Raw genomic sequence first — 55,599 nt, forward strand, 5'->3', positions numbered from 1 at the left:
GACGCGCTGCGCGTGGGCGAGGGCAGCGGTCCGATCGACCACTTCCACGAACTGCGGGGCGCGGGCAGGCCCACGCGGCCGGAGGCTCCGACCGGCGCGCGAGCGGCGCGCGGACAGGCCGTGGGGACCGCGACCGTCCCCTCGTGGTCGGCACGCGTGTGGGAGGCCGCAGCACCAGAGCGCGCGGAGGTCGACGACCTCGCGTTCGTCCGCGGTCTCGGCGACGGCACCCTGCCGCGCGAGACGTTCCTGCGGTATCTCGCGCAGGACGCGCTCTACCTCGGCGAGTACTCCCGCGTGCTGGCGAAGGCGAGCGCGCTCGCGCCGACCCCGGAGGAGCAGGCGTTCTGGGCGCGTGCGGCGGAGTCCTCCATCGTCGAGGAGCGCCGGCTGCACGAGTCCCACCTCGGCGCGACCGTCGCGGCCCCGGCGTCGCAGACCCTCGCGTACACGAACCACCTCCACGCGTCAGCCCGCTCGTACGCCGAGCTGGTCGCGGCGCTCCTGCCCTGCTTCTGGCTGTACACCGATCTCGGCATCCGTCTCGCCACCCGGCGACACGACGAGCACCCGTACGACGACTGGCTCGCGATGTACGGCGACCCCGCCTTCACCGCGGCGACGGCGCGGGCGACCGAGATCGCCGATGCGGCGGCGCTCGAGGCCGGCCCGATCGAACGGGCGCGCATGGACGCGGCTTTCGCGCGCTCCATGAAGCACGAGCGGGAGTTCTTCGCCCGGGCGTGAGGTCAGCAGGGCGCCGAGGGTGTCGTCGAGGTCCGGAGGAGGACTAGGCGTCGGCGCCGTGCTCGACGTCGGCGGCGCCGACGATGATCGGGATCGTCGAGGTCACGGTGGGCACCGACGCGGACAGCAGCGAACCGTCCTCGCGGCGCGCGTCGCCGAGCTCGCGCAGCGACGGACGCCCCGCGATCACCGGGCCCTGCCCGTCGAGCGGTGCCACCACCTCTTCGCCAGCGCCGACCACGTAGCCCACGCCTCGCACGCTGAAGCCGACGGGGTCGCCCTCCGTGGCGCGCACACGCAGCTCCTCACGGGTGACCGTGACGACCAGCCGCGTGCCGTGCCAGTGCAGGACGAATTCGAGCGACGGCCACGACGCGGGAAGCCGCGGATTGAACGACAGCTCGCCGAAGTGGTCGCGCATGCCGCCGAATCCTGCGACGAGTGCGGTCCACACGCCACCGGCCGAGGCCACGTGCACGCCGTCCGCGGCGTTGTGGTGCAGGTCGCCGAGGTCGACGAAGATCGACTGCCGGAAGTACTCGAGCGCGAGGTCCTGGTAGCCGACCTCCGCGGCGAGGATCGCCTGCACGACCGCCGACAGCGTCGAGTCACCGGTGGTCAGCGGGTCGTAGTACTCGAAGTCGGCGAGCTTGTCCTCGTCGGAGAAGTGGTTGCCCTGCAGGAACAGCGCGAGCACGACGTCGGCCTGCTTGAGCACCTGGTAGCGGTAGATCACCAGCGGGTGGAAGTGCAGCAGCAGGGGACGCTTGTCGGGCGGGGTGTTCTCGAGGTCCCAGATCTCGCGCTCGAGGAACACATGATCCTGCGGATGGATGCCGAGGCTCGGACTGAACGGGATGTGCATGGCTTCGGCAGCCCGCTCCCACGCCTCGGGCTCGCCGGGCTCGAGGGCGAGGCGGTCGACCATCTGGCGGTAGACCTCGCCGTCGGCCTCTGCCATCTCGCGGATGGTGCGGGCGGCGAAGCGGAGGTTGAACCGCGCCATGACGTTCGTGAAGAGGTTGTCGTTGACGACGGTGGTGTACTCGTCGGGCCCGGTGACGCCGTGGATGTGGAACGTGTCGCCCTCGCCGTCGACCCCGCCGTCGTTCGAACGCCAGAAGCCGAGGGTCGCCCACAGCCGCGCCGTCTCGACGGCGATGTCGACGCCCTCGCGGAAGAGGAAGTCGTTGTCGCCGGTCGCCCGCACGTACTTCGCGAGCGCGAAGCTGACATCGGCGTTGATGTGGTACTGCGCGGTGCCGGCGGCGTAGTAGGCGGAGGCCTCCTCACCGTTGATCGTGCGCCACGGGAACAGCGCGCCCGCCTCGTTGAGCTGGAACGCGCGCTTACGCGCGGCGGGCAGCATCAGGTACCGCATGCGCAGGGCGTTGCGCGCCCACAGCGGCGTCGTGTACGCGAGGAACGGGAGCACGTAGATCTCGGTGTCCCAGAAGTAGTGACCGGAGTACCCCGAGCCCGTCATGCCCTTCGCGGGCACACCCTGGCCATCGGCCCGCGCCGACGCCTGGGCGAGCTGGAACAGGCACCAGCGGGTGGCCTGCTGCAGGTCGTCGTGGCCGCCGATGCGCACGTCCGAGCGCTCCCAGAACGCGTCGAGCCACGAGCGCTGCTGCGCCCGGATCGCGTCGACGCTCTCTCCGAGTGCCCGATCGAGGGTGCGACGGCAGCGGTCGACGAGCTCCCGCGCGGGCACGCCGCGCGAGGTGTGGTAGCTCACGAGCTTCGTCACGCGGATCGGCACGCCGGCCTTCGCATTCACCCGGAACACGTTCTTCGCGATGTCGGTCTCGATGAGCGTGCGCGAGGTGTATTCGTTCGCCGTCTCGACGAGATGGTCGGCGACGACGGCGATGGTCATGCCCGAGTCGGTGGCGCGGTACGACAGCGCCGAGCGCTGCTTGTCCTGCCAGTACTCCTGCGGCTGCAGCACACGCTCGTGCAGCTTCTCGGTCTTGCGCGGGTCGAACCCGGCCTTGCGAGGCGCCAGCGGGGTGCCGCCGTAGACGTCCTCGCCGTCCTGCCGGTTGAGCATCTGGCAGCTCACCGTGACCGGCGCGTCCGCGTTCAGCACCGTGACGTCCACCGTCATGAGGGCGAGGTGCTTCTCCTCGAACGACACCAGGCGCTCGTAGTCGATCCGCACCTCCTTGCCGGACGGCGTCACCCACAGGATGTGGCGGCGCTGCACGCCGTCGCGCATGTCGAGGGTCCGCTCGTACTCGCGCACGTCGGCGACGTCGAGCGACAGCGGCTCGTCGTCGACGTAGACGCGCATGACCTTCGCGTCCGGGGCGTTGATGATCGTCTGGCCGACCTCGGCGAAGCCGTAGGCCTGCTCGGCATGGCGGATCGGGAACGTCTCGTGGAACCCGTTGATGAACGTGCCGTGCTCCTGCGCGTGACGCCCCTCGGGCTGGTTGCCGCGCAGGCCCAGGTATCCGTTGCCCACCGCGAACAGCGTCTCGGTGACGCCGGCGGCGTCCAGGTCGAACGATGTCTCGACGAGGCGCCAGGGGTCGACGGGGAACCGATCGCGATCGATCATCGTGCGAACTCCTCCAGATCCTTCACCACGACATGTGCGCCCGCTTCCACGAGGTCCTCCTCGCCGGCTCCGCGGTCGACGCCCACCACAAGTCCGAAGCCGCCGGCGGCAGCGGAGCGCACGCCGCTGATGGCGTCTTCGACCGCGGCGCTGCGCGCGGGCTCGACCTCCAGCATCCGTGCCGCTTCGACGAAGACGTCCGGTGCGGGCTTGGAGGCGAGGTGGTCGCGTTCGGCGATGACGCCGTCCATCACGACGGTGAAGCGATCACGGATGCCGGCTGCCGCCAGCACCTCCTCCGCGTTCTTGGAGCTCGAAACCACCGCGACGGGCGTGCCCGCTTGCGCGAGCACGTCGAGGAGGCGCATCGACCCCGGGTACGGGGCGATCCCCTCGGCGCGGAGGATGCGCTCGAAGACGGCGTTCTTGCGGTTGCCGATGCCGCACACGGTGTCGGCGGTCACCGGGTCGGACGGGTGACCCCACGGCACCTCGACGTCGCGGGAGCGCAGCAGGCTCGCGACGCCGTCGTAGCGCTTCTTGCCGTCGAGGTGGTCGAAGTAGTCGCGCTCGGTGTACGGCGGGGTGATGTCCCACGCCGCGAAGAGCTCCTCGAACATGGTCTGCCACGCGTGCATGTGCACTTCGGCCGTGGGCGTGAGGACGCCGTCCAGATCGAACAGCACGGCGTCGTAAGCGGTCAGATCGGGCAGGGCGTCGTCAGCCACAGAACCTCCGAGAGCGGGTGCGGGTGCGTCGGCACTGCATCGCGCCGTCCAGCAAGCGTAATGCGGGCGGGTGCCGGGTCGCATCCCGTGACGGATAACAAGGAGGGCGGGTTTCGATACGGCTCGTTCCTCGCCTACTCAACCTTGCCCCGAGCCGCATCAACGCTCGCTGGCGCTCGCATTGCTCCGGCTCGCGGCAACACTCAGGGTCTGGCGCGCGATCTCGAGCTCCTCGTCCGTCGGGACGACGAGGACGGTCACGGCCGAGGCATCCGTCGAGATGATGCGGATGCCGCGCTCACGGCTCTCGTTGCGCTCGGGATCGATCTGGACGCCCGCGAAACCGAGTGTCTCGAGGGCCCCGGCGCGCACGTGCGGGGCGTTCTCGCCCACGCCAGCGGTGAACGAGATGACGTCGGCGCCGCCGAGCTGCGCGAGGTAGGCGCCGGCGTAGGCGCGCAGCCTGTGCACGTAGACCTCGAACGCCAGGATCGCGCGCTCCTCCCCGCGTTCGACGGCCGCGCGGATGTCACGCAGGTCGTTGGAGCCCGCGAGCCCGAGCAGACCGCTGCGTCTGTTGAGCAGCTCGTCGAGGTCGTCGACCGTCATGCCCGCGCGCCGTTCGAGCTGGAACAGCACGGCCGGGTCGATGTCGCCCGAGCGCGTGCCCATGACGAGACCCTCGAGCGGGGTGAACCCCATCGAGGTGTCCACCGAGCGGCCGCCGTCGATCGCGGTGACCGACGCGCCGTTGCCGAGGTGGAACACGATCTGCGTGAGCTCGGCGAGCGGGCGCCCGAGGAACGCCGCCGCTGCTTCGCTGACGAACTTGTGCGACGTGCCGTGGAATCCGTAGCGGCGGATGCGATGGGATGCCGCGACCTCGGCGTCGATCGCGTAGGTGTAGGCCGCGGGCGCCAGGGTCTGGTGGAAGGCGGTGTCGAAGACGGCCACGTGCGGCACGTCGGGGAAGGCCGCGCGGGCGGCGACGATTCCGGCGAGGTTCGCGGGATTGTGCAGAGGCGCGAGCACCGACAGTTCGTCGATGTTGATCTCCACCAGCGGCGTGATCAGCGTCGGCTCGAAGAAGCGCGCGCCGCCGTGCACGACGCGGTGGCCCACGGCCACGGGCGGCGTCTCGGCGAGCGAGGGGCCGTCCGACGCGAAAGCCTCGAGCATCACGCCGAAGCCGGCGGTGTGGTCCGGGATCGGAAGCTCACGCGTGCGGGTCGCGTCGAGGAAGGCCGGCGAGGGGCCGTCCGTCGGCGTGGCGTACACGGTGTGACGCGCGACGCCCATCGGGTCGCCGATGCGCTCGACGAGGCCGGACGCGAGGGTGCGCTCGGTGTCCATGTCGAGGAGCTGGTACTTGAACGACGACGAGCCGCTGTTGATGACGAGCACCGGGGTCATCGCGTCACTCCCCCTGCGCCTGGATCGCGGTGATCGCGATCGTGTTGACGATGTCGTCGACCAGCGCACCGCGCGACAGGTCGTTGATCGGCTTGTTGAGGCCCTGCAGCACCGGCCCGATCGCGACGGCCCCGGCCGAGCGCTGCACCGCCTTGTACGTGTTGTTGCCGGTGTTGAGGTCGGGGAAGACGAACACCGTCGCGCGTCCCGCGACCGCCGAGCCCGGCATCTTCGCCGCCGCCACCGCGGCATCGGCCGCCGCGTCGTACTGGATCGGCCCTTCCACGAGAAGCTCCGGGGCTCGCGAGCGGACGAGGGCCGTGGCATCCCTCACCTTCTCGACATCGGCACCCGATCCGGACTCCCCCGTCGAGTACGAGAGCATCGCCACGCGCGGGTCGATCCCGAACTGGGAGGCGGTCGCCGCCGACGAGATGGCGATGTCGGCGAGCTGCTCGCTCGTCGGGTCGGGGATGACGGCGCAGTCGCCGTAGACCAGCACGCGGTCGGCCAGCGCCATGAGGAAGACGCTCGACACGACGGAGACGCCCGGCTTGGTCTTGATGATCTCGAACGCGGGGCGGATCGTGTGCGCCGTCGTATGCGCGGCGCCCGACACCATGCCGTCGGCGAGCCCGAGGTGCACCATCATCGTGCCGAAGTACGAGACATCCGTGACCGTGTCGGCCGCCTGCCCCACGGTGACGCCCTTGTGCGCGCGCAGACGCGCGTACTCCTCGGCGAACTTGTGCACGTGGACGGCATCCAGGGGCGAGAGCACCTCCGCACCCTGGATGTCGATGCCCAGCTCGATTGCGCGGGCGCGCACCTCGAACGGCTCGCCCAGGATCACGAGGTCCGCGATGCCGCGCTTGAGCACCGTCGCCGCGGCCCGCAGCACGCGGTCGTCGTCACCCTCGGGGAGCACGATGCGCTTGCGCTGGGCGCGCGCCCGCTCGATGAGCTGGAACTCGAACATGAGGGGCGTGACGACGGTGGCGCGCGCCAGGCCGAAGGCGACGAGGAGCTCGTCGGTGTCGACGCTCTGCTCGAAGAGGGCGAGCGCCGTGTCGTACCGGCGCTGCGAGTCGGCGGCGAGGCGGCCCCGGGTTCCCATGATGCGCACGGCGGTCTCGTAGGTGCCGAGCTCGGTCGTGATGATCGGCACGCTCGAGCCGAGGCCGTCGATCAGGCGCGTGACGGGCTCGGGAAGCTCGAAGCCGCCGTTGAGGACGATGCCGGAGATCGAGGGGAAGGTGCCCGACGCGTTCGCGAGCAGCGTCGCCAGCAGCACCTCGGAGCGGTCCGCGGGGATGATGACGACGGCGCCCTCGAGCAGGCGTGGCAGCACGTTCACCATCGACATGCCCGCGACCACCACCGCGAGCGCCTCGCGCGTGAGGCGGCCGGCATCGCCGGCGAGCATCTCTCCGTCGACCGAACGCATGATGCCGCGGATCGACGGCGCCACGAGGAACCGGTCCTCCGGGATCGCCCAGACCGGCACGGGCGCTGCGGGCCCGTCGCCGTGATGCGTGTGGATCGAGCGGCGGATGGCGTCGAGGGTCTCGTCGGCGCGCTCCGCGTCGGCGCGGTTCGCCACGACCGCGAACAGCTTCGCGCGGCCGTGGGCGAGCTCTGCGAGTGCGAGGTCGGCGATCTGCCCCATCTCGGCAGGCGTGCGCGCGAGCGACGAGCCGAGCTGCTCGGGCTGCGTCTGGTTCTGCGCCGAGCGGCCGCCGAGCACCAGCAGCACCGGAGCGCCGAGGTTCGCCGCGATGCGGGCGTTGTAGGCGAGTTCGGCGGGGCTCCCCACATCCGTGTAGTCGCTGCCGACGATGACGACCGCGTCGCACTGGGCCTCGACGGCCTTGTAGCGCTCGACGATCGTCACGAGCGCAGCATCCGGATCCTGCCGCACGTCGTCGTAGGTGACGCCGATGCAGTCGTCGTAGGGAAGATCGACGCCGTCGTGATCGAGCAGCATCTCGAGCACGTAGTCGCGCTCGACGGTCGACCTGGCGATGGCCCGGAACACTCCCACCCGCGGCGTCGCGTGGCTCAGCGCATCGAGCACGCCGAGCGCGACCGTTGACTTCCCCGAATGACCCTCTGCCGACGTGATGTAGATGCTCTGCGCCACGCGACCAGCCTATGGGCGGGACGGATGCCGCGGCCACGCGTGCCACCGGATCGAAAGCAGCACGACCACCGGGGCCACGTCCGTGGCCACCCGCGGATAGCCTCGACGGCATGCACGAACCTCGTCCCGGAATCGACGTGCCCGATCACCGCGGCCGGACCGGCCTCGATCTCACCGGACGGGAACTGGACCGCAACCCCGACGTGCGGGTGACCGACGTCGAGGTGCTCGCATCGGCATGGCACGTGCTGCGGCGCACCACGCTGGAGTACCGCGGGCCGTCCGGCAGCTGGGAGACCCAGCAGCGCGAGACGTACGACCGCGGCAACGGCGCGACGGTGCTGCTCTACGACGCGGCGCGGCGCACGGTGCTGCTCACGCGCCAGTTCCGCTACCCGGTGTACGTCAACGACCACCCCGACGGGATGCTGATCGAGACCGCCGCGGGACTGCTCGACCAGGACGACCCCTCGACGGCGATCCGGCGGGAGGCCGTGGAGGAGACCGGCGTCGACATCGGCGAGCTCGAGCACGTGTGGGACGTCTACATGAGTCCCGGATCGGTCACCGAGCGGCTGCACTTCTTCGCGGCGCCCTACGACGGCACGGCCGGAGTCGGCGAGCGCGGCGGCCTGGAGGAGGAGGGCGAGCACATCGAGCTGCTCGACCTCGGCATCGAGGAGGCGCTCGCGATGATCCGCGACGGGCGGATCCAGGATGCGAAGACCATCATGCTGCTGCAGTGGTCGGTGCTGGAGGGCCCCTTCGCCCGGAAAGATTAAGACTCTCCGCGAACCCGGCAGAGCCTGGTTACCCTTGCTACGTTTCCGTCCTGGGGGAGTTGGCCTGGATGCCGCCTCGCGGAGAGCTGGGTCAAGTCTAACCCGTCCGACGGGCGCGGGCGGACCGCTCGCCCCGCACGTGGGGTCGTCCAGGGTTCTCCGCGCGATCGATACCGATCCGATAACGGCGCGATTAGGATCGGTCCCATGGGCGAGGGAGCCCGCACCCCACCCGCGACCCGCTCGTTCGAGGGCGGAACAGGAGCCGGCGATGGTCGATACCGCGATGACGGATGCTGCATCGAAAGGCTCGGGTGCGCTCGGGGCCACGAGCGCCGAGGGTTTCGCCCGCATCACAGATGCGATCCTGGACGCGGTCGGCAGCGTCATCGACGGCAAGCCGGACGCGGTGCGCAGCGCCCTGGTGTGCTTCCTCGCGGAAGGGCACCTCCTCATCGAGGACGTTCCCGGTGTCGGAAAGACCATGCTCGCACGGGCACTGGCGACGGCCGTCGACGCCACGGTCCGCCGCATCCAGTTCACGCCCGACCTGCTTCCCGGCGATGTGACCGGTGTGAGCGTCTTCAACCCGGTCGACCGCGAATTCGAGTTCAAGCCGGGCGCGATCTTCGCGAACATCGTCATCGCCGACGAGATCAACCGCTCCTCCCCGAAGACGCAGTCGGCCCTGCTCGAGGCGATGGAGGAGCGCCAGGTCACCGTCGACGGGCGCACGCACTTCGTGCCCGAGCCCTTCCTCGTCGTCGCGACGCAGAACCCGCTCGAGATGGAAGGCACCTACGCCCTCCCCGAGGCGCAGCGCGACCGGTTCATGATGCGCATCTCGATGGGCTACCCCGATGCGCGTTCGGAGGCCCTCATGCTTCGCCAGCGCGACACCGTGAACCCGCTCGACCAGCTCGCGCCGGTCGTCTCGGCCGACGAGGTCGGCGGGCTCGTCGCGTGGGCGCGGGCGGTGCACGTCGCGCCCGCCATCGAGGACTACGCCGTGGCTCTCGCACAGGCGACCCGCACGCACAGCGATCTGCGCCTGGGCGCCAGCCCCCGCGCGACGCTCCAGCTGGTGCGCGCGGCCAAGGTGTGGGCCGCGCTCGACGGTCGTGCCTTCGTCATCCCCGACGACATCACGGCGCTCCTCGCCCCGGTGTTCGCGCACCGCCTCATCCCGACCCGCGCCGCTGGCGGCGCCCGGGGGTCGAGCGCCGCAGATGCGATCGCGACGATCCTCGAGCGCATCGCCGCGAGCGTGCGGGTGCCGATCGCCGCACGTCAGTGACACAGCGATGAGAAGCGTGTGGCCACTGACCGTCCGGGGCACCGGAGCGCTGGTCCTCGCGATCGCGTGCTTCATCGTGGCGAACGAGGCGAGCATCGTCGAGCTGATGTACTTCGGCATCCTGCTGCTCGCGGTCGTCGTCGCGAGCATCGCCTCGCTGTACGTCGGGCGCCGCTCCGATGCGGTCACCCGGGCACTCGCCCCGGACGTCGTCGCGGTCGGAGGCGACGCGCGCGTGTCGGTGCGCGTCGAGGTGCGCACGGCCCTGCCCACGGCGCCCGGAACCTGGCGCGACGCCCTGCCCAAGGGGCTGCGCGGCAAGGCGGAGGGCGCCTTTCCCGCACTCGGCTCGGGGCTGCGCGGCGGTGAGCGCGGCGGTGCCCGCAGCATCGACCTGGTGTACATCGTCACCGGCGCGCGGCGCGGCGTCCACTCGCTCGGACCGCTCACGGTGCGATCGTCGGACCCGTTCGGGCTCGCACGACGCACGGTCGTGTTCAGCCAGCGCACGCCGGTCACGGTGGCGCCGGCGATCGTCGAGCTGCCGCCGCTCGTGGACTTCGCCGGCGCCACCGGCGGGATGCTGCACACGACGACCGACCAGCTCGGCCAGGGCGCCGACAACCTCGTCGCGCGACCCTACGCCCCGGGCGACTCGATGCGGCGCATCCACTGGCGGGCGACCGCGCACCGCGATGCGCTCATGGTGCGCCAGGAGGAGCAGGAGTCCACACCCGAGGCCACTGTCGTGATCGACCGCGCCGCGCTGCGCTGGTCTCCCGAGGCCCTTCGGGCTCCCGGCGCCGACCCCGGCTTCGAAGCCGGCATCTCGGCGTGCGTCTCCGCGGTCGCGCGCCTGGTGCACGACGGCTATGCCGTCGAGGTCCTCGACACGGAGGGAACGGTGCTCGCCGACCGGATCGACGGCGGCGACATGACCGAGGTCGATGCGATGCTCGTCCACTTCGCCACGATCACCGCCCATCGCGACGACGCCCTCCCGCGCCTGTCGCGGCTGTTCGCGGGGGCGTCGACGGGTCCCATCGTGCTCATCGTGGGACGGCTCGACCCGGCCGATGCAGTGGCCATCGGGCCGGTCTCGCACCACAGCACGCTCCCCCTGCTGCTGTCCGCGTCGCCGATCGGCGACGCGCTCGACATCGCCGCGGATCACGGCTGGCACGTGGCGGCGATCGGTCCCGACCGCGACCTGGGTCCCGCGTGGGCGAACGCGATCGGACGGGGGGTGCACCATGCCTTCGGCTGAGACGGGTCGCCCGGTACGCTCGCGCGGTGGGGAACGACTGCTGACGTTCGCGATCCTCGCGGCGCTGCTCGCGGCGCTGCTGCCGGTGGTCCGCGTCATCGAGCCCGGGTGGTGGCTCGTCGCGGCGCTCGCACTGTCGGCCATGGTGCTCGCGGCCGGATACACCGCCCGTCTCTACCGCCTTCCCGCGGTCGCGGTGACCCTGATCGAGGTCGCGGTGTGGGTCGTGTTCATGACCCTGGTCTTCGTGCGCGGCACCGCCCTGCTGTGGGTGATCCCGACGCTCGACACCTTCCGCGCCGTCCCGCTGCTGGTGCGGGCCGCGATGGAGGAGATCACCATCGGCGCGGCTCCGCTCGAGCCGACGCTGTCGCTGGCGTTCGTGGTGGTGGGGTCGATGGGGCTCCTCACGATCATCGTCGACCACGTCGTGGTGACCGCACGGATGCCGCTGCTGGCGTCCGTCGGCATCGTCGCAGTGTCGCTCATCCCGGCGATCGCCGCGCCGAGCGAGGTCGACGTCATCGGGTTCGTGTTCCTGGCGGTCGCGATCCTGTTCCTCCTGCGCTCGGAGACGCGCTCCAGGGAGAAGCCGGCCGAGCGCGAGGCGGAGCGCACCGCCGGCGTCCCCGCGACGGCACTCGGCATCGGCGCGATCGCGATCGTCGTGGCCGTCGTGGCGACCCCGGTGCTTCCACAGCCCGGCGCGAGGGCGGGATCGGGTCTCGGCCCCGGTCCCGGGATCGACGCGACACTGCAGCTCGGCGACGACCTGCGCCGTCCCCAGGAGGTGGAGGTCCTCCGGGTTCGCACGAACGCCCCGTCCGTGCCCTATCTGCGTGCGACGACTCTTTCTCGATTCGACGGCGGGCTGTGGGAGCCCGATCGCTCGCAGACCGTGTCGCTTCAGAGCGAGCGCGCGTTCGGCGTCGTGGACTCCGGCGACGACATCCGCATCGGCGAGTACACGGCGAAGATCGACATCGTGAACCTCGACTCCCCCTGGGCGCCGGTGCCCTATCCCGCCGTGGGCATCAGCGGTCTCGGCGGCGGCATGTGGGGCGCGGTGCCCTACAACCACACGGTGGCCACGACCGCCGGCTCGACGCAGGGCCAGTCGTACGAGGTGGCGTATGACGTGCCCCGGCCGTCCCTGGAGCAGGTGCGCGCCGCGGTGTCGGTGGGCGCGCAGGTGCGCGACGAGACGACGCAGCTGCCCGACGACATCCCGCCGATCATCGGCGAACTGGCGGTGCAGATGACTGCCGATGCCACCACCGACTACGACCGACTGACAGCGCTGCAGCGATGGTTCCGCGGCACCGACTTCCGCTACTCGCTCGAGTCACCCGTCGAGGACGGGTTCGACGGCAGCGGCGCAGAGGCGGTGGCGCGGTTCCTGGAGGTCGGCGAGGGCTACTGCATCCACTTCGCATCCGCGTTCGCGCTCATGGCACGCACGCTCAACATGCCGTCGCGCATCGTGGTCGGCTACCTGCCGGGCACTCCGACCACGGACAGCATCGACGATCAGCCGGTCTTCTCGGTGTCGAGCTCGCAGCTTCACGCCTGGCCCGAGGTGTACTTCGAGGGCATCGGCTGGATCCCGTTCGAGCCCACCTCCGGACTCGGGGTACCCACGACCTTCTCGTCGGAGCTCACGATTCCTGGCCAGACCGCCGGCCCCGATGCCACGATTCCTGAGGCGAACCCGACTCCCACAGCGCGGGGCGACCAGGCGCAGATCGACCTCGAGGAGCAGCGGCAGAACGCGTCGGGCGGCACGTCGCAGGACGCCCTCGACCCGCTGCCGATCCTCGGCGTGGTTGCCGCCATGATCGTGCTCCTCGCGCTCCCCTTCCTCATCCGGGAGCTGCGTCGCCGTCAGCAGGATGCCGCCGCCCGGGGCGGTGACGCGGCGGCGGCGTGGCAGTCGGTCCAGGAGGCGGCGATCGACGTCGGCATCCCCGTACCCGCCAGTGAGACGCCGCGCGCGTTCGCCGGCAGGCTCGTCGCCGAGCACGGGGTCGCCGCATCCGAGATGAACACGGTCCTGCTCGCGATCGAGCGCGCCAGCTACTCGCGCGCCGGCACGCGCTCGTACTGGATGGGTGACGCGGCGGCCGATGCCGCAGCATCCGTCCGTACATCCCTGCTCGCATCCGCGCCGCCTTCGCGCCGCATTCTCGCGCTGTTGGCGCCGCGTTCGCTCGTCGTCAGACCCGGCAGCGTCTACGCCGGGACGGCCCCGGTTCGGGCACGGTAGCGGAGCAGGGTAGGATGGTCGGCGGCCCTCCGGGGCCTCCTGGAGGATTCGCCTAGTGGCCTATGGCGCACGCTTGGAAAGCGTGTTGGGTGCAAGCCCTCGGGGGTTCGAATCCCCCATCCTCCGCCACTGTGATCCCAGTGTTTTCAAGGGATCGCGACCCGTTCGGAATCTCGTGGCACAGTCGTCGTGCACATTCGGCCGCCGAGAGGCCCGGAATTGCGCGGGTCTCGACCACCCTGATGCACAGGTCCTTCCGCGCGCAGGCAACGAAACGGGCCCACGCCCGCTCAGGACGCGCGTACGTCTTGACGCTCGAGTCGTCGTTCCAGGAGGAGCGGAGCGGAGCAGAACCCCGCCTTCGCATACAGTTGCGCCGCAGCTTCGTTCGCACTCACGGTGACCCTGAGAATGCCGCGTTCGTCTGCCGTCTCGAGCAGAGAATCGACAAGTGCCCGCCCCACGCCGTGCTGTCGAAACTCCGGCAGAACGAAGACGCTCTGAATATCGCCTGTCGAGCGGTTGCGATCCTCGAAGTCGGGCACCCGGTCGAAGATCACAAGCCATGCCATGCCGACCAGTCCGCCATCTTGCTCCGCCACCCGAGCGATCAGCGCGTCTCCTTCAGCTGTCATCCACGAAGCGATGTCGTTCGAGAACGAACGCATCTCCTCGGCCCCAGGACGGTCCGGGCACCCCGCCCACGCAACCTTGAGCGCGGCGAGAGCTGCTGCGTCTTCCGTCGTCGCGTTCCGTACCACCGCACCTGTCACGAGACGAGCATCGCCAAGGCTCCGCACGCTCGCAACCCGGTCGCTCAGCGCGCGTCGCCGCAGAGGCCCGGGATCACGCGACGGGCGAACAGATCAGCGGTACAGACCTGACCTCCTCCCCGGGTGGCTTCCCTTCGAGGTCCTGCCTGGCGCCGCAGGTCACCGCGGCGGTGGGTGCGACTGCGGAACTCTCCGAGCCCGCTCCGCTGCAGAGAGCGCACACCAGCGTCTACTGCACTCTGAGCTCCACCCCCTGGCCCACCTCGACGACGACTCCGACGAACGACGGGATCACCGTGGCGAGCGAATCACGCAACTCGTCGACGGGCGGCGTCCGTCCGTCATCGGTGGTCGCCTCCACGGTCGCCGTCGCCCCGGTCCATTCGATGCCGTGGACCCGGGCGCCGTCTTCCTCAGCGAGCCAGCCAGCGGCGGCATCCTGGATCGTCACCGACCACCGCGCCAGCGCAACCGAGATGATCGAGTTCACGACCAGAGGGATCGTGATCAGGACGGTCAGTGCGGTGACGATCAGGTAGGCGCGGCGGCGGTTCGCCACCGGAGACGACCCCGGATCGCGCGCGTAGCCCGAGAGGGTGAACACGATGCTGCCTGCGATGATCAACGCGACGACGTTGGAGAGGAACAGCCACAACGCTCCGAGCGCGTCATCCCAGAGCCCCTGCCCCGCGCATACCCCGACCACGCCCAGAGGCGGCACGAGCGAGATGGCGATCGCCACACCCGGCAGAATGGCGCTGAGATCCCTGCGACACATCGCGAATCCGCCGGCGAAGCCGGTTGCCAGCGCCGCGACGAGATCCATGAAGCTGGGCGACGTGCGGCCAACGACCTGTGAGTTGGTCTCCAGGCTCTGGGGTGTGGAGACGAAGACCGAGAAGCACAGCCCGAGAACAATCACAATCGCGAGCCCGAGCAGAACCCACAGGATCGAGCGCACCACGAGACTCAGATGACCGGTGACGATGCCGAGTCCGATCGCGAGGATCGGGGTGCCGAGCGGAGCGATGATCATGGCCCCGATCACGGTCGCCGTGGAGTCTGTCAGCACGCCGCCGATCGCGATGATTCCGGCGAGCGTGAGCATGATCAGAAAGCCGCTGCGCTTGCCTGCCTTGTCACCTGCCCCGAGGTCGAGAGCCTCCGTCACCTCCGCAGCGGTCTGCCTCTGCGTGGGAGGGATGAGCACCTTGAGCATCTCCGAAGGGGTGACCACTCGCTCATCATCGCGCATACGGTCGTCGGCGGATCGACGCTCGCCGACGATGTGATGGACGATCTCCGCGGTCTCCTCCTGAAACGAAACCGCCCGCGCCAGTCCGGGCGGACTTCGGGACCGCTGATCAGCGGTGCGTGGCGGCTATCGGCCGGGTCCCGGCACCCGCTACGCAGGCCGACGGTGACGGCTTGGGGGGAATTCGACCGTTCGCGCGCTCAGCACCTGGGCCGCCCGGAAGTGAAGCCCGCGCTGACCTCTCAGGGTTCTCAGATGTCGCTGCTGACGGGGTGTTCCGGCTGCGCCGACCGCTCAGGGAACAGGTCGTCGATCAGCGCCTCGATGCGTCCGCGAATCTCGTCGCGAATCGGTCGCACCGCCTCGATCCCCTGCCCGGCGGGGTCGTCGAGCTCCCAGTCCTCATAGCGCTTGCCGGGGAAGATCGGACACGCGTCGCCGCAGCCCATCGTGATGACGACGTCCGACTCCTTGACGGCATCGACTGTCAGCACCTTCGGCGTGTGACCCGCGATGTCGATGCCTTCCTCTGCCATCGCCGCCACTGCCACCGGATTGATGACGTCTTTGGGCGCGGACCCCGCGGAGAGCACCTCGACATCGTCGCCCGCGAGCGCACGGAGGTACCCGGCGGCCATCTGCGAACGGCCGGCATTGTGCACGCAGACGAACAGAACGGTGGGCTTGTCACTCATAGCGGGCTCGCTTTCTCTCTCTTCCGGACAAGCATAGACGGCGGTCTATCTATCTTCGAGCCGCGGTCGGCCGATCACGTCATCCATCCTCGGACGGAGTCCACCGTGGTGCTGCGCCGCTCGATGAGGAGCGTGTCGCGCCAGGCGCCCGCGTGCGGGCCGACCCCCGACCGGGCGATGCGCTCCCGCCGGCCCACCACACGGAATCCCGCAGCCTCATGGAGCCGGAGGCTCGCGGCGTTCTCAGGGAAGATGCTCGACTGGATCGTCCAGATTCCCGCATCCTCGGCAGCGGCGACGAACACATCGAGCAAGCGGCGGCCGATGCCTTGGCCCCGCGCGTCTCGGCTGATGTAGACGGAGTGTTCGACGACACCGCGATAGGCGGGGCGTGAGGACACGGGCGAGGCGGCGATCCAGCCGACGAGCGCGCCGCTCTCGTCGGCGGCAACGAAACGCATCTCCGGCAGCTTGCCGGCGTCGAACGTCTGCCAGGTCGGGGTGGCGACCTCGAAGGTCGCCTCCCCGTCCTCGATCCCTTGTGCGTAGATCTCCTCGACCGCAGGCCAATCGGCCGCCGTCATCTCTCGCAGCTCCGTCATCAGCAGCATCCACCGCCGTTGCCGGCATCCGTCGAGCAGACACCCGTCGCGGGAAGCGCGAGTGCGACGTTCGACGCGGACGCGACATCTCCAGCGAGCCACGCCGTCACCGAGCGCACCTGCTCGTAGCCGGTGGCGAGAAGGAACGTCGGCGCGCGCCCGTAGGACTTCATCCCCACGATGAAGAATCCCTGCTCCGGGTGCGTCAGCTCGCGGAAGCCGTGCGGCTCGACGGTGCCGCACGAGTGGACGTTCGGGTCGATCAGCGGCGCGAGGCGCTTGGGGGCTTCGACGATCTCGTCGAGCTCGAGGCGGATCTCGCGGAGGATGTCGAGGTTCGGCCGGAAGCCGGTGGCATTCACGACGATCTCGGCCTCATGGGTCACGACCTCCCCGCCGCGATGTCCCACCAGTTCGACGGCATCGCCCGTACGGCGGGCGCGGATGATCTCGAAGCTGTCGACGAGGGTGATCTCGCCGCGTTCGACGGCCCGGTCGACGCGGCTCCCGAGGTTCGTACGACCGATCAGCTCATCGTCGGGCGAGGACGAGACCCGCACAGCCTTGGTGTTGCGGATCAGCCAGGTGACCGTGGTGCCGGCCTCCTCGCGGGCGAGCTGCACGAGGGCGAGCAGCGTATTGGCCGCAGAGTGACCGGCGCCGACGACCGTCACGCTCCGGCCCGCGAACTCGGCACGATCTCGGCCGAGCACATCGGGAAGCGCGGGAGTGACGCGGTCAGCGATGTCGGCCATCCCCAGCAGCTCGAGCCCACCGGAGGACAGCGAGTTCGGAGACAGGTAGGTGCCCGACGCGTCGATCACGGCGCGTGCGGCGACGTCGTCGACCTCGCCGTCCGCAGTTCGGATCCGCAGCGCGAACGGCGTCATGGCGCGGCGCGCCGTGCGGGTGCGGTCCATGCCCTCGCGCGTCACGCCGATCACCTCGACACCGAGGCGGATGCGCGGGGCGATCTCCTCGAGAGCGGCAAGCGGCGCCACGTACTTCTCGACGAGTTCCGTCCCCGACGGCGCCCGCTCGGGGTCGGGCATCTCCCACCCTCCCTCCACCAGGAGTCGGCGCGACGCCGGATCCACGAGGTGCTTCCACGGGGAGAACAGACGGGTGTGACCCCACGAGCGCACACTGGCGGCGACCTCGCCGCCCGCCTCGAAGACCACGAAATCGATGCCGCGTTCGACGAGGTGCGCGGCGGCGGCGAGCCCGATCGGCCCCGCACCGATGATCGCGACGGGCAGAGTCGACAGCGGGCCCGAGTCGACGACTCGGGGGCTCAGGTCGAGCAGGGTCACAAGGTCCTCCCACGGATATTGATGAACTTCGATACCCAGATTCTGGCCCCATCTATCGACACCTGTCAATATCGACTAACCTCGATGCATGACCACGATGCTCGACGTGACGGATGTCACGGCCGGCGTGTGCTGCACACCCCTCGTTCGCGAGCCGCTGACGGCCGAAGAGGCGGAGCAGCTCGCCCTCACGATGAAGGCGCTCGCCGACCCGACCCGGCTGCGACTGCTGTCCATCGTCGCTGCGTCGGAGGACTCCGAAGCCTGCGTCTGCGACCTGATCGAGCCGGTCGGACTCAGTCAGCCCACGGTGTCCCACCACTTGAAGATTCTCACCGCCGCGGGATTCCTCTCCCGCAGCAAGCGCGGCACCTGGGCCTACTTCACGCTCGTGCCCGGTGCGCTGGACCGCGTGTCGCAGCTCCTCGTCGCCTCGTGACGTACGCCGCACGCGCCGGCGCCGGCGAGTTCCTCGGCAGCGCAGGACTCGCCACTGTCGTGATCGGGTCCGGCATCGCCGCCCAGCGCCTCTCCCCCGGTGATGTCGGACTGCAGCTGTTCGAGAACGCCTTCGCCACCGCGCTCGGTCTCGCCGTACTGATCCTCGTCTTCGCGACGGTCTCGGGATCTCATTTCAACCCCGTCGTCACCCTCGTCGACATCACTCTGCACCGCCGGACCTGGTCGACCGCGGCGGTGTACCTGCCCGTCCAGGTGCTCGGGTGCATCGCGGGCGCCGCGCTCGCCAATCTGATGTTCGGCGCTCCGGCGATCTCATGGAGCACCACCGACCGGTACACCTGGCCACTGCTGCTCTCCGAGGTCGTCGCGACCGCCGGGCTCATCCTCCTGATCTTCGCCCTCGTGCGGACCGGCCGCTCGCATCTTGCCGCGCCCGCCGTCGGCGCGTACATCGGTGCGGCCTACTTCTTCACCTCGTCGACGAGCTTCGCCAATCCCGCGATCACCATCGGCCGCATGTTCAGCGACACGTTCGCCGGAATCGCGCCGGCGTCAGTGCTGCCGTTCATCGCGGCCCAGCTGATCGGCGCCGCGCTGGGATATGCAGCGGTCCGATTGCTGTTCCCGGAAGTGGCACCCGAGCACACGGTCGCTCGGCGCTGACGGAGACTCCGAACGGCAGGCGCACGGCCACACTGACCGTTGCTCACGCCGCGCCCCTCCGGGGTCCCACGACGGACACGCCGGCCTCGAGCGGTCTTTGAGGCACGCGACCGGCTCATTCGTGCTCCGGAAGCAGCGGCGTCGACCAGCCAGAGTCGCGGCCGAGCTGAGCGGCCCGCGAGACGGATGCCGCACCGAAGCGATCGCGCACCGCGTCGAGCACCGTGTCGAGGCGCACGCCGTCGTCCCAATCGATCGGAAGCTCCGGCGGGACACTGTCGCGTCGGCCGAGCTGCGACAACGAGACGCCGATGAGGGTGATGCCGCGCTCTGCGATCTCCGGTTGCGCGGCGCCGAGCAGTCCGTGCGCGACGGCGAGGATCAGGGCGGTGCGGTCGGTCGGTGAGCGGAACGAGCGGGACCGGGTGGCCTTCGCATAGTCGCCGTAACGGAGCCGCAGCACGACGGTGCGGCAGACGCGGTCGCCGTCGCGCAGGCGACGGGTGAGGCGATCGACGATCTGCGTGAGAACAGCCTCCAGCTCTTCGGGCGTCCGGGGACGGGTGCCGAGGGCGCGCTGCGAACCGATGGAGCCGCGGCGACGCGTGGTGTCGACCGGACGCGGATCCCGCAGCCTAGCGAGTGCGTGCAGGTGCGCGCCGGCCGCCTTCCCCAGCAGCCTCTCGGCGGTCGCCGCCTCGAGCTCCGCAAGCTGACCGACGGTATGGATGCCGAGCCCGTGCAGCTTCCCCGCGGTCACGGCGCCCACACCCCACAGCCGTTCCACCGGGAGCGGGAGCAAGAACTCCCGCTCCTTGTCGGGCTCGACCACCAGCAGCCCGTCGGGCTTGCTGACGGCGCTGGCGACCTTGGCGAGGAATTTGGTTCGGGCGATCCCGACGGAGATGGGCAACCCCACCTCCGCACGAACCCGCTCCCGAAGGCGCACGGCGACCTGCTCGGGGGTTCCGGCGATACGCCGGAGCCCTCCGACCTCGAGGAACGCCTCGTCGATGGAGAGCCCCTCGACGAGGGGCGTCGTATCCCGGAAGATCGCGAAGACAGCCCTACTGGCCGCCGAGTACGCCTCCATCCGCGGGGGCACGACCACCGCCTCCGGGCAGAGGTCACGCGCCTGTCGACCGCCCATCGCCGTTCGCACCCCGCGAGCCTTCGCCTCGTAGCTGGCCGCCACCACGACACCGCCGCCGACGATGACGGGCCGGCCACGCAGCGCGGGGGCATCGCGCTGCTCGACCGAGGCGTAGAAGGCGTCCAGATCCGCGTGCAGCACCGTCGCCTCGCCTCGCATACTGCCCCCTGCATCGAACATTTGTTCTGATCATGGTGGCACCGACCGACGACATCCCTCCAGACTCCGCGCGCGCAGCTCGGGGCCACTACGCCTCTTACGCCGGATGCGCCAGGGGGTCCCCGATCTCCCGAGCACTTCCTAGCGTGGAAACCGGAGCGACCACCCCGGTCGACTTCCGAATCCATCCCTCGCATGAAGACAAGGAGCACTCATGTCCTCGAGTTGGGAAGCCTGGGACTACCGCCAGTCGGTCGATCGCGGGGCCGGTTCCCGCGACCTGGTGGGCTACCACGTGCACGCCACGGATGGCGACATCGGAAAGATCGACGAGGCGAGCAATGATGCCGGCGCCAGCCGGCTCGTCGTGGACACCGGACCGTGGATCTTCGGCCGGAAGGTGATCCTTCCGGCGGGGACGGTCGAGCGTGTCGACGACGAAGACGAGAAGGTCTACGTCGACCTGACGAAGGACCAGATCAAGAACTCTCCGGAGTGGGATCAGTCCAAGGCCGAGCCGGATGACGGCTACCGTGGCCAGCTCGACACCTACTACGGCGACTTCTATCGCTGATCGGAGGGCCGCCATCCTCCCGCAATGACGGAACGGGGTGCAGCCTTACGGCTCCACCCCGTTCCTCGGCCTCAGCTCACCCCTGCTTCGGCACCCGGTTCTCCGCGCTGACCATCCATGCGTACTGCTCGAGCTTCTCGATGATCTGATGGAGCAGATCGGCGCTGGTGGGATCCTCCTCGTCGACCGCGTCGTGCACGTCCCGGCAGGTGGCGACCGTGTTCTCGAGTCGTTCGGTGATGAGGTCGATCACGTCGGCGGTGGCGATCTCGCCCTGCGGGAACTCGGGGAGGCTGGTGGTTTCGGCGACGGTGTCGCTGCGCCCGTCGGGAAGGGCGTGGAGCGCCCGCATCCGCTCGGCGACGGCATCGCTGAATTCGCGAGCCGACTCGATGATCTCGTCCAGCTGCCGGTGCGTGTCGCGGAAGTTCTGGCCCACGACGTTCCAGTGGGCCTGCTTGCCCTGAGAGGCCAGCTCGATGAGGTCGACGAGCACCTTCTGGAGGTTGTCACTCAGCGTCGCGGAGGCGGTGAACCCGCTCTCAGCGTTCTGTTCCTTGGTGAGCTGGGCGCCGCGGGCGGCGCGCCGCTTGTTCCGAGTCGCGGAGGCGGTGGAGTTCTTCGTCGTTGTTGCCATGACGCCGACCGTACGGACGGACGCCGACGCACGCGCAGGGATTGTGCCCGATCGTCGGTCGTGCTAGTCGCTCACCGACCCGCCGCAGAGATCCGCGACGACGCACGGTTGGACGCTGCGGAGGTGACGCCGTCGCCGATCGGCCGCGGTGCACCGGCCTGAGCCTGGCGGAACATCTCGGTCCAGCGGACCCCATCCCAGTAGCGCTCGCTCCCGCGCACGGGGGTGGGGTACCACCCGGCCTTCGTCGCGCCGGGCGCCGAGTCGCACATGGGATTCCTTTCGTCGTACGAGGGCCGGGCCGACCCGCCCCTGGACGTCGGGCGTCCAGGGGCGAGCCGCCGCAGTGCTGTGGGACGGGTTCCCCCGCGTAACGAGTACGCCCCCACCCCGCACCGGGTAGAAGACGCCGGGTAGCGCCGCCGGCTCGCCAGCCCCACACACCGGCAAGGATCGAGGCCTTCGGGTCGGCCTCGACGCCGCGCACGCTCCGTCTTCTATGGAGACTCTATAGGTGCCCTATGTGTGGTGTATAGGAGTCCCAAGGTGACTCTCAGCGTGTTCCCTGGGCGTGCTAAGGTGCCCATATGGCGCGCCCTTACGGAGACCCCGTCGAGATCATCACCGCTCCCGTTCCCGCGCAGTCGCCGTTCATCCCGACCGACGCCAAGATCGTGGTCGGCGCCGTGGCCCCCGCATCCCCGGATCCGATCCCGATCGTGCTGCTGCCGGGCTTCGAATACCGGATGCACGAATGGCGCCACCCCGAGACGCACGAGATCCACTGGCGACTCGAGCGCCGTCGGGCGTCGCGGGTGTCCGACGACCAGTAGGTCGACGCCCAGCGAGCGCGGATTCTCGCCGTGACGGCAACGGTGAGAGAGTCGGAGCATGACGAACAAGGACCGGACCGCCACGACCTATCAGCGCAATGCCTTCGCGCCCGCCCTGATCGCGGCGATCGCCCTGTTCCTCGCGCCGCTGCTGATCGGCGGCGAGTGGTTCCTGCTCATCCGGTTCATCGTCGCGATTCTGGCCGTGATCGTCGCGTGGTTCGCGTTCCAGGCGCGGCACTGGTGGTGGATCCCGGTGTTCGCGGCAATCGCCGTCGTGTGGAACCCGATCTTCCCGTTCGCGTTCGACGGGCCCGTCTGGACCGCCGCGCAGCCGGTCGCCGCCGTGCTGTTCCTGGTCGCGGGCGCGACGATCCGCACCACCAGGAGCTGACGGCCCGCCGGGTCAGGAGGCGAGAATCTCGTCCAGCAGCGCGCGCACACGGCCTTCGATGTCGTCACGGATGCTGCGAACCGTGACCATCGGCTTGCCCACGGGGTCTTCGAGCGGCCAGTCGAGATACCGCCGGCCCGGGAAGACCGGGCAGGAATCGCCGCATCCCATCGTCACGACGACGTCGGCCGCGCGGACGACATCGTCGGTGAGCGGCTTCGGGAACTCCCCGCCGACGGACACGCCGATCTCGTCGAGCGCCTGGACGACCGACGTGCGCAGTTCCAGCCCGGGCGCCGAGCCCGCGCTGCGCACCCCCACACGATCGCCCGCGAGGTGCCGGAGGATTCCCGCGGCCAGCTGGGACCGCCCCGAGTTCTGCACGCAGACGAACAGCACCTCGGGTCGAGCGGGCAGATCGCCCTGGGCTCGACTGAGCGCTTCGAGTCGCGTCGCCGCGAAGGCGGCGGTTCTCGACGCGAGGAGCGGGGAGGTCGACCCGCCGGCGAGGAGGTCGTAGCTGTTCTGAACGCTCGCCCTCACGGTCTCGGAGCTGAACGTACCGCGGAACCGGAGCGACAGGTCGCCCACGATCCGGTCGAGGTCGGGCTCCGACGACGCCGTGTCATCGGCGCCGATGAGCGCGTTCACGCGATCGATCTGATCCGGCGCGATCGAATACCAGACGCGTCGTCCGTCGCGCTCCCTCACGACGACGCCTTCGGACAGCAGCGCCTTCATGTGGTGGCTCACCGTCGGCTGCCGGAGGCCGAGCGCATCGGCGAGCCTTCCGACCAGCGCGTGCCCGCCGTCCGCGTCACGGATCAAGCGAAGGATGCGGGCACGGGTCGGGTCGGCGAGGACCGTGAGTCCGCGCTGGGCCGCGCCTTTCATAGATGGAATTCTATCGACGCTCGATGGTCGACGAGGCCCCACTCCCAGCCTCACGATGCACCGCGTCCCCGGCCGCGCCGCATGACGCGGCCGGCTCAGGCGCCGAGGCCGCGGCGCAGCGCGGCCAGCCCGTAGTCGAACGCGCCGTCGACGTCGCCGCCGAGCCGGAAGGCTCCGGCGAGCTCCATGTGGATGAACCCCGTCGCCCACGCGGTCACGAGGCGCGCGGCATCGAGGGCGTGTTCCTCGCCGGTGATGGCCGCGGCGCTGTCGACGATCGTGAGTCCCGCGCGGTCGAGCAGTTCCTGAGGAGCGGCGGCCGCGAACATGAGCCGGAACCCCTCCGGGCGCTGGTGCGCGAGCGCCCGGTAGGCGCGGGCGAGACCTTCGAGAGAGCGATCGGATGCCTCGAGCCGGCCGATCAGGTCGTCGACGGTCGCGGCGGCGACGGCCTCGATGAGCGCGTCGCGGTCCCGCACGCGCTTGTAGAGCGACGGCGCCCGCACTCCCACGCGCTGCGCGACGCTCTGCATCGTCAGACCGGAAGGTCCTGATTCCTCGAGGATGTCGCGTCCCGCGGCGACGATCTCCGCGTACGACGTGCGTTCCGGCGTCGGCATGAGGGCTCCTTCGATGGCTATTGACAGTAGCCATCATAGCTACGTATCGTAGCTATGCCAAGTTCGGAGACACCGAAGGCTCCCGCGAAGGATCCCCCATGAAGCTCGCACCCCACCTGCACCGCATCGGCAACGACATCGTCGCCGCCTACCTCGTCGTGACGGACGACGGCGTCACCGTCATCGACGCCGGTCTTCCTGGCCACTGGCGGGACCTCGTGCGCGAGCTCGAGGGACTCGGCCTCTCCCCCGCCGACGTCAAGGGCGTCGTGCTCACCCACGGCGACAGCGACCACATCGGCTTCGCCGAGCGCCTGCGCCGGGATCACGGCGTGCCCGTCTACGTGCACGAGGACGATGCCGAGCGCGCCCGGACCGGCGAGAAGCCGAAGGTGTCGACGGGGCCGATGAAGCTCGGGCCGACGCTCGGGTTCTTCGCATATGCGCTGCGCAAGCGCGCGATGCCCACGGCCTACGTGTCGGAGGTCGTCGAGGTGCACGACGGCGATGTGCTGCATCTGCCCGGTTCCCCCGTGATCATCGGCATGCCGGGCCACTCGCCGGGCAGCATCGCGGTGCACATCCCCGTCGCCGATGCCGTGTTCGTGGGCGACGCCCTCACGACGCGCCATGTGCTCACCGGCCGCGAGGGGATGCAGCCGGCGCCGTTCACCGACGACCCCGCCGAGGCTCTGGCTTCGCTCGGACACCTCGCCGGGCTGCAGGCCTCGTGGGTGCTCCCCGGTCACGGCGCGCCCTGGAAGGGATCGCCCGCCGATGTCGCGGCAGCCGTTCGAGCGGGTGCGGCCTGAGCCGCGGCACCTCGAGACCCCCGACTGAACGCGGACTCAGACCGGCCGCGCGGCGGCGAAGAGGTTCGCCGGATCGTAGTCGAGCTTGAGCTGACGCAGCCGCGCCCACGCCGCACCGAACCCCACCGAGCGATCGGCGCCGGGAGCATCGACGAAGGTCAGAGCGAGCGCATCGACCCGCCACGCCACCAGGGCCGCGACACCCGCGCGCACCGCAGCCGTCGCGGGGGCCACAGCCTCGGGCGCGGGCGCCATCGCGATCGAGTGCACGAGATACTCCCCGTCGAGCGAGGCGATCGCGCCGCCGCCCTCCGGCCGACGGTTCACGGCGCCGCCGAGGTGACGCAGCTCCTGGACGCAGATCCCCGGGGTCTGAGCCGCCTCGACGAAGGCGTCGACGGCACGTGCCGGCAGCTCGCCCAGGACCGCGTGCCACGTCACCGACGGCGACGGCTCGGGCGGGTCCATGTGCACGCCGACGAGAGCGGGCGCGGGGATGCGGGCGAACGTGTCGACCTCGGGCTGCAGCGCGCGGAGCGGTTCGAGCAGAGCGGATGCCGCGGCATCCGTCTCTTCGATCGCCCCGTCGATCACGACGACCGAACGACCCGACAGGAACGGCGGCAGCTCGGGCATCGGGGGGATGTGGAGGATGCGCAGGGTGGTGGTCGCGGTCTCGGGCGCGGACTGCGTCCATTGCGCCCACGCGTGCGAGACCTCCGAAGCGCGCGACGCGTCCCACAGCAGCATGCCTGCGAAGACGTCCGCGAGCGGGAGCAGGTCGATCTCGATCGCGACGACGACACCGAACGAGCCCGATCCGCCGCGCAGCGCCCAGAACAGGTCGGGATGCGCGTCGGCGGTCGCCCGCACCAGCGACCCGTCGGCCGTCACCACCTCGACGGCACGCACAGCGTTCACGGCGAGGCCATGCGAACGGGCATAGAACGACAGCCCGCCGCTGAGCGAGTATCCGACGACCGAGACGTCGCCGGCGCTGCCGTGGAGCGCCGTGAGTCCGTGCGGGGCGGCCGCCTCGAGCACATCGTTCCAGAGCGCGCCGCCGAGCACGCGCGCGGTGCGCGCGTCCGGGTCGACCGTCACGCCGCGCAGCGCCCGCAGCGAGACCAGCACGGTGTGTGCGAGGTCGGTGTCGCTGAGCGCGCCCGCACCGTGGCCGGTCGACTGCGGCGCGATGCGCAGCCCCGAGAGCGTCGCGGCACGCACGACGTCGACGACGTCCTGCGGGGACTGCGGGATCACGACGGCGAACGGATGCTGCGCCACGGCGAGATTCCACGGCGTCCGAGCGGCGTCGTACCCGGCGTCGCCGCGCAGCAGGGCGCGGTCGCCGAGAGCGGCGCGCAGCTCGGCCGCGGCGGCGGCCACGGCGGCGTGGGGCATGTCGAGGGCGAGGTCGTTGAGGGACATGGAGATGCCTTTCGGTCAAGGAGCGCAACGGAGCATCACGACGGGCTCCGTCCGCGTGGCCGCGCCACACGCGGCGGCCACCCCCCGAAAGAGCGGGTTCCGCCGCCCCAGATACACGGCGGCGCGATTCCGGCTCAGCTCTCGAAGTCCTCCGGCTCGACCTCGTCGAGGAATCGCTTGAACTCGTCCAGCCGCTCTGCCGCATCGGTCTCGGTCAGCACGTCGGGCACGCCCGCCTCGGCCAGCACCGCGTCGGCGACCCAGATCGGCGCACCGACGCGACACGCGAGGGCCACGGCATCCGACGGACGCGCATCGACGAGCCGCTCGCCCAGCGCCGTCGACAGTGTGATCTCGGCATAGAACGTGCCGTCCTCGATGCGGGTCACCTCGACCTTGACGGCCACCGCGTCCAGCGCGGTGAGGATGAGCCGCATCAGATCGTGCGCGAGAGGTCGCGGCACCTCGGCGTTCTCGACGGCGACCAGGATCGAGGTGGCCTCGAGCTGACCGATCCAGATCGGGAGGACGAAGCCGTCGCCGGGGATCTGGTCGACGGGCTTGAGCAGCAGCACGTGCTGCCCCGACGCGTCGAGCGCCACCCCGGCCACGCGGACCTGGACCATTGCGCACCCCCTCGGCTCGCGGCATCCATCGGCGCCGTCTTCTCTCGGGCCATCGTAGGCACCGCGCGCATGCCCGGGACAGGGGGTGTGCGCACGGTGTCGTCCGCGAACGCGGTATCAGCCACGGGCGCATCGAGATCACGCTGAGCCTCGTGCGGTCGGCCTGAGCCGGCGCGCTGCCCCCACCTGTGGTCAGACGGGCGCTGGGCGAGAGTGCATTCACCGGAATGGATGCTGCGCGCGTACGGTTGCAGACGACATGCAGCGATTCGGAACCCTCTCGTTCGGACACTACGGCCCGCTCGGCGGCGGGCGACAGCTCACCGCCGCGGACTCGATGCTGCAGGCGATCGACCTCGCCCAGGGCATGGACGAGCTGGGGGTGAACGGCGCGTACTTCCGCGTGCACCACTTCGCGCGCCAGCAGTCCTCCCCCATGCCGCTCCTGGCCGCCATCGCCGCACGCACCGAGAACATCGAAGTCGGCACCGGCGTCATCGACATGCGCTACGAGAACCCCCTCTACCTGGCCGAGGAGGCGGCAGCCGTCGATCTCATCTCGGGGGGCAGACTCGCGCTCGGCGTGAGTCGCGGCTCACCCGAGACCGTCGTCCGCGGCTACGAGGCATTCGGCTACAACGGCTCGGAGGACCCGCGGGGCGCGGACCTCGCACGCGAGCACTTCGCCCTCTTCCTGCGCGCGATCGACGGCGAAGGGCTGGCGGAACGGGATGCCTCGTCCCCCTTCGGCACCGGCGCCACCGGGCTGCAGCGCATCGAGCCGCACTCCCCCGGCCTGCGCTCCCGCGTGTGGTGGGGCGCCGGCAACCGCGACTCCGCGGAATGGGCCGGCCGGACGGGTGTCAACCTCATGTCGTCGACCCTCCTCACCGAGGCCGACGGCACCCCGTTCGACCTGCTGCAGGCGCAGCAGATCGACGCGTTCCGCGCCGCGTGGCGCGAAGCCGGGCACGGCGGACAGCCGCGGGTGTCGGTGAGCCGGTCGATCTTCCCCCTCACGACCGCCGAGGAGCGGATGTACTTCGGCGGGCGCCAGGACGGCGACCAGATCGGCGTGATCGACGGGATCCGCTCGACCTTCGGCAAGACCTACGCGGCGGAGCCCGACGAACTCGTCGAGCAGCTCAAGCAGGACGCCGCGATCGCATCGGCCGACACCCTCATGCTCACGATCCCGAGTCAGCTCGGCGTCGAGTTCAACCTGCGCGTCGTCGAGTCGTTCGCGAAGTACGTCGCGCCCGAGCTCGGCTGGCAGTCCACGCGCGTGTGACCTGAGTCCCCGCTCCTCGAGCCGGTGAGGGACTCCAGATGGTCGCGCACGCGAGTTCTTGACCGGTTGGTCAGTCAGGGGTAGCGTTCGAACCGACCCCCGATCGGGAGCCATCAGGTCTCGGAAGGAGGAGATCCGAATGAAGAAGTGGACTCGCTGGGAGGACTGGGTCGCAGCCGGAGTCGGCCTCGTCGCCGCGGTGTGCGCGTTCGCGCTGCCGCAGATGGGCGCCTCGATGCCCTGGATGCTGATCGTCGGAGTTCTGCTGATCGCCGCGGGCGTCGCCAACCTCGCCATGCCGGGGATGGTGGCGATGGAGTACGTGCAGCTGGCGCTGGGCGCCCTGCTGTTCGTGGCTCCGTGGCTGGGCGGATACGCCGACATGCAGTCCGGCGCCGCATGGGTCAGCTGGATCGGCGGAGCGGTCGCGGTGATCGTCGCCGCGCTCGCCGTGAGACCCGCCATGCACATGCACGACCAGGCCCTCCCGCACTGAGGTGCGAGCCGAGACGGGGGCGCCGGATCAGACCGACGCCCCCGCCGTCTTTCTCCAGGACACGATATGACCCGCAGTCGCGAGGCCCGCACGCTGATCCTCGACGCGGCCGAGCGCCTTTTCGCGGAGCGCGGCTTCGATGCCACGCCGACGACGGCGATCGCCGATCTCGCCGGCGTCCCGAAGGGGCTGCTCTTCTACTACTTCCCCACCAAGACGGATCTGCTGCGCGCTCTGGTGGGTGAGCGTCTGGACCTCGATCCGATCGACACCTCCGGGCTCGTCGCGCGCGGGGATCCGGCGCAGACCCTTCTGAACGTCACCGGCCGGCTGCGCGAGCTGCAGGCGGAATCGGCGGTGCGGCGGGTCATCGTGTGGCGCGAGCACCGCACGCACCCGGAGGTGCGCGAGAAGCTCCACGACTACCGCACTCAGCTGCAGACGATCGTCGAGCGTGTCCTCGGGGCGAGCATCCTCCACCCGATCGCCGCGCGGCGGGTCCGCACCGCGGCCGCGGCCTGGGTCGCGATCATCACCACCCCGACGCTCCTCGACCGCCTCGGCGAGGAGGAGCCGATCACGGGTGAGGAGGAGATACCCATCGACTCCGCGGAGTCGGCGGACCTGCCCGCCCTCGCGGACCTGATCACGGCGGGCCTGCGCGAGTCCGCGGCGTGACCCGCAGGAGCAGACTCAGTCGAGCACTTCGATGCCGGTGATCCGCAGCTCCTCGACGTCGAGACGCGTCTGGATCTGCGTCACGACGGCGTCATCGACCGCGCCTTCGCGACGGAGGCGATAGAGCACCTCTCGCTTGCGATCGAGCACCGCGATGCGCAGCCGCGAGTACTCCTCGTCGCGCTCGCGGGGCGAGGGCAGCGGGGCGGGAGCCTCCAGGAGAGCCGTGGCCGCGGCAGATGCCTCGGCCGCCGGCTCCGTGCCGTCGAGCGTCCGATCGCGGGCGGCGATCTGACGGTCGGCCCCGGCCTGCTCGCGGGCCTGGACACGCTCGTTGTTGCGCTCGAGGTATTCGTAATAGTCGCGCGTGAGGCGATCGCGGATCTCCTCGCTGACGCCGTGGTCGTGCGCGAGCTCCTTCACAGCGGTGAGCGCCGCGCCCGTGATGGCGCGTTCGGCGAGCTCCATCTCGTGCTGCAGCGCCATGTCGTCGGGCAGCCGCGCCCACCGCACGACCGCGGGGAGCAGCGGCCCCTGCACCAGAAGCGTCAGCACGATGACGCCGGCGGTGACGAAGATGATCTCGTCGCGGCCCGGCAGCGCCTCGCCCGCGGCGGTGGTCAGCGGCACCGACAGCGCGATCGCGAGCGACACGGCACCGCGGAACCCGGCGACGGCGCTCACGATCCGGGCGCGATAGGTCGTGCGGCGCAGGCGCTGCGACGGGCGGCGGTCAAGCAGCCGGATGATCATGACCGAGGTCGTCTGGAAGACGAATCGCGCGATGAGCAGCACGAGCCACACCGCGATCGTCATCGCCGCGAGCCATCCGATCTCGCTGCCGGGGATCTCATGCGCGACCGCCTGAACCTCGAACCCGATCAGCACGAACAGCGAGCCGTTGAGCAGGAACGAGCCGAGGGGCCAGGTCCACGCAGCCTGCCGGCGCGAGGCGGCGGTGCTGATGCGCGGGTTGATGTACGCGACGATGAGACCCGCCACCACCACCGCGAGGACCCCCGACGCGTGGATGAGCTCTGCGATGAGGAACGCCGTGAACGGCACCAGCAGCAGGGCGATGTTGAGGTTGAGCGTGTTCCGCAGCCGCCGCATGACCAGATAGGCGATCCCGGCCACGACGACGCCCGCCGCCGCACCGCCCACGTACGACAGCAGCACCAGCCCCGTGATGTCGAGGGGCGTGTACTGCCCGCCCACCGCGACGCCGACGGCGACGCCGTAGATGACGAGCGCGGTGCCGTCGTTGGTGAGGCTCTCGGCCTTGAGATTCATGAAGTTGCGACGGGGCAGCAGGCGGCCGAGCGCGGCGACGGCGGTGGCGTCGGTCGGGGCCACCGCAGCGCCGAGGATGAGCGCGGCGTCCCAGGGCAGCCCGAGCGCGGATGCGACGCCCGCGACCGCGAAGGCGCTGGCGACCACCAGCGCGGTGCTCATGAGGAAGATGCCGCGGAAGTCGCGGCGGATGGACCGCAGCGACGTGGTCATGCTCTCCCAGAACAGCAGCACCGGAAGGAACAGCAGCAGGACGGTCTCCGGCGGGAGGGCGATCTCGCGCACCTCGGGAATGAATCCGAGCGCGAGGCCCGCGACCAGGAGGAGCAACGGCATCGCCACCCGGAATCTCGGGGCGAGGATCGCGCCCGTCAGGACGGTGATTCCGACGAGGACGGTGACCTCGAGTCCGTTCATGAGGGCTCCCTTCAGCGCAATGAACCTGCAACCGCGAGCGCCGCCAGCGGATTCCCTCCCGACGGGCGCGCGGCCTCCGGATCGCTCGACTGAGCCCGATCCCGCGCCGGAGCCCTGTCTTCACGCCGACCGCCGCGAGTAGACTCCGGCTGTCGAGGCGATGGAGGCGACGCGGATGGACAGCACGGATCTGGCCGATCTGATCGACGACCTGACCGCGAAGGCGCGGGATGCGTCGAGCGGGCGCGCCGCGCGCACCATTCGCGGCGGCCATGAGCACGCCCTGCGCGAGACGGTCATCGCGCTGCGCGCCGGTCACGAGCTCGCCGAGCACGAGAGCCCGCACGAAGCCACGTTGCAGGTGCTGCGCGGGCGGGTGCGACTCCTGGCCGGCGACGAGGCGTGGGACGGCGCATCCGGCGATCACCTCACGGTTCCCCCGCAGCGCCACAGCCTTGCTGCGCTCGAGGACTCGGTCGTGCTGCTGACCGTCTCGAACCGCGTCCCCTGACACACGGCCTCCGTCGCCCCGCCGCCTGGCCCCACCCGCTCAGGGCAGTCCCGTGACCGGGACGCCGAGCCATTCTGCGAGCTCGGCGATCTCGGCGCGCACCATTTCGGACTCCTCGGGCTCGAATGGCAGGAACTCGTGCAGCGCGTTGATCTTGAGCGCCTCGCGCTCGCGGTCGACCTGGGCGTCGAGCATCCCGACGAATCGGTCGCCCATCAGGATCGGGTGAGCGAAGAAGCCGTACCGCCGCTGGGCCTTCGGTTTGAACTGCTCGAGCACATAGGTGAACTCGAAGACCTCCTCGAGCCGCTTGCGGTCGAAGAGCAGGCTGTCGTACGGGTTCAGGAAGGCGACGCGACCGCCGGAGTCCTCCTCGTCGAGCGCGGCGAGCGCTTCGGGGTCGACGCGATACTTCGTGGTGCTGCCTTCGACGACGGCGGGTTCGCCGGTGTCCTTCGTGACGCCGCTCCAGTACCAGTGGGGTTTCGTGAGTCCCGCCGACTGGAGTCGGCGCGCCGCCAGCAGTGCAGCGGCCTCGTCGTCCTCATACTCGGGCAGGTTCTGCGGATACACGCGCTCGGCGAGGTCCCAGACGCGGTGCCGACCCTCACGGCCGGTGACCGCGACCTCGCCCTGGCGCAGCAGGAAGTCCAGCATGTGGGGCACCTGGTTCGATCCCGACCAGCCGTCGGGCGCGCGACTCACCTGCGCCGTGTCGGGGATGTCGCTCGCGAGGAGCGGACCCTCGGCGCGCAGCCGTGCGAGCACGTCGGCGCGGAACCCGGCGTTCGCCTCCAGCCACTGCCGGCTGCTCTCGCGCTGCGGCCACCGGCGCATGGCCGGCAGCATCAGGGGCAGCAGGCTCGTCGGGCGGAACGTGCCGTCGAACTCGAAGAGCAGCCGGTCGTCCTCGACGACCTTGCGCAGCTGACCGGGCTCATACGACCAGCCGATCCGCGACCACAGCACCGTGTGCTCGCACGGTGCGATCGTCGCGGTCGGGTCGATCTTGATGTAGCCGAGCTGCTCGGCCACCTCGACGACGTCACCGGGCCGCTCGGCGTCGAGCAGCTGCGCGCGCACCACGATGCGCCGCGCCTGTTCCCGCGTGAGCTGATGCGCCGTCACAGCGTCGCGATGCTCTTCTCGATGACGCGAGCGGATGCTGCGGCCCCGTCCTCGCCGGCATACGCGGCGCGCACGCGCTCGGCCGCAGTGCGCATCCCCTCGTCCGCCAGCAGCCGCCGCACGGCGTCCGCGAGCGCGGGCGTGCCCGCCTGCTTCGGCGTCAGCGCGAGGGCGTTGCCCTGCCTGACGCACTGGTCGACGTTCCAGACCTGCTCGGGCTGGAGCCCCATGCCCACGAACGGGATGCCGGCAGCGCAGGCCGTCTGCACCGTTCCCTGCCCGCCGTGAAGCACCGCCGCGTCGACGAGACCGCCGAGGCGGTGCGCCGGCAGGAGCCCGGTCACGTGGACGTTCGGAGGCAGAGCGTCGTCGTCTCGCAGGTAGTGCTGCACCGGCGCGATCACATTCACGGGAAGCGCGCCGAGCTGCGATGCGGCCGCGAGCACCATCTCCCGGTTCGCCGACGAGCCGAGCCCGAGGTAGACGAGCGGCTCGGAGCGCTTCGCGAGCTCGGCCACGATGGGCGGCATCGGCGTGTCGATGTGGGCGAAGATCGGTCCGACCCGCTGATAGGCCGCAGGAAGCGTGTAGCCCTCCAGCTCCCAGGGCATCACGGTGAGGAGGTTGTAGTCGGCCTCGAGCAGAGACACCACGGTGGTGAGAGGCGGAACACCGTTCGCCTTCGCTACCCGGCCGAACGCCCGGGGAGCGAGCGGCAGCCGGTTGTAGGCCAGGCGCAGCGCGCTCGTCGCCACGCGGTCGAGCGCATGGGCGATCCGGCCGCTCCCCCGCACCATCCCGAGCCGCGCGGTCTGGGCGACCTGCGGGCGAGTCAGCGCGAACGGCACCGCATAGAACAACGGCACCTTCTCTGCCCGCGCCGAGATCATCGACGTCACGTTCGACCCGATCACGACGGCTGCGGCTTGCGTCCGCCGGATCAGCGCGCGCTCGGCGTCCACCCGCGCGGACACCAGCTCGTCGGTGAGCGGACTGCGCAGCGTCTTGCCCTGGTCGAACCGCATCAGCTGCTCGCGCTGCGCAGCGCTCATCGAAGGCTCGGTCGAGCGGTAGTCGAAACCCGCGTCGGTGATCAGATGCGCGAAGTCCGGCTCGTACCCCATGAACACGGCCCGATGCGCGGGATCGAGGGCCCGCGCCACCTCGATCATCCGCGTCACCTCGGCGAGGTTGAACGTCACGGGGCAGAAGAGGACGGTCGCCATACCCTCATCCTGGCAGGGGCCCGCCCGGGGCGTCTCAGCGCTCGACGATGTCGCCGGCGTGGACGCCGATCCACGCCATGAGCGGCATCATGCGCTCCATCAGCTCGTCGCCGAGCGGCGTCAGCGAGTACTCCACGCGCGGCGGCACCTCGGGATACGACGTGCGCGCGACGAAGCCATCCTTCTCGAGCGTGCGCAGCGTCGAGGCGAGCATCTTCTCGCTGATGCCCTCGACGGTGCGACGCAGCTCGCCCCACCGGATCGTGCCCTCGGTGAGGGCCATGAGCACGAGCACGCCCCACTTGCTCATGACGTGGTCGAGGACGACCCGCGTCGGGCACGCCTCGTCGAAGACGCCGGGCATCTCGGCCCGGATTTCCGCAAAACTCACCACCACGTGGGTACCTTACCTCAAAGTGGGTACCCTCCGGCTGGAATGTCCATGGTCGCCGCGGGCGTTGGCGTGGGGTGAGTGCGCACGGCGCCTCCCCACCGAAAGGACACCCATGACCATCCTCGTGACCGCCGCCGGCGGACAGCTCGGCCACCTCGTCATCGACGCGCTCCTCGATCGCGGCGTCGCCCCGGGCGACATCGTCGCCGGCGCCCGCACGACCTCGAAGGTCGCGGATCTCGTGGACCGCGGCATCCGTGTCGTCCCGCTCGACTACAACGCTCCCGAGTCCGTCGCCGCGGCGCTCGAGGGTGTCGACGCCGTGCTGCTCATCTCGGGGTCCGAGCCCGGCCGGCGCTACGAGGGCCACGTGAACGTGATCGACGCGGCCAAGGCCGCGGGCACCGCCAAGGTCGTGTACACGAGCCTCGCGCACGCCGACTCCGTGGACCTCGTGCTCGCGCCCGAGCACAAGGCGACCGAGGAGTACCTCGCCGCCAGCGGCATCCCCGCCGTCGTGCTCCGCAACAACTGGTACACCGAGAACTACACGCCCGACGTGCTGCGCGCCGCTGAGACCGGCGTGGTCGCCGCGTCCGTCGGTGACGCGACCGTCGCCGCCGCGAGCCGTGTCGACTACGCCGAGGCTGCGGCCGTCGTGCTCACCGAGGACGGCCACCTGGGCCGCACCTACGAGCTCTCGGGCGACACCGCCGTGTCGTACGCCGACCTCGCCGCGGCCGCCGCCGATGTGCTCGGCCGCGAGGTCGCCTATGTGCCGGTCTCGCGCGAGCAGCTCGAGGCGGCGCTCGCCGAGGCGGGCCTCGATGCGGGCACCGTCGGCTTCGTCGCCGAGATGGAGGCCGGCATCGCGCGCGGCGTCCTGGCCGACGCCGACCCGACGCTCGCGCGCCTCCTCGGCCGCCCCACCACGCCGGTCGCCGAGGGCCTGCGCGCCGCCGTGGAGGCGTCGCGCGTCAACGCCTGACCCGACGACGGCGAAGGGGAGGGATGCCGCGGCCGCAGCATCCCTCCCCTTCGCCGACGGCCCTACTGCCGGGTTGCGCGATCGATCGCCATGACGAGGATCACGCGGTCCTCCTTGTCGCGGGGCGGAGTGGAGCTCGGGTTGCCGTACCGGTTCTGGAGCCGCACGTAGAACGCTCCCTCGGGGTCGGGGACGACGTCGACGAGCTTGCCCGCGACCTCGAGGTACCGGAAGGGCGAGTCGGGGTCGAGGATCGACAGCGACATCGACGGGTTGTGCTGCAGATTGCGGTACTTCTGCCGGTAGTTCGTATGCGTGAACCGGACGTGCTCCCCGTCGAACTCGAACCACATCGGGTTGACCTGCACGGTGTCGTTGGGCCGGATGGTCCCGAGGTGCGCGTACACCGGGAGCTCGAGCAGGTGGCGGCGGTCAGCGGGGACGATGTCGTCGACGTGAGGCATGGCTCCAGTCTGCCGTCGCGTCGGCGGGCGAGGGCGGATCCCTGAACTCCGCGTCACGAACTACGCTCGGACCATGGCGACGCAGCCCGCACCGGGGTGGTACGACGACGGCTCCGGCAAGCAGCGCTGGTGGGACGGCACGCGCTGGACCCACCAATACATCGACTTGCGCGCTCCCGACATCGAGCTGCGGACGGATGCCGGCCCCGCCGCGTCCGGACCGGCACAGCCCGGCTGGTACGACGACCAGCGCGGGCGCACCCGGTGGTGGGATGGCCGCCGCTGGACCAGCGAGGTGCGCTACAGCGGCCACGAGCAGGACTTCGCCGGTGTGGTGATCGACGGCGGGTGGATCCACTTCGGCGACCTGAGCCAGCCGGTGAACGAGGTCGCCGCCTCGGCGGACTCGGGCGATGCACTGCTGCGCCGCCCGGAGTTCACGAAGGCAGCCGTCGAGCGACGGATGTTCGGGCCTGCCGGTCCGATCACGCCGCGCACGCTCAACCGCGCGATCACGCGTGTGGCCCCGCACCTCGTGGTCGCGGGACCGCAGCTGTGGGTCGTGCCGTTCCCGCCGGAGCGCGATGCCGAGGCCCGGCGCTTCATCAGCTGGGTGAACAGCAGCGCGGACCACTACCGCTATCGCTGAGCGGGGCCCGACCGGCGCTCAGCGAGCGGGCGAAGACGTCGTCGCCTCGGACTCGTCGAAGCCGGGCAGCACGAGCGGAAGCTCGCGTGTGTCGTCCCACGGCTCAGTCCAGCCGAGACGGTCGAACAGCGCCTCGAGCACCATGCCGGTGAACCCCCACACCAGGTGCTCACCGGTCGCATGCCGCACCAGGAATCCCGGCCCCCGCCACTCCTGGCCGCCGCGGCGGATCACGGTGACACCCCGGTTCCGCGGGTTCAGCAGATCGGCGACGGGCGCGCGGAAAACGTCGGCGGACTCCGCCTCGTCGACGACGCGGACCGGTGACGGATGCCGCCACCACGCCAGCACCGGAGTGACCACGTGCTGCGAGAACGCGAGGGGGATGTCGACGAGCTCGCCGAGCACCTCGACGCCGTCGGGGTCGAGGCCGGTCTCTTCGCGGGCCTCGCGCAGTGCCGCGGCCACGGGGCCGTCGTCGCCCGGATCGAGACGGCCGCCGGGGAAGGCGACCTGGCCCGGGTGCGAGCGCAGCGTCGTCGCGCGCGACAGGAGCAGTACGTCGAGATCGCGCGACACCGCGTGGGCCTGCGCGTCGTGGTCGCTGGGGAGCGTATCGAGCACCCCGAAGAGCATGAGCACCGCTGCCGGGCGCGGGTCGGCCGGTGAGGGCAGATCGAGCAGCGCGCCCGCGCCGGTCGCGGACGCGTCGGCGAGCGCGGCAAGCTGGGCGCGCGCACCGAGGGCGTCACCTGGACGTGCCTCGCCGGTCTGCGGAGTCGACGGCTGCGGCATCCGTTCAGGCTACGCCGCATCACCGACACGCGGCCGCCGCTGAGGGAATCTGCTGTTGACCGCCGCTCCGCCGTGCGGCTACGTTCGCCCCGTGGCGCACCGGCGCCATCGGGCGCATCGCGCCCCGTGTGCCTGCGCTGCTGGGGAGCCGCATGATCACCGTCGAAGGCCTTCGCGCCCTGCACGTCTTCGCCGAGGTGCCCGACGCGGCCCTCGCGTCCCTCGCCGGCGCGGTGGAAGACATCCGGCTCGTGACGGGCGAGTACTTCGCGCACGAAGGCGACGACCGGGCGCTCTTCGTCGTGGTCGAAGGCCTGGCCGAGATCACGAAGGTGGTGGGCGCCGAGGAGCGCGTCATCGGCACGCGCCGGCCGGGTCAGTTCTTCGGCGAGGTCCCGATGACCCTCAGCACGCCGTTTCCTGCGAGCGGCCGCGCCGGAGAACCGACGCGCGTGCTCAAACTCGAGCCCGCCGTCTACTACTCCCTCGCCGCCGCTGCGCCCTCGGTGCCCGACCGGGTCGCGGGGCTCGCGCGGCGCTACCTGGACTCGCTGCAGACCATGGCCGCCGAGCAGCACGCGTATGAGGTGCGGCTCATCCATCCACGGCGCAGTGCCCGCGCGCACCGCATGATCGGGTTCCTCACGCGCAACCAGGTCGATTTCGAAAGCGTGGACGCGGATGCCGCCGCCGACGCCGCCCAGTACCCGGTGCTGGAGCTCGCGAACGGTGCGCGGTTCGAGAATCCGACGATGCGGGAGACCGCCGAGGCGGTCGGGCTCGATGTGACGCCCGCCTCCGGCCGCTACGACGTGGTGATCCTGGGTGCCGGTCCCGCCGGTCTCACCGCCGCCGTGAACGCCGCCGCCGAGGGTCTGCGGACGCTCGTGGTCGAGACCTTCGCTCCCGGCGGCCAGGCGGGCACCTCGACGCGGATCGAGAACTACACCGGCTTCCCTTTCGGCATCTCGGGCGACGACCTCGCGAGACGGGCCTTCACGCAGGCCCAGCGGCTGGGCGCCGAGATCGTGGTCACCCGCACGGTCGAGGCGCTGGACCCCCAGACGCGCGAACTGACGCTCGACGGCGGCGACGTGGTGCGCGCCGAGGTCGTCATCCTCGCGACCGGTGTGGTGTGGCGAACGCTCCCGGTCGCCGGCGTCGACCGGTTCCTCGGCAGCGGCATCTACTACGGCGCCGCGCGCAGCGACTCGGCCGTGGCGCAGGGTGCGGACGTCGTCATCGTCGGCGCCGGGAACTCGGCAGGTCAGGCGGCGCTGTTCTTCAGCAGGCACGCACGGTCGGTCACGATGCTGGTGCGCGGCGAGTCGCTCGAGGCGAGCATGTCGCGCTATCTCATCGACCAGATCGCGGCGATCCCTGCCATCCGCGTCGAGACGCGCAGCGAGGTGGTCGGACTGCACGGCGCCGATGCGCTCCGCTCCGCCGACATCGCCGACCGGCGCACGGGCGCTGTCGCGGAGCGGGACGTCGACGTGCTCTTCGTCATGATCGGTGCGGATGCCGAGACCGCATGGCTGCCGGCCGAGATCGCCCGCGACGCGCGCGGGTTCGTGCTCACCGGAGCGGATGCGGCCGAGTCAGGGGCATGGCGAGAGGCGCGCCGCCCGTTCGCCCTCGAGACGACTGTGCCCGGCGTCTTCGCGATCGGCGACGTCCGGTCGGGCTCGGTCAAGCGCGTCGTCGCCGGCGTCGGCGAGGGCGGCGCCGCGATCGCGTTCACGCACCAGTACCTCGCGCTGGGCGCGGGCGGTGCCTGACGCCGCGCACAGCATCGGAGTATTCGCGCGACACGCCGGGTAGCGGCATCCGTCCCCCGCATGTCGCCGACGACCACCGACGCTGTGCACGGCGACCGGCGCGGACTCAGCCTCGGAAGTAGGTCTCCGCGACGCGGGCGAGGTCCCACAGGTCGCTGACGCCGGCGAGCTCGCGCGCCGAGTGCATGGAGAGGATCGGGATGCCGACGTCCACGGTGCGGATGCCGAGGCGGGTCGCCGTGATCGGGCCGATCGTCGAGCCGCACGGCACCGCGTTGTTCGAGACGAACTCCTGGCTGGTGACGCCCGCCGCGGCGCACCAGCCGTTCCAGGCGGCCGCGCCCGCGGCATCCGTGGCGTAGCGCTGGTTGGCGTTGATCTTGAGGATCGGGCCGGAGCCGAGCACCGGCTGCACGACGGGGTCGTGCTTGTCGGCGTAGTTGGGGTGCACCGAGTGGCCCACGTCGCTCGAGACGCACCAGGACGCGGCGAGGGCACGCAGCTGCTGCTCGCGATCGGCGCCCAGCGACAGCCACAGCCGCTCGAGCACGCCGGCGAGGAAGGGTCCGGCCGCGCCCGACCGGGTGCCCGAGCCGACCTCTTCGTGATCGAAGACGGCCAGCATCGCGATGTGGTCGGAGTCGGGACCGTCGGCCGCGCGCTCGAGCGCGACGACGCCCGCGTGCACCGACGCCAGGTCGTCCAGGCGGCCGGAGGCGAAGAAGACGTCGTCACGCCCGAAGGTCGCACCGCGCGCGGCGTCGGCGGTCACGACGTCGTAGCCGCGGATGCGCGCCGCGTCGACGCCCGCCTCACGCGCGAGCTCGCCGAGGATGTCGGCGGACTCCGCCTCGCCGAGCCCCCACACCGGCTGGGTCTGCGACTGCTTGTCGAGGGCGAGGTGGTCGTTGACCTCGCGATCGAGGTGGATCGCGAGCTGCGGCAGCCGCAGCAGCGGGCCGGTCGCGGCGAGCACGGCCGTGCCGTCGTCGAGCACGAGGCGACCCGCCAGACGCAGTTCCCGGTCGAGCCACGAGTTCAGGAGCGGACCGCCGTAGATCTCGACGCCGGCCTGCAGCCACCCGAGTCTGCCCGTGGTCGGCTTCGGCTTGAGCTTGAACCCCGGCGAGTCGCTGTGGGCGCCGAAGATGCGCACGCCCGTCGACGCCGACGCGCCCTGCGGTACGACCCATGCGATCGCCGCACCGTCACGCACCACGACGAACTTCCCACCGGCGGGAGCCGGCCATCCGTCCGCCTCGTCGAGACGCGTGAACCCGGCGTCCTCGAGGCGGCTCGCGACCTCGGCGGCGGCGTGGAAGCTCGACGGCGATGCCGCCACGAACGCGGCGAGATCGTCGGCGTGCGCGAGCGCTGCGGGGCGGATGGGAGCGGTGGACGAGGGCACGGATGAGCCTCCTGTAGGCGTGCGGCGGGTGCTTCGATCGTAGTTCGGAGGACCTTCCCAGGGCGCTCGGGGATCGGTATCAGGGTCGTTGATCTGGCCTTTTCGGAGCTTCCGCTCACATGTAACGTTCAGGTAACGCACCGGAAGCGTCCAGAAAGGCCCGGGAGACTCGGGGACTTGTGCCCGCCCGAACGGTCACGACGCGCCACCAGATGGCGCATTTCGCTGATACGGAACCCGGTCTTATATGCGCTCCCACACGTCTCTTCTGCCCGCACGTCGCACTCTTCGCCGCGCCGAACGCCGCCTCCGCCGCCGCCCGGTGCTGGTCGCCGCGACGCTCGCAGTAGGCGTGCTGGCCACCGCCGCGTTCAGCACGGCGACCCCTGCGTCGCAGGCCGAGGCGTCCGGTTCGCTGACCGATTTCACGCTGGCGTCGTACTCCACCGCCTCCGTCACGGCCGAGACCGCCGCCGCCCCGAGCGCCTTCGAGAAGACGGTCGCCGACGCGGATGCGGCGGTGACCGCCGCGACCACCGTCGCCGCCGACATCGCTGCGTCGGGTCTGGACGTGGGCACGCCCGACACGACCGTCGACACCACCGAGCTCGAGGGCGCCGTCGCTCAGTTGAAGCGCGCGCAGTCGCTCCCGGCCGAGTACACGACGGAGGTCACGGATGCTGTAACCACCCTCTCCGCTTCGGTCAACGAGCAGGCGCAGGGACTGCGCGGCAAGCTCGACGCCGCGATCGCCCTCGAGGCGCAGCGCCAGGCGGAGGAGAAGGCCCGCAAGGAGGCTGAGGCCGCCGCAGCCGCGGCAGCCGCCAAGGCCGCCGAGGAGGCCGCTGCGGCAGCCGCGGCGAAGAAGTCGTCGGCGCCGCGTTCGTCCGGCGGCAGCGCGCCCGTGTTCGCCACCGGCGGCGCCGTGGGCGGCACCAGCCCGGCCGACGCGCAGGCGACCGCCCGATCGATGCTCGGAGGCTACGGCTGGGGCGACGACCAGTTCGGCTGCCTCGTGTCGTTGTGGAACAAGGAGTCGGGCTGGAACTACCAGGCCTACAACCGCTCGAGCGGCGCGTACGGCATCCCGCAGGCCCTCCCCGGCAGCAAGATGGGCAGCGCCGGCGCCGACTGGCAGACCAACCCGGCGACGCAGATCTCCTGGGGGCTCGGCTACATCTCGGGACGCTACGGCAACCCCTGCGGCGCGTGGAGCCACTCGCAGTCGACCGGCTGGTACTGATCACAGCCGCCCAAGCTCATAGGCGATCCATAGCGCTCGCCTGACAGCCTCGAAGAGGGCACGTCCAGACTGTGGACGTGCCCTCTTCGTCGTCTCCGCCGTCGGTCGCGCCGCGCCTGCTGTACGTCGAGGACGAGGCCGAGATCGCCGGCATCGTCGTCGAGATGCTGGGCGACGAGTACGACGTCGACCACGCATCGACGGGCGAGGAGGGCCTGCGCCGCGCACTCGGGCGCCGCTATGACGTGATCGTCGTCGATCGCCGCTTGCCCGGGATGTCGGGCCTCGAACTCGTCGGCGCGGTCCGCACGGCCCGCATCGCGACGCCCGCGCTCATGCTCACGGCGCTCGGCGCGGTCGACGACCGCGTGGCCGGACTCGACGCCGGCGCCGACGACTACCTCGTGAAGCCGTTCGACTTCGCCGAGCTGCGCGCGCGGCTGCGGGCGCTGCGCCGCGGGCGCGGCGCCGGGGATCGCCGCGAGCTCGGAGACTGGGTGTTCACCCCCGCCTCGCAGGCGCTCTACTCCCCCGCCGACGGCCGCATCCCGCTCACGCAGGCGGAGTCCGACCTGCTGGAACTGCTGACCTCGAGCCCCGAGCACGTGTTCTCGCGCGACGAGATCCTCGCACACGTGTTCCCCGGAGGCTCGGCCGCCACCGTCGACACCTACGTGCACTACGTCCGCCGCAAGTCGACGCCCGAGATCATCGAGACGGTCCGCGCGCGCGGCTATCGCAGCGGGACGCCCCGATGAGCGAGCGGACGGATGCTGCGACCGCCGCCGACCGGCGGCGCGTGCAGCAGGCTGCCCTGCGTGCCGGGGTCTGGGTGGCCGTCGCCGCAGCGGCGGTCGTCGCGATCATCACGACCGTCATCGTCGCCGTGATGTTCGCGACCTCACGCCCCGAACACGGTCCGCCGCGCCCCCGCCCCGGCGGCGGCTGGGACGGACCGGGCGATCGGGTGATCGACCTCGACGACGTCGTTCCGCTCGCGATCCTGGTCGGGCTGATCGGCGTCGCCGCGCTGGGGTTCGTCGCCTGGTGGGCCTCCAAGCGGGCGGCGCAGCCGCTGGCGGACGCCCTCGAGGTGCAGCGCACCTTCGTCGCCGATGCCAGCCACGAACTCCGCACTCCCCTCACCACCCTGACCAGCCGCATCCAGCTCGCGCAGTATCGGGTCGAACGCGGCGGCGACGTCGACGCCGTCCTCGCCGATCTGCGCCGCGACGCGGCGGTGATGGACGCGGTGCTCACCGACCTGCTGCTCACGGCCGAGACCGCCGGCGCCCGCGCCGCCGACGACGACGCCGTGGCATCGGTCGCCGCCGCCGCGGGCGACGCGATCGCCGTCATCGAGCCGAGAGCCGTCGAGCGCGGCGTCGCACTCGTCGCCGAGGCATCCGCCGATCTGCACGTCGTCGCCGATCACACATCGCTGACGCGCGCGCTGATGGCACTGCTCGACAACGCGGTGCGCTACTGCCCCGCCGGCTCGACGATCACGGTCTGCGCACGACCCGCCGGCCGCCGCGTCGAGATCAGGGTCGTCGATGAGGGCAGCGGCATCGCCGGCATCGACCCCGAGCGACTGTTCGCCCGCTTCGCCCGTTCGAACGACGCGCCGGGCGGTGACGGGCGACGTGGCTTCGGACTGGGTCTCGCTCTCGTGCGCGACATCGTCACGCGCTTCGACGGCAGCGTGCGCGTGGAGAACACGTCGCCCGCCGGGACGACGTTCCTGCTGGTTCTGCCCTCGGGCGGCCGGCACACGCGGGAACGCTGAGCGTTCCGACGCCTGAACCTATGAGAATGCCCAGATCGACCGACTCTTTGAGCATTCTTGGAACCGCGGCGGGACAGTGTGGTCATGTCCGACAGCACCCCTGAGAAGCCCGCCGGCGCGCCCGACGAGGCCGCACCCACCGAGCCGGTCGCGCCCGATCCCACCCCTCCGGCCCCCACGCCCGCCCCCGCCCCCGCCCCCGCCCCCGCGCCCGCCACGGAGAAGGCGCCGTTCCTGCGGCGCACGTGGGTCAGGGTCACCGGTGCCGCGGTCGCCGCCGTCCTGCTCCTCGGCGTCGGCTTCGGCACCGGTTGGGCGGCGGGCAGCTCTCGCGGACCCGCCGGCGGCCCGGTCGGCTGGAACCAGGACGGCAACGCGCCGGGCCGGCCCGGAGACGGGTCGGGGCAGCGCGGCGGCCCCGACGACGGCTGGCAGTACGGCGGACCCGGTCAGGGTGACCCGCGCGGCGACGACTCCGACTCCGACTCCGAGACCGAATCCGACGGGTCCTGACCCTTCCCCCACCCGAGTCCTGACGAGCAGTCATCGCGACGATCGCGTCACCGACCGCACCGGCCGGCCTGCGGCATCCGGAGTCCCTGACGAAGAAGACGGTCCCGGTGGGTTTGCCCTCCCACCGGGACCATCGCGCGCTGACGGGAGACGGTACGGCGTCCCGAACGCCGAAGCTCGACCGCTGCGCGCTGAACTGCTCGTGTTGCTCCGCCAGGTTATGCAGGGGGACCAGAATGCGTCTGCCCGTTGACACACTCCGCGCCGGACTGATAACCGCAGCTGGCGCCCCTGAGAGGTCACTCCCCGCGCACCGCCACCACGACCTTCCCCAGGGCATGGCCCTCGCCGTGCCACGCGAGCGCCTCGCGCACCTCGTCGAGCGGGAACACGCGATCGATGTGCACCTGCACCTCTCCCGCCGCGCAGCGTTCGGCGACCGGGACGAATGCGGACGGCCCCTGCCGCACGAAGAGCACGCCCAGGTGCGTGCGGGTGAGAGCTCCGAGCAGCGCGCCGGCTGTCAGCATCCGTATCAGGGTCCTTGCGGTTCCGCCCACCATCACGCATCGGCCGCCCTTCGCGAGCGCGCGGGCGTAGGCGAACACCGAACGGCGGGCGACCAGGTCCACGATGAGGTCGTACGGCCCATGCCGCGTGAAGTCGTCGCGGCGATAGTCGATCACCTCGTCCGCACCGAGTGCGCGAAGGAAGTCGAGCTTGCCCGCGTTGTCGACCGCCGTCACGTGCACGCCCCGCTCGGCCGCGAGCTGGATCGCGAGGCTCCCCGAACCTCCGCCGGCGCCGTTGAGCAGCATCCGTGCTCCCGGCTTCGCCAGCGCGACGGCATGGGTCGCGATCGCCGCCGCCTGCGGAAGCGCGGCCGCCTCGGCGAAGGACAGCCCGGCGGGCTTCGGAGCGAGCATCGACTCCGGCACGGCGACGAACTCGGCGAACCCGCCATAGCGGGGCATGATGTCGCCGAACACCTCGTCGCCGACCGCGAATCGGCCGGCGCCCTCGCCGACGGCCGCGATCCGGCCGGCGATGTCGGAGCCGAGGATCCCTCGGCGGGGCCGGAACAGCCCGCCGAGCCGGGCGTACGCGGGACTGCCGTGCAGCCCCTCCCAGTCCGACAGGTTGATCGACGTCGCAACGACCTCCACGAGGACCTCGGCGGCGCCGGGCACCGGCCGGGGGACGTCGCGCAGCTCGAGCCGCTCCGGCGACCCGTATCGCTCGTACACGACCGCGCGCATGTCCCCATCGTTCCCGGCGCGAGGGGCCGCGCGCAACGGTCGTCCTGCCGGCGGCTGGGCGTCGCGCCGATCAGCCGCCGGAAGCGGGTGGCAGCAGCGGGCGCAGCGCCCTGCCGAGCACGTCAGCCATGTCGGCGCTGATGGCGGCGGTTAGGTGGTGCGAGTCGCGGTAGACCAGCGTGTTGCCGATGATCGGCGGACAGGCGTCGGCGTCGCAGAGGTACTCGTTGAGATCGACGAGCGGGACGCCGCGCTTCGCGGCCGCGGCCGTCTCGCCCTCACGCGCGGGCCCGTCGAGCGCGACAGTGCGTGGTTGCGCGCATGCCGCAGCGTCGGACAGGTGCGCCGACAGGCACGGCGCCGGATCCTCCCGCATGTCGGGGGTGTCGGCCATCATCGCGACGGGCGCGTCGATCGCGTCGAGCGTGCGGCCGAACGCCGCTGCCCACGTCTCGGCATCGTCGTCGACCCCCGGGGCGAGCTCGGGGTCGGTGAACGTCGCCACGAGCACCAGGGCGGGCGGCGAGGCGTTGATGCGGTCGATCACGGCATCGCGCCACTCGGGGCACTGCGGGTACGGCGCGCCCCGGCGCAGCGACTCGATGTCGGCGGCGGGGCAGGAGCTCTTGGTGTGCACCTCGACGGAGAACCCCGCCGAGCTCGCGAAGCCCTCGAGCGCCGGGAACCACTGCGCGGCGTGCGAGTCGCCGAAGAGCACGATGCGTGGTGCCGCGGGATCCCCGTAGACGCAGCCCTCGGCGTCCGTCGAGGCGATGTCCAGCATGCAGCCGTCGTCGTACACCTCAGCAAGACTGTCGCGCGCGTCCCGCAGCGCGGGCGCGAGGTTGTCGGGCACGAAGTCGGTGCCGCGCGGAGCGGAGGCGATGACGGTGCTCGACGCCGCGCGCTCGGCGTGCAGCGACCGGGTGTCTGCCACCGCATACGCGGCGCTGGCGAGCCCCAGGCACGCGAGCGAGCCGGCGAGCGCGCCCACCAGCGTCACGCGGGCCCGCCGCTTCGTGAGCAGCGGCGTCCGGCGCACGGGATCCTCCACGAACCGGTACAGCAGCCACGCCGCGGGCACGCACGCGATGGCGATGCCGAGCGTCGTCCACAGCGGCAGCTCCCCCGGAAGCGCGGTCCCGGGAAGCACGAGTGCCGGCCAGTGCACGAGGTACAGCGAGTACGAGATCGTTCCGAGGAAGACCATGCCCCGGGCCGACAGCATCCGTGTCGGTCCGCGGCGCGACTCGCCCGCTGCGATCACGGCAGCCGTGCCGAGCACGGGGAGCGCGGCCGCCGCACCCGGGAAGACCGTCTCGGACGAGAAGAGGAGGACGGATGCCGCCATCGCCGCGATGCCCGCCCAGCCCAGGGGCGCCGCCCATCGCTCCCCCACGATTCCGGGCCGCCGCTGCAGCAGCACGGCGACGAGTCCCCCGACGCCGAGCTCCCACGCCCGCGAAGGGAGCGAGAAGAATGCCCACGGCTGCGCGGCGAACGTGAGCCACACGCAGAGGGCGAACGACGCGGCCACCACCGCGACGAGCACACCCACGAGCGCTCGTCGCGACCGGACCAGCACCCATACCAGCGCGAGCAGCACCGGCCACAGGAGATAGAACTGCTCCTCGACGCCGAGCGACCAGTAGTGCTGGAACAGCGACGGGTTCGATGCCTCGGCGAGGTAGTCGGAGTTCGCCGAGGCGAAGAAGTAGTTCGGCACGTACAGCGCCGTGGCGACGGCCGCCGCCCACAGGTCCTTCATCAGCAGCGGCGGGTACCAGATGAGCGCGGCGGCCACCGAGAGCGTGAGCACGACGAACGACGCGGGGAGGATCCGTCGCGCACGTCGCGCGTAGAACTCCCCGAATCTCAGCGTGCCGTGGCTCTCGAGCTGTCCGAGGAGGTGGGACGTGATGAGGAAGCCCGAGATGACGAAGAACACGTCCACGCCGACGTAGCCGCCCGGCAGGAACGGCAGGCCCGCGTGATAGAGCAGGACCGAGCCGACTGCGATCGCACGCAGTCCTTGGATATCGGCGCGAAACCCCGAGTGGTCGGGCTGGGCGCGGGCTCGGTCCACCACGCGAGCGACTCTAGGTCGGCGAGGTGAACAGCTGACACCCCCTTGACGGGAGCGCGGCAGCACCCCACCATTCGGCCACGGATGCCTCGACCGATGGCGCCGTCGGGGACGCAGCTAGAGTCGAAGGGCCGCGCGGGTCGCGGCATCCCTCCCTTTAACCACCCCGTGCGGGCGCACCGGTGCGCGCGAAACCCGAGGAGCGCCCGTGTCCGCCGTCGCCGATTCCGCCGATCGCTACCGCAGCGAGCCGACCGTGCTGCAGGCGCTGCGGCGCCCTCGCCTCGTCACGCGCGAGGTCGTCGCCGGCCTCGTCGTCGCGCTCGCCCTCATCCCCGAGGCGATCGCGTTCTCGGTCGTCGCGGGCGTCGACCCGCGGGTGGGACTGTTCTCCTCCTTCGTGCTCGCCGTCGTCATCGCGTTCACCGGCGGGCGCCCGGCGATGATCACCGCCGCCGCGGGCGCGGTCGCGCTGGTGATCGCACCCGTCGCGCGCGAGTACGGCTCGGACTACCTCATCGTCACGATCGCACTGGCCGGCCTCATCCAGGTGCTGTTCGCGGTGCTGGGCGTCGCCCGGCTCATGAGGTTCATCCCCCGCAGCGTCATGGTCGGCTTCGTGAACGCCCTCGCGATCCTGATCTTCCTGTCGCAGATGCCGCAGCTCGTCGAGGTGCCCTGGGCGGTGTACGTGCTCGTCGCCGCAGGTCTCGGCATCCTGTTCGTCTGGCCGCGCATCACGCGCGCGATCCCCGCACCGCTCATCGCGATCACGGTGCTGACGGTGGTCGTCGTGGTGTTCGGCCTCTCGGCGGTGCCGAACGTCGCCGACCAGGGCGAGCTGCCCCGGAGCCTTCCGGAGCTCCTCATCCCGAACGTCCCGCTGACGTGGGAGACGCTGCAGATCGTCGCACCCTACGCGTTCGCCGCCGCGCTGGTGGGGCTCCTGGAGTCGCTGATGACCGCGAAGCTCGTCGACGACATCACCGACACCCACTCGCGCAAGACCCGTGAGGCGTGGGGACTCGGCGTCGCCAACATCGCCTCGGCGTTCTTCGGCGGCACCGGCGGCTGCGCGATGATCGGCCAGACGATGATCAACGTGAAGACGTCCGGCGGTCGCACACGGATCTCGACGTTCATGGCGGGCGTGTGGGTGCTGATCCTGGTCGTCGCTCTGGGCGACATCGTCGGGCTCATCCCGATGGCCGCGCTCGTCGCCGTGATGATCGTGGTGTCGGTCATGACGTTCGACTGGCACAGCATCCGTCCGTCGACGCTGAAGCGGATGCCGCTCAGCGAGACCCTCGTCATGCTCGTCACCGTGGTGGCCACGGTGTTCACGCACAATCTCGCCGTCGGCGTGATCCTCGGCGTGCTCGCCGCCATGGTGCTGTTCGCCCGCCGCGTCGCGCACTTCACGACCGTGACGCGCGAGGTCGACGGCGACACCGCCCGCTACCGCGTCGACGGCGAGCTCTTCTTCGCCTCGAGCAACGACCTCACCACGCAGTTCGAGTACGCCGCCGACCCGCGCCACGTCGTCATCGACCTCTCGCGCACCCACGTCTGGGACGCCTCGACGGTCGCCGCCCTCGACGCCATCGTCACGAAGTACGAGGCGCGCGGAACGACCGTCGAGCTGTACGGGATGACGGATGCTGCGGCGCGCTTCCACCGCCGCCTCAGCGGCGAGCTCGGCTCGGCCTGAGCCCGATCAGCGAGCAGCTCCCATGGCCACAGCTCGATCGGAAGAGCGTGGGCATGCAGACGTGCTGCCGACGCCTGCGCCGCACTGAGCCGCCCTCCGCGCTCGAGGCCACGAAGCGCGCTGTCCACTTCGATCGGGAGGACGGCCGGCGCATGCAGGCTCGCACTGCCGATCCGGCCCGCGAGCGTCGCCGTGCGTGCGGCTTGTGCTGCGACGAGCGCGACCACGACGCTCGCATCTACGACCAGGATGCCGGTTCACCCCTTGGTCGCCCGCACCCGATCGCAGCTGGGCGCGTGCAACGGAACTCACGGCGCGCTCCCAGGTTCGCGGGACCAAAACCCGTGAGCCATCCGTTCTCCTCTATGACGCCGCAGCCAGCCGCGTCCGACCTGGAGGAATCGTGAGCAACGAGTACCGCAAGACCCCTGAGGCGCTGAGCCGCCTCACCGACACCCAGTACCGCGTCACTCAGGAGGAGGGCACCGAGCCCGCCTTCCGCAACGCCTATTGGAACAACCACGAGCCCGGCATCTACGTCGACGTCGTCTCGGGCCAGCCGCTCTTCTCGTCGACCGACAAGTACGACAGCGGAACCGGATGGCCGAGCTTCACCAAGCCCATCGAGCCCGACGCCGTCTCGACCAAGAAGGACTGGAAGCTGCTGCTGCCGCGCACCGAGGTGCGCTCGTCGGGCGCCGACAGCCACCTGGGTCACGTCTTCTCCGACGGCCCCCGCCAGGCCGGCGGCCTGAGATACTGCATGAACTCGGCCGCACTGCGCTTCGTGCCCGCCTCGTCGCTCGAGGACGAGGGCTACGGCGCCTACCGACACCTCTTCACCACCGAGAACCAGGAGCACGCATCATGACCAGCGGTCCCTTCGACACCGGCGAGATCACCCGCACCCCCGGCACCGAGACGGCGGTCCTCGCCGGCGGCTGTTTCTGGGGCATGGAGGACCTCATCCGCCGCCAGCCCGGCGTGCTCGACACCCGTGTCGGCTACACCGGAGGCGAGAACGCGCACGCGACCTACCGCAAGCACCCCGGTCACGCGGAGGCGGTCGAGATCGTCTTCGACCCCACGAAGACCACGTACCGCGACATCCTGGCGTTCTTCTTCCAGATCCACGACCCCTCGACCCTGAACCGCCAGGGCAACGACATCGGCTCGAGCTACCGCTCCGCGATCTTCCCGCTCTCCCCCGAGCAGGCGGAGGTCGCGCGCGACACCATCGCCGACGTCGACGCGTCGGGTCTCTGGCCCGGCAAGGCCGTCACCACGATCGAGCCCGAGGGCCCGTTCTGGGAGGCCGAGCCCGAGCACCAGGACTACCTGATCCGCATCCCCAACGGCTACACGTGCCACTTCCCGCGGGCCGGCTGGGTGCTCCCCAAGCGCGCCGACGCGACGGCGTAGACAAGACGAGAAACGGATGCCGCGACCCGGCCGGGTCGCGGCATCCGTTCGTCCGTCCGGGTATCACGAGGTGCTTGAGCGCTCTCCTCACAGCATGCGGCGCAATCCGCGCCGCGAGGCCAAGGGAGAGCGATCGTGGCTGATGCGACGCTGCCGGCGCCACCGACCGTCGGCATCAAGATCCCCGAGGGCAGGTCGTGGATCGCCCTCGAGATCGGACGGATGCGGGAGGCTGCGCGTTCACGCGCGGCCGCGCGCAGGCGTGCGACTTCGCGGAAGAAGCCGATCGGGCTCCTCCACGTCGACGATGCGCAGTTCCAGAAGGCGGCCCTGATCGTCGCTGTGAGCGCCCCGCAGCAGTTCGGCAGGCTGGACGAGATCATCCTGCGCGGCCGCTTCGTCCTGTGCGGTGAAGACGTCGCCACGCTCGACGAACTCGTGCACGAGGCGGTGAGAATCGCCGCGATCGGCCTCGACGGGCCGGGCCCTCACCCCTCGGCGCTCACCGCGCTGGACGGCCGCATCCTCTACGCGGACGATTTCCTCCAGCGCAGAGAAGGCGAGATCGCGCGCCGACGGTACGCGCGAGGCCTGCTCGGCGGCGTCACGATGACGTTCTTCCTCCTCCTGCTCATCGGCGCGGGCGGCGCGGCGGTCATCACGCTGTGGCGCCATGGGCCGATGCCCGTGGACCAGAGCGAGGCTCTGCGCGATGTGCTGGTCGCCGTCGGAGCGGGCGCGGCGGGCGCCTGCGTGAGCGTCATGCTGCGCATGCACCGGATGCACAATCTGACGATCGAATCGGCGGCACGGGGTGCGGCGATGTACCGCATCTTCCTCGGCTGGTTCTTCGCCGCGGCCGTGGTGTTCTTCTTGAAGAGCGGCCTGCTCTCGGGCATCTTCACCGTCCCCGACGATCACATCGCGAGCTGGTTCTTCTGGGGCGCCGTCGGATTCCTGGCGGGGTTCAACGAACGCTGGGCGACGAACCTCATCTCACGCGGTCCGGGCAGCACGGCGGAGGGCGCCCACGGCCACCCGGCGCAGGACGCGTCCGACGCCGCGAAGCCGCCGACCACCTGAGCGTCAGCCGGCGGCTCGACCGGCCGCGAGCGACGTCTTGGAACCGGCATCGCTCACGAAGCGCCGTCGGTCTCCGGCCGCCCGACGCTCGACGACTCCGACTTGCGCGAGCCCGCCTCGAGCACGTCACCGGCGGGCAGCTCCTGGTGGCCGCCGAACTGCAGCCGCATGGCCGAGAGCACCTGGTTGGCGAAATGGTCCTCGCCGCGCGAGGCGAATCGTTCGAACAGGGATGCGGCGAGCACCGGCGCCGGCACCCCCGTGTCGACCGCTGCCTTGACCGTCCAGCGGCCCTCGCCCGAGTCCGAGACGCGGCCCGCGAGACCGTCGAGGGTGGGGTTGCCCTGGAGCGCCGCCGCCGTGAGATCGAGCAGCCACGACGAGATCACCGAGCCGCGGCGCCACAGCTCCGCGACCTTCGGGGTGTCGACCGTGAACTGGTAGAACTCGGGCTCCTCGAGCGGTGCGACCTCGGCGGAGTGCTCGGCTTCCTGAACACCGGCATCCGCGTGCTCCAGGATGTTGAGGCCTTCGGCGAGCGCCGCCATCACCCCGTACTCGATGCCGTTGTGCACCATCTTGACGAAGTGGCCCGCACCGGACGGGCCGCAGTGGAGGTAGCCCAGCTCCTCGGGGGCGAAGTCCCCGACGCGGCCGGGCGTGCGCTCGACGTCGCCGTTCCCCGGAGCGATCGTTCGCAGGATCGGCTCGATGCGGGCGAACGCCACGTCGGGCCCACCGACCATGAGGCAGTACCCGCGCTCGAGGCCGAACACGCCGCCGCTCGTGCCGACGTCGACGTAGTGGACCCCGCTCGCCTGCAGCGCGGCCGCGCGGCGCACGTCGTCGCGGTAGTTCGAGTTGCCGCCGTCGATGAGGATGTCACCCGGCTCGAGCAGCCCGGCGACCTCGTCCACGACTTCGCCGGTGAGCCCGGCGGGGATCATGAGCCAGACGGCGCGCGGTGCCTCGAGCTTCGACACGAGGTCGGCGAGGCTCTCGGATGCGACGGCGCCCTCACCCGCGAGAGCCGACACCGCATCCGGGCTGACGTCGTACACGACGCATTCATGACCGTCCCGCATCAGACGCCGGACGATGTTGCCGCCCATTCGGCCGAGGCCCACCATTCCCAGTTGCATCGTCGCTCCTCTGCTCGCCTGTCGAGGGCGCCGTGCGCGGGTGCCCGTGGTCGAGAGTCTAGGGAGCAGTCAGGTCCGGGTTGATGATGGTGCTGAACGCGAGGACGATGATGAGCGCGTTGAGGAAGAAGCTCGTCGTGGTGTGCCAGACCACGGTCCACCTCATCCGTGTCGTCACGACCTGCACGTCCGACACCGAGAACGTGGTGGCATTGGTGAACGAGAAGTACACGAAGTCCGCCAGCCGCGGGTTGCCCGTGCCGGGGAAGATCAGCGGCGGGCTCTCGGCGAGGCGGTACCGGCGGTCGTAGATGCGCGCGAAGCCCCAGTGGTACAGCCCCCACGACAGCAGCATCGCGAGGACGCCGACCGGCTCCACCCAGCCCGCCCAGTCCGGGTCGCCCCGCAGCACGACGATCTCGATGGCCGCGACGATTCCGACGATGCTCGCGAGGAAGGTCGCGGACACAGTGATCGCCGCGACGACCGGATGGGCGTCGAACTGCCCGACCCACCGCGGGGCGGCGATCCGGGATCGCTTCACACTGGCGCCGACGACGATCACGGATGCCAGCCAGTAGAGCCCGCCGAGCGCGCACCATGCGGCGAGCGCGTCAAGAGTGGGCTCGATGTCGTCCACGAGGAGGATCTGCAGCCCGAGCCAGATCAGGGCGAGCTGCACCAGCAGATCTGCGACCCGCACGATCACCGCCCAGACCACACGCACCCCCGAGGACGAGTTCCTGCGTGCCACCGTAGCCGGTCGGGAGCCTGCCCAGCCGGACGCGCGCCACCCGTATGCTCCGATCATGCGGATCGTGGTCTCGGGCACCCATGCCAGCGGGAAGAGCACCCTCATCGGCGACTTCTCGGCGACCCACCCCGAGTACGAGGTCCTCTCGGACCCCTACGAACTCCTGGATGAGGCAGGCGACGAACCCGATGCGGGAATGTTCCTCGCCCAGTTCGGCATCTCGGCCCGGCGCCTCACCGGATTCGAGCACGGCGCGAAGGTCATCGCCGAGCGCGGCCCCCTCGACTTCCTCGCGTATCTCACTGCCCTCGACGAGCTGGGTCGCGCGTTGCGCCCCGGCGGTACCCCGGCCCGAGCCGTCGAGCTCACCGTGGCCGCGATGGCGCACGTTGACCTGCTCGTGCTCCTGCCGCTCGGCGGAGACATCCGCGTGCCCGAGGACGAAGATCCGGAGCTGCGGGAGGCCATGGACGGTGCGCTGCTCGAGCTCTCGGACGACCCCGACCTGCTCGGTGACGCGCAGGTGATCGAGGCCACCGGCGACCCGACGGCCCGGCTGGCGCAGGTCGAGGCCGCGATCGCAGGCCTCGACGGTCGCTGACGCGCCGGGGCGCAGCATCCGTCACCCGATCTCGCGGGTCGACGTGACCTCAGTCGTGCGGGCCACGCCTGCCGGAGAAGCCGGCGAACAGTGCGTACAGCAGCGGCACGAGCGAGCCGATCATGAGCACCGTGCCGATCGTGAGGTCTTCGGCGCGCAGCACGGCTCCGCTGATCAGCAGCCCGGCAAACAGCACCGCCGCGACGACGCGCCGGATCATCCGCTCGAGACGACGCAGCCACCGGTCCAGCTTCGGCACGTCGGCGACGAGGCGACCGTCCTCGATGCGCGTGACCATGTCGTCCAGGCGACGCGGCAGGCGGGCCACGACACCGGCGGTGGATGCCGCCTCCTGCGCCAACGCCTTCGCGGCGTTGCCCCGCTCGTCGCGAAGCAGTCGCGCGGCATACGGCTCGACGGCGTCCCAGACGTTGAACGCGGGATCGAGCGAGCTGCACATCCCGCTGGTGAGCGAGACGGCGCGGATGATCAGCAGGAAGTTCTCGGGCAGCTGGAACGGCAGCGACCGCACGACGTCGCCGAACTCCTTCGCGAACTGCCGGAACTCGCGGGGGTCGACCTTCTGCAGCTCCGCGAACCCCATGCCGCCGAAGCGTGCGAACAGCGCCGTCATCGCGCGTTCGAGCTCGATCGTGTCGGCCGAGGGAAGCAGCACGCCGACGGCCCGGATGCTCTCGATCATCTGCGAGCTGTTGCGCGAGGCGACGGCGATCATGAGCCGCTGCAGGTTGTGCCGCAGCTTGTCGGGGACCTCGCCCATCATGCCGAAGTCGATGAAGGTGAGGGTCCACGGGTGCCGGGTGTCGCCGGCGGCCCTCGTGACCGGCGTCACGAAGATGTTCCCGGGGTGGGGATCGGCGTGGAAGAACCCGCGCAGGAAGAGCTGGTCGAACATCACGTTCGCGAACTCGACCGCGACCTGCGCCGGGTCGATGCCTGCGGCGCGGAGTCCGTCGACGTCGTTGATCTTGATCGCGGTGACGTCGGCGAGCGTCAGCACGCGGCGCGTCGTGCGCTCCCACGCGATCTCTGGCACCGTCACGCGCGGATCGCCGGTGAAATCCGTGGCGAACCGCTCCGCATTCTGGGCCTCGTGCAGGTAGTCGATCTCTTGACGGCTGGTGTGCGCGAACTCCTCCACCAGCGCGGGCAGGTCGACGTGATCGCGCACGACCCGCACGCGGGTGAGCCAGCCGGCCACGCGGCGCAGCGCCGCCAGATCGACGTCGACGATCTCCTCGATGCCCGGCCGCTGCACCTTGACGACGACGTCGGCGAACCCGGTCTCGGCCGCGTCGGCCGGCGTCAGCCGCGCACGGTGCACTTGGCCGAGGGATGCTGCGGCCAC

General features: G+C 70.7%; 55 protein-coding genes, 1 tRNA gene and 1 other RNA gene (1 of these 57 only partly in view). 28 read left to right on the forward strand and 29 right to left on the reverse strand.

The features are described 5' to 3' along the window. On the forward strand, window positions 1–747 hold a 747-nt coding region (locus AC3A46_RS03865), incomplete at its 5' end, for a TenA family protein (protein ID WP_487663893.1). 43 nt (window positions 748–790) lie between these two features. Here AC3A46_RS03865 and AC3A46_RS03870 read toward each other — a convergent pair. The 4 genes from AC3A46_RS03870 to pta all read right to left on the reverse strand — a co-directional run bounded on the left by AC3A46_RS03870 (window position 791) and on the right by pta (window position 7,600). Further along, window positions 791–3,316, reverse strand: a complete 2,526-nt coding sequence (locus AC3A46_RS03870; protein WP_487663894.1) for a glycoside hydrolase family 65 protein — start codon at window positions 3,314–3,316, stop codon at window positions 791–793. Further along, complete coding sequence (locus AC3A46_RS03875; RefSeq protein WP_487663895.1) at window positions 3,313–4,044, reverse strand: HAD family hydrolase; 732 nt, start codon at window positions 4,042–4,044, stop codon at window positions 3,313–3,315. The genes AC3A46_RS03870 and AC3A46_RS03875 overlap by 4 nt, the downstream gene beginning before the upstream one ends. Window positions 4,045–4,203: 159 nt before the next feature. Continuing rightward, window positions 4,204–5,457: an acetate kinase gene (locus tag AC3A46_RS03880; RefSeq protein WP_487663896.1), complete on the reverse strand. Its 1,254-nt coding sequence runs from the start codon at window positions 5,455–5,457 to the stop codon at window positions 4,204–4,206. 4 nt (window positions 5,458–5,461) lie between these two features. Next, window positions 5,462–7,600 carry a phosphate acetyltransferase gene (pta, locus tag AC3A46_RS03885; protein WP_487663897.1) on the reverse strand — a complete coding sequence of 713 codons (2,139 nt, stop codon included), beginning with the start codon at window positions 7,598–7,600 and terminating at the stop codon, window positions 5,462–5,464. 110 nt (window positions 7,601–7,710) lie between these two features. On the opposite strand from pta, the gene AC3A46_RS03890 reads away from it, so the two are divergent. Next, the gene (locus AC3A46_RS03890; protein WP_487663898.1) at window positions 7,711–8,382 is read left to right on the forward strand and encodes an NUDIX domain-containing protein; all 672 of its coding nucleotides are present in this window, start codon (window positions 7,711–7,713) and stop codon (window positions 8,380–8,382) included. On the opposite strand, the gene ffs is transcribed toward AC3A46_RS03890, so the two are convergent. After that, window positions 8,377–8,473, reverse strand: an RNA gene (gene ffs / locus AC3A46_RS03895) — signal recognition particle sRNA small type. The genes AC3A46_RS03890 and ffs overlap by 6 nt on opposite strands. A gap of 180 nt (window positions 8,474–8,653) precedes the next feature. Here ffs and AC3A46_RS03900 point away from each other — a divergent pair. The 4 genes from AC3A46_RS03900 (at window position 8,654) to AC3A46_RS03915 (ending at window position 13,341) form a co-directional block, all read left to right on the forward strand. Continuing rightward, window positions 8,654–9,679 carry an AAA family ATPase gene (locus AC3A46_RS03900; protein WP_487663899.1) on the forward strand — a complete coding sequence of 342 codons (1,026 nt, stop codon included), beginning with the start codon at window positions 8,654–8,656 and terminating at the stop codon, window positions 9,677–9,679. Between the two features lie 7 nt (window positions 9,680–9,686). Further along, window positions 9,687–10,946: a DUF58 domain-containing protein gene (locus AC3A46_RS03905; protein WP_487663900.1), complete on the forward strand. Its 1,260-nt coding sequence runs from the start codon at window positions 9,687–9,689 to the stop codon at window positions 10,944–10,946. Further along, window positions 10,933–13,212, forward strand: a complete 2,280-nt coding sequence (locus AC3A46_RS03910) for a transglutaminase TgpA family protein (protein WP_487663901.1) — start codon at window positions 10,933–10,935, stop codon at window positions 13,210–13,212. Before AC3A46_RS03905 ends, AC3A46_RS03910 begins: the two co-directional genes overlap by 14 nt. A 41-nt stretch (window positions 13,213–13,253) precedes the next feature. Continuing rightward, window positions 13,254–13,341, forward strand: a tRNA-Ser gene (locus AC3A46_RS03915). Window positions 13,342–13,502: 161 nt separating this feature from the next. On the opposite strand, the gene AC3A46_RS03920 is transcribed toward AC3A46_RS03915, so the two are convergent. The 5 genes from AC3A46_RS03920 to AC3A46_RS03940 form a co-directional block, all read right to left on the reverse strand. Beyond that, entirely contained in the window at window positions 13,503–14,048 is a 546-nt protein-coding gene (locus tag AC3A46_RS03920; RefSeq protein WP_487664057.1) for a GNAT family N-acetyltransferase, read from the reverse strand. A 166-nt stretch (window positions 14,049–14,214) separates the two neighbouring features. Next, window positions 14,215–15,222, reverse strand: a complete 1,008-nt coding sequence (locus AC3A46_RS03925) for a TIGR00341 family protein (protein WP_487663902.1) — start codon at window positions 15,220–15,222, stop codon at window positions 14,215–14,217. Between the two features lie 269 nt (window positions 15,223–15,491). Then, a complete protein-coding gene (locus AC3A46_RS03930; protein ID WP_487663903.1) occupies window positions 15,492–15,935 on the reverse strand; it encodes an arsenate reductase ArsC in 444 nt (147 codons plus the stop codon). Between the two features lie 74 nt (window positions 15,936–16,009). Beyond that, entirely contained in the window at window positions 16,010–16,537 is a 528-nt protein-coding gene (locus AC3A46_RS03935; protein WP_487663904.1) for an N-acetyltransferase family protein, read from the reverse strand. Continuing rightward, window positions 16,537–17,850 carry an FAD-dependent oxidoreductase gene (locus AC3A46_RS03940; RefSeq protein ID WP_487663905.1) on the reverse strand — a complete coding sequence of 438 codons (1,314 nt, stop codon included), beginning with the start codon at window positions 17,848–17,850 and terminating at the stop codon, window positions 16,537–16,539. The genes AC3A46_RS03935 and AC3A46_RS03940 overlap by 1 nt, the downstream gene beginning before the upstream one ends. Before the next feature lie 88 nt (window positions 17,851–17,938). On the opposite strand from AC3A46_RS03940, the gene AC3A46_RS03945 reads away from it, so the two are divergent. Beyond that, window positions 17,939–18,289, forward strand: coding sequence for a metalloregulator ArsR/SmtB family transcription factor (locus AC3A46_RS03945; RefSeq protein WP_487663906.1), 351 nt, complete (start codon window positions 17,939–17,941; stop codon window positions 18,287–18,289). Next, window positions 18,286–18,975 carry an aquaporin gene (locus AC3A46_RS03950; RefSeq protein ID WP_487663907.1) on the forward strand — a complete coding sequence of 230 codons (690 nt, stop codon included), beginning with the start codon at window positions 18,286–18,288 and terminating at the stop codon, window positions 18,973–18,975. Before AC3A46_RS03945 ends, AC3A46_RS03950 begins: the two co-directional genes overlap by 4 nt. A 115-nt stretch (window positions 18,976–19,090) precedes the next feature. Here AC3A46_RS03950 and dinB read toward each other — a convergent pair whose 3' ends face one another. Then, on the reverse strand, window positions 19,091–20,287 hold the full coding sequence (dinB, locus tag AC3A46_RS03955) for a DNA polymerase IV (RefSeq protein WP_487663908.1): 1,197 nt from the start codon (window positions 20,285–20,287) through the stop codon (window positions 19,091–19,093). 214 nt (window positions 20,288–20,501) lie between these two features. On the opposite strand from dinB, the gene AC3A46_RS03960 reads away from it, so the two are divergent. Further along, complete coding sequence (locus tag AC3A46_RS03960; protein WP_487663909.1) at window positions 20,502–20,861, forward strand: PRC-barrel domain-containing protein; 360 nt, start codon at window positions 20,502–20,504, stop codon at window positions 20,859–20,861. A gap of 76 nt (window positions 20,862–20,937) precedes the next feature. On the opposite strand, the gene AC3A46_RS03965 is transcribed toward AC3A46_RS03960, so the two are convergent. Continuing rightward, window positions 20,938–21,498, reverse strand: coding sequence for a Dps family protein (locus AC3A46_RS03965; RefSeq protein ID WP_487663910.1), 561 nt, complete (start codon window positions 21,496–21,498; stop codon window positions 20,938–20,940). A gap of 71 nt (window positions 21,499–21,569) precedes the next feature. Continuing rightward, window positions 21,570–21,770, reverse strand: coding sequence for a DUF2510 domain-containing protein (locus AC3A46_RS03970; protein WP_487663911.1), 201 nt, complete (start codon window positions 21,768–21,770; stop codon window positions 21,570–21,572). Between the two features lie 315 nt (window positions 21,771–22,085). On the opposite strand from AC3A46_RS03970, the gene AC3A46_RS03975 reads away from it, so the two are divergent. After that, window positions 22,086–22,331 (forward strand): hypothetical protein, encoded by a 246-nt coding sequence (locus AC3A46_RS03975; RefSeq protein WP_487663912.1) that lies wholly within the window; start codon window positions 22,086–22,088, stop codon window positions 22,329–22,331. Window positions 22,332–22,389: 58 nt separating this feature from the next. Next, a complete protein-coding gene (locus tag AC3A46_RS03980; RefSeq protein ID WP_487663913.1) occupies window positions 22,390–22,725 on the forward strand; it encodes a DUF6804 family protein in 336 nt (111 codons plus the stop codon). Window positions 22,726–22,737: 12 nt separating this feature from the next. Here AC3A46_RS03980 and AC3A46_RS03985 read toward each other — a convergent pair whose 3' ends face one another. Both AC3A46_RS03985 and AC3A46_RS03990 read right to left on the reverse strand, forming a co-directional pair. After that, a complete protein-coding gene (locus AC3A46_RS03985; protein WP_487663914.1) occupies window positions 22,738–23,619 on the reverse strand; it encodes a metalloregulator ArsR/SmtB family transcription factor in 882 nt (293 codons plus the stop codon). A gap of 95 nt (window positions 23,620–23,714) precedes the next feature. After that, window positions 23,715–24,239, reverse strand: a complete 525-nt coding sequence (locus tag AC3A46_RS03990) for a TetR/AcrR family transcriptional regulator (protein ID WP_487663915.1) — start codon at window positions 24,237–24,239, stop codon at window positions 23,715–23,717. 98 nt (window positions 24,240–24,337) lie between these two features. Between AC3A46_RS03990 and AC3A46_RS03995 the strand changes: the two genes are divergently transcribed. Continuing rightward, the gene (locus AC3A46_RS03995) at window positions 24,338–25,051 is read left to right on the forward strand and encodes an MBL fold metallo-hydrolase (protein ID WP_487663916.1); all 714 of its coding nucleotides are present in this window, start codon (window positions 24,338–24,340) and stop codon (window positions 25,049–25,051) included. A gap of 36 nt (window positions 25,052–25,087) precedes the next feature. Here the strand turns inward: AC3A46_RS03995 and AC3A46_RS04000 are convergent, their stop codons facing one another. Both AC3A46_RS04000 and AC3A46_RS04005 read right to left on the reverse strand, forming a co-directional pair. Next, the gene (locus AC3A46_RS04000) at window positions 25,088–26,482 is read right to left on the reverse strand and encodes an FAD-binding oxidoreductase (protein ID WP_487663917.1); all 1,395 of its coding nucleotides are present in this window, start codon (window positions 26,480–26,482) and stop codon (window positions 25,088–25,090) included. A 134-nt stretch (window positions 26,483–26,616) separates the two neighbouring features. Continuing rightward, complete coding sequence (locus AC3A46_RS04005) at window positions 26,617–27,108, reverse strand: bifunctional nuclease family protein (protein ID WP_487663918.1); 492 nt, start codon at window positions 27,106–27,108, stop codon at window positions 26,617–26,619. 259 nt (window positions 27,109–27,367) lie between these two features. Here AC3A46_RS04005 and AC3A46_RS04010 point away from each other — a divergent pair, with 259 nt between their 5' ends. The 3 genes from AC3A46_RS04010 (at window position 27,368) to AC3A46_RS04020 (ending at window position 29,573) form a co-directional block, all read left to right on the forward strand. After that, window positions 27,368–28,399 (forward strand): LLM class flavin-dependent oxidoreductase, encoded by a 1,032-nt coding sequence (locus AC3A46_RS04010; RefSeq protein ID WP_487663919.1) that lies wholly within the window; start codon window positions 27,368–27,370, stop codon window positions 28,397–28,399. Between the two features lie 139 nt (window positions 28,400–28,538). Beyond that, a complete protein-coding gene (locus AC3A46_RS04015; protein ID WP_487663920.1) occupies window positions 28,539–28,895 on the forward strand; it encodes an SPW repeat domain-containing protein in 357 nt (118 codons plus the stop codon). Window positions 28,896–28,961: 66 nt separating this feature from the next. Continuing rightward, window positions 28,962–29,573, forward strand: coding sequence for a TetR/AcrR family transcriptional regulator (locus AC3A46_RS04020; protein WP_487663921.1), 612 nt, complete (start codon window positions 28,962–28,964; stop codon window positions 29,571–29,573). 15 nt (window positions 29,574–29,588) lie between these two features. Here the strand turns inward: AC3A46_RS04020 and AC3A46_RS04025 are convergent, their stop codons facing one another. Then, window positions 29,589–31,283, reverse strand: coding sequence for a Na+/H+ antiporter (locus tag AC3A46_RS04025; RefSeq protein WP_487663922.1), 1,695 nt, complete (start codon window positions 31,281–31,283; stop codon window positions 29,589–29,591). Between the two features lie 175 nt (window positions 31,284–31,458). Between AC3A46_RS04025 and AC3A46_RS04030 the strand changes: the two genes are divergently transcribed. Continuing rightward, entirely contained in the window at window positions 31,459–31,794 is a 336-nt protein-coding gene (locus AC3A46_RS04030) for a cupin domain-containing protein (protein WP_487663923.1), read from the forward strand. Window positions 31,795–31,833: 39 nt separating this feature from the next. Here AC3A46_RS04030 and AC3A46_RS04035 read toward each other — a convergent pair whose 3' ends face one another. From AC3A46_RS04035 to AC3A46_RS04045, 3 genes are read right to left on the reverse strand one after another with little or no spacing between them, the layout of a single operon-like run. Then, window positions 31,834–32,922: a DNA glycosylase AlkZ-like family protein gene (locus AC3A46_RS04035; RefSeq protein WP_487663924.1), complete on the reverse strand. Its 1,089-nt coding sequence runs from the start codon at window positions 32,920–32,922 to the stop codon at window positions 31,834–31,836. Next, window positions 32,919–34,148 carry a glycosyltransferase gene (locus tag AC3A46_RS04040; RefSeq protein WP_487663925.1) on the reverse strand — a complete coding sequence of 410 codons (1,230 nt, stop codon included), beginning with the start codon at window positions 34,146–34,148 and terminating at the stop codon, window positions 32,919–32,921. The genes AC3A46_RS04035 and AC3A46_RS04040 overlap by 4 nt, the downstream gene beginning before the upstream one ends. Before the next feature lie 34 nt (window positions 34,149–34,182). Next, complete coding sequence (locus AC3A46_RS04045) at window positions 34,183–34,545, reverse strand: winged helix-turn-helix transcriptional regulator (RefSeq protein ID WP_487663926.1); 363 nt, start codon at window positions 34,543–34,545, stop codon at window positions 34,183–34,185. Between the two features lie 109 nt (window positions 34,546–34,654). Between AC3A46_RS04045 and AC3A46_RS04050 the strand changes: the two genes are divergently transcribed. Next, window positions 34,655–35,530, forward strand: a complete 876-nt coding sequence (locus tag AC3A46_RS04050) for an SDR family oxidoreductase (RefSeq protein WP_487663927.1) — start codon at window positions 34,655–34,657, stop codon at window positions 35,528–35,530. A gap of 62 nt (window positions 35,531–35,592) precedes the next feature. Here AC3A46_RS04050 and AC3A46_RS04055 read toward each other — a convergent pair whose 3' ends face one another. Next, on the reverse strand, window positions 35,593–35,994 hold the full coding sequence (locus tag AC3A46_RS04055) for a PPOX class F420-dependent oxidoreductase (RefSeq protein ID WP_056369280.1): 402 nt from the start codon (window positions 35,992–35,994) through the stop codon (window positions 35,593–35,595). Between the two features lie 73 nt (window positions 35,995–36,067). On the opposite strand from AC3A46_RS04055, the gene AC3A46_RS04060 reads away from it, so the two are divergent. Further along, window positions 36,068–36,643 (forward strand): DUF2510 domain-containing protein, encoded by a 576-nt coding sequence (locus AC3A46_RS04060; protein ID WP_487663928.1) that lies wholly within the window; start codon window positions 36,068–36,070, stop codon window positions 36,641–36,643. Window positions 36,644–36,661: 18 nt separating this feature from the next. Here the strand turns inward: AC3A46_RS04060 and AC3A46_RS04065 are convergent, their stop codons facing one another. Beyond that, the gene (locus AC3A46_RS04065) at window positions 36,662–37,438 is read right to left on the reverse strand and encodes an NUDIX hydrolase (protein ID WP_487663929.1); all 777 of its coding nucleotides are present in this window, start codon (window positions 37,436–37,438) and stop codon (window positions 36,662–36,664) included. 152 nt (window positions 37,439–37,590) lie between these two features. Between AC3A46_RS04065 and AC3A46_RS04070 the strand changes: the two genes are divergently transcribed. Then, window positions 37,591–39,219, forward strand: coding sequence for an FAD-dependent oxidoreductase (locus tag AC3A46_RS04070; protein ID WP_487663930.1), 1,629 nt, complete (start codon window positions 37,591–37,593; stop codon window positions 39,217–39,219). 106 nt (window positions 39,220–39,325) lie between these two features. Here the strand turns inward: AC3A46_RS04070 and AC3A46_RS04075 are convergent, their stop codons facing one another. Then, entirely contained in the window at window positions 39,326–40,627 is a 1,302-nt protein-coding gene (locus AC3A46_RS04075; RefSeq protein WP_487663931.1) for a M18 family aminopeptidase, read from the reverse strand. Between the two features lie 247 nt (window positions 40,628–40,874). On the opposite strand from AC3A46_RS04075, the gene AC3A46_RS04080 reads away from it, so the two are divergent. From AC3A46_RS04080 to AC3A46_RS04095, 4 genes are all read left to right on the forward strand, one after another. Then, entirely contained in the window at window positions 40,875–41,870 is a 996-nt protein-coding gene (locus tag AC3A46_RS04080; RefSeq protein WP_487663932.1) for an aggregation-promoting factor C-terminal-like domain-containing protein, read from the forward strand. Window positions 41,871–41,947: 77 nt separating this feature from the next. Next, window positions 41,948–42,628: a response regulator transcription factor gene (locus AC3A46_RS04085; RefSeq protein WP_487663933.1), complete on the forward strand. Its 681-nt coding sequence runs from the start codon at window positions 41,948–41,950 to the stop codon at window positions 42,626–42,628. Further along, window positions 42,625–43,659, forward strand: a complete 1,035-nt coding sequence (locus tag AC3A46_RS04090) for a sensor histidine kinase (protein WP_487663934.1) — start codon at window positions 42,625–42,627, stop codon at window positions 43,657–43,659. The genes AC3A46_RS04085 and AC3A46_RS04090 overlap by 4 nt, the downstream gene beginning before the upstream one ends. A gap of 84 nt (window positions 43,660–43,743) precedes the next feature. Further along, on the forward strand, window positions 43,744–44,172 hold the full coding sequence (locus AC3A46_RS04095; RefSeq protein WP_487663935.1) for a hypothetical protein: 429 nt from the start codon (window positions 43,744–43,746) through the stop codon (window positions 44,170–44,172). 299 nt (window positions 44,173–44,471) lie between these two features. On the opposite strand, the gene AC3A46_RS04100 is transcribed toward AC3A46_RS04095, so the two are convergent. After that, complete coding sequence (locus tag AC3A46_RS04100) at window positions 44,472–45,431, reverse strand: NAD(P)-dependent alcohol dehydrogenase (protein WP_487663936.1); 960 nt, start codon at window positions 45,429–45,431, stop codon at window positions 44,472–44,474. A gap of 70 nt (window positions 45,432–45,501) precedes the next feature. Next, window positions 45,502–47,520: an acyltransferase family protein gene (locus AC3A46_RS04105; RefSeq protein WP_487663937.1), complete on the reverse strand. Its 2,019-nt coding sequence runs from the start codon at window positions 47,518–47,520 to the stop codon at window positions 45,502–45,504. Window positions 47,521–47,725: 205 nt separating this feature from the next. Between AC3A46_RS04105 and AC3A46_RS04110 the strand changes: the two genes are divergently transcribed. The 4 genes from AC3A46_RS04110 (at window position 47,726) to AC3A46_RS04125 (ending at window position 51,733) form a co-directional block, all read left to right on the forward strand. Then, window positions 47,726–49,228 carry a SulP family inorganic anion transporter gene (locus AC3A46_RS04110; RefSeq protein ID WP_487663938.1) on the forward strand — a complete coding sequence of 501 codons (1,503 nt, stop codon included), beginning with the start codon at window positions 47,726–47,728 and terminating at the stop codon, window positions 49,226–49,228. 403 nt (window positions 49,229–49,631) lie between these two features. Continuing rightward, window positions 49,632–50,099, forward strand: a complete 468-nt coding sequence (gene msrB, locus AC3A46_RS04115; RefSeq protein WP_487663939.1) for a peptide-methionine (R)-S-oxide reductase MsrB — start codon at window positions 49,632–49,634, stop codon at window positions 50,097–50,099. Beyond that, on the forward strand, window positions 50,096–50,650 hold the full coding sequence (gene msrA, locus AC3A46_RS04120) for a peptide-methionine (S)-S-oxide reductase MsrA (protein WP_487663940.1): 555 nt from the start codon (window positions 50,096–50,098) through the stop codon (window positions 50,648–50,650). The genes msrB and msrA overlap by 4 nt, the downstream gene beginning before the upstream one ends. Before the next feature lie 135 nt (window positions 50,651–50,785). Then, window positions 50,786–51,733, forward strand: a complete 948-nt coding sequence (locus AC3A46_RS04125; protein WP_487663941.1) for a hypothetical protein — start codon at window positions 50,786–50,788, stop codon at window positions 51,731–51,733. 53 nt (window positions 51,734–51,786) lie between these two features. Here the strand turns inward: AC3A46_RS04125 and gnd are convergent, their stop codons facing one another. Both gnd and AC3A46_RS04135 read right to left on the reverse strand, forming a co-directional pair. Continuing rightward, window positions 51,787–52,875: a phosphogluconate dehydrogenase (NAD(+)-dependent, decarboxylating) gene (gene gnd / locus AC3A46_RS04130; protein WP_487663942.1), complete on the reverse strand. Its 1,089-nt coding sequence runs from the start codon at window positions 52,873–52,875 to the stop codon at window positions 51,787–51,789. 58 nt (window positions 52,876–52,933) lie between these two features. Further along, window positions 52,934–53,629, reverse strand: a complete 696-nt coding sequence (locus AC3A46_RS04135) for a DUF1345 domain-containing protein (protein ID WP_487663943.1) — start codon at window positions 53,627–53,629, stop codon at window positions 52,934–52,936. Window positions 53,630–53,684: 55 nt separating this feature from the next. Between AC3A46_RS04135 and AC3A46_RS04140 the strand changes: the two genes are divergently transcribed. Then, the gene (locus tag AC3A46_RS04140; protein WP_487663944.1) at window positions 53,685–54,230 is read left to right on the forward strand and encodes a DEAD/DEAH box helicase family protein; all 546 of its coding nucleotides are present in this window, start codon (window positions 53,685–53,687) and stop codon (window positions 54,228–54,230) included. A gap of 49 nt (window positions 54,231–54,279) precedes the next feature. On the opposite strand, the gene AC3A46_RS04145 is transcribed toward AC3A46_RS04140, so the two are convergent. Then, a protein-coding gene (locus AC3A46_RS04145) for an ABC1 kinase family protein (protein WP_487663945.1) crosses the window boundary here: on the reverse strand, window positions 54,280–55,599 show its 3' portion. It continues 381 nt past the right edge of the window; 1,320 of the gene's 1,701 nt are visible here — the last part of the coding sequence; its start codon lies off the right edge, out of view; its stop codon occupies window positions 54,280–54,282.

The organism is Microbacterium sp. Soil_C_42, from assembly GCF_057656735.1.

Excerpts from the sequence above, each read along its gene's own strand:
- AC3A46_RS03870 (WP_487663894.1), bottom strand. The coding sequence starts at position 3,316 with ATGATCGATCGCGATCGGTTCCCCGTCGACCCCTGGCGCCTCGTCGAG.
- AC3A46_RS03880 (WP_487663896.1), bottom strand. The coding sequence starts at position 5,457 with ATGACCCCGGTGCTCGTCATCAACAGCGGCTCGTCGTCGTTCAAGTAC.
- AC3A46_RS03890 (WP_487663898.1), top strand. The coding sequence starts at position 7,711 with ATGCACGAACCTCGTCCCGGAATCGACGTGCCCGATCACCGCGGCCGG.
- AC3A46_RS03900 (WP_487663899.1), top strand. The coding sequence starts at position 8,654 with ATGGTCGATACCGCGATGACGGATGCTGCATCGAAAGGCTCGGGTGCG.
- AC3A46_RS03905 (WP_487663900.1), top strand. The coding sequence starts at position 9,687 with ATGAGAAGCGTGTGGCCACTGACCGTCCGGGGCACCGGAGCGCTGGTC.
- AC3A46_RS03910 (WP_487663901.1), top strand. The coding sequence starts at position 10,933 with ATGCCTTCGGCTGAGACGGGTCGCCCGGTACGCTCGCGCGGTGGGGAA.
- AC3A46_RS03930 (WP_487663903.1), bottom strand. The coding sequence starts at position 15,935 with ATGAGTGACAAGCCCACCGTTCTGTTCGTCTGCGTGCACAATGCCGGC.
- AC3A46_RS03935 (WP_487663904.1), bottom strand. The coding sequence starts at position 16,537 with ATGACGGAGCTGCGAGAGATGACGGCGGCCGATTGGCCTGCGGTCGAG.
- AC3A46_RS03945 (WP_487663906.1), top strand. The coding sequence starts at position 17,939 with ATGACCACGATGCTCGACGTGACGGATGTCACGGCCGGCGTGTGCTGC.
- dinB (WP_487663908.1), bottom strand. The coding sequence starts at position 20,287 with ATGCGAGGCGAGGCGACGGTGCTGCACGCGGATCTGGACGCCTTCTAC.
- AC3A46_RS03960 (WP_487663909.1), top strand. The coding sequence starts at position 20,502 with ATGTCCTCGAGTTGGGAAGCCTGGGACTACCGCCAGTCGGTCGATCGC.
- AC3A46_RS03965 (WP_487663910.1), bottom strand. The coding sequence starts at position 21,498 with ATGGCAACAACGACGAAGAACTCCACCGCCTCCGCGACTCGGAACAAG.
- AC3A46_RS03970 (WP_487663911.1), bottom strand. The coding sequence starts at position 21,770 with ATGTGCGACTCGGCGCCCGGCGCGACGAAGGCCGGGTGGTACCCCACC.
- AC3A46_RS03975 (WP_487663912.1), top strand. The coding sequence starts at position 22,086 with ATGGCGCGCCCTTACGGAGACCCCGTCGAGATCATCACCGCTCCCGTT.
- AC3A46_RS03980 (WP_487663913.1), top strand. The coding sequence starts at position 22,390 with ATGACGAACAAGGACCGGACCGCCACGACCTATCAGCGCAATGCCTTC.
- AC3A46_RS03985 (WP_487663914.1), bottom strand. The coding sequence starts at position 23,619 with ATGAAAGGCGCGGCCCAGCGCGGACTCACGGTCCTCGCCGACCCGACC.
- AC3A46_RS03990 (WP_487663915.1), bottom strand. The coding sequence starts at position 24,239 with ATGCCGACGCCGGAACGCACGTCGTACGCGGAGATCGTCGCCGCGGGA.
- AC3A46_RS03995 (WP_487663916.1), top strand. The coding sequence starts at position 24,338 with ATGAAGCTCGCACCCCACCTGCACCGCATCGGCAACGACATCGTCGCC.
- AC3A46_RS04000 (WP_487663917.1), bottom strand. The coding sequence starts at position 26,482 with ATGTCCCTCAACGACCTCGCCCTCGACATGCCCCACGCCGCCGTGGCC.
- AC3A46_RS04005 (WP_487663918.1), bottom strand. The coding sequence starts at position 27,108 with ATGGTCCAGGTCCGCGTGGCCGGGGTGGCGCTCGACGCGTCGGGGCAG.
- AC3A46_RS04010 (WP_487663919.1), top strand. The coding sequence starts at position 27,368 with ATGCAGCGATTCGGAACCCTCTCGTTCGGACACTACGGCCCGCTCGGC.
- AC3A46_RS04015 (WP_487663920.1), top strand. The coding sequence starts at position 28,539 with ATGAAGAAGTGGACTCGCTGGGAGGACTGGGTCGCAGCCGGAGTCGGC.
- AC3A46_RS04020 (WP_487663921.1), top strand. The coding sequence starts at position 28,962 with ATGACCCGCAGTCGCGAGGCCCGCACGCTGATCCTCGACGCGGCCGAG.
- AC3A46_RS04025 (WP_487663922.1), bottom strand. The coding sequence starts at position 31,283 with ATGAACGGACTCGAGGTCACCGTCCTCGTCGGAATCACCGTCCTGACG.
- AC3A46_RS04030 (WP_487663923.1), top strand. The coding sequence starts at position 31,459 with ATGGACAGCACGGATCTGGCCGATCTGATCGACGACCTGACCGCGAAG.
- AC3A46_RS04040 (WP_487663925.1), bottom strand. The coding sequence starts at position 34,148 with ATGGCGACCGTCCTCTTCTGCCCCGTGACGTTCAACCTCGCCGAGGTG.
- AC3A46_RS04050 (WP_487663927.1), top strand. The coding sequence starts at position 34,655 with ATGACCATCCTCGTGACCGCCGCCGGCGGACAGCTCGGCCACCTCGTC.
- AC3A46_RS04055 (WP_056369280.1), bottom strand. The coding sequence starts at position 35,994 with ATGCCTCACGTCGACGACATCGTCCCCGCTGACCGCCGCCACCTGCTC.
- AC3A46_RS04060 (WP_487663928.1), top strand. The coding sequence starts at position 36,068 with ATGGCGACGCAGCCCGCACCGGGGTGGTACGACGACGGCTCCGGCAAG.
- AC3A46_RS04065 (WP_487663929.1), bottom strand. The coding sequence starts at position 37,438 with ATGCCGCAGCCGTCGACTCCGCAGACCGGCGAGGCACGTCCAGGTGAC.
- AC3A46_RS04070 (WP_487663930.1), top strand. The coding sequence starts at position 37,591 with ATGATCACCGTCGAAGGCCTTCGCGCCCTGCACGTCTTCGCCGAGGTG.
- AC3A46_RS04080 (WP_487663932.1), top strand. The coding sequence starts at position 40,875 with ATGCGCTCCCACACGTCTCTTCTGCCCGCACGTCGCACTCTTCGCCGC.
- AC3A46_RS04090 (WP_487663934.1), top strand. The coding sequence starts at position 42,625 with ATGAGCGAGCGGACGGATGCTGCGACCGCCGCCGACCGGCGGCGCGTG.
- AC3A46_RS04095 (WP_487663935.1), top strand. The coding sequence starts at position 43,744 with ATGTCCGACAGCACCCCTGAGAAGCCCGCCGGCGCGCCCGACGAGGCC.
- AC3A46_RS04100 (WP_487663936.1), bottom strand. The coding sequence starts at position 45,431 with ATGCGCGCGGTCGTGTACGAGCGATACGGGTCGCCGGAGCGGCTCGAG.
- msrA (WP_487663940.1), top strand. The coding sequence starts at position 50,096 with ATGACCAGCGGTCCCTTCGACACCGGCGAGATCACCCGCACCCCCGGC.
- gnd (WP_487663942.1), bottom strand. The coding sequence starts at position 52,875 with ATGCAACTGGGAATGGTGGGCCTCGGCCGAATGGGCGGCAACATCGTC.
- AC3A46_RS04140 (WP_487663944.1), top strand. The coding sequence starts at position 53,685 with ATGCGGATCGTGGTCTCGGGCACCCATGCCAGCGGGAAGAGCACCCTC.